The sequence below is a fragment of the Kitasatospora sp. MAA19 genome (genome assembly GCF_029894125.1).
In the GTDB taxonomy this organism is placed as follows: domain Bacteria; phylum Actinomycetota; class Actinomycetes; order Streptomycetales; family Streptomycetaceae; genus Kitasatospora.
In genome coordinates, this window is sequence record NZ_JARXYZ010000008.1 from 170,737 (window position 1) to 226,962 (window position 56,226).

Here is a 56,226-nt window from a genome sequence, read left to right on the forward strand (position 1 = left end):
GGCCGACGTTGGAGGTGCCGTCGCCCATGCCGAAGACCCAGCCGTACCCGGGCAGCTGCCTGCGCTGGCCACCGCGGGTGTCCCACAGCTCCAGCCAGGACTCCAGGTAGTCGTCGTCGTGGCGCGGCGAGGTGAAGTACGTCCGGTAGGCGACGCCCATCGGGCGGTCCTCGCGGCGGTGCAGGCCCATGGCGAGGGAGAGCCGGGTGGAGTTGCCGTCGGCGGCGACCACCAGCGGGGCGCGGAAGGTGACCGGCCGCTTCTCGTCACCGAGCTTGGCGGTGACGCCGACGATCCGGCCGGTGCGGTCGTCCAGGACCGGCCCGCTGACGTTGCAGCGCTCGTAGAGCCGGGCGCCGGCCTTCTCGGCCTGACGGGCCAGCAGCTCGTCGAAGTCGGCGCGCTTGCGGACCAGGCCGTAGTCGGGGAAGGCGGACAGCTCGGGCCAGTCCAGCTCCAGCCGGACGCCGCCGCCGATGATGCGCAGGCCCTTGTTGTGCAGCCAGCCGTTCTCGGTGGAGACGTCGATGCCCATGTCCACCAGCTGCTTGGTGGCGCGCGGGGTCAGGCCGTCACCGCAGACCTTCTCGCGCGGGAACGCGGTCTTCTCCAGCAGCAGCACGTCCAGCCCGGCCTGGGCGAGGTAGTACGCGGTGGTGGACCCGGCCGGGCCCGCGCCGACCACGATGACGTCGGCCGTGCTCTCGATCGGGCTGTCCGGCTTCGTCAGATCGGCTGCGGTCTCGGACACGGTGGACACTCTCCTGGAGCTGCGGCTGGGGGACGGCTGCTTTTGTCTCCGGCAGTCTAGTTCCGTCCCCGCCGCCGGAAACGACCGCGCCCCCACCCCACCGGTCCCCCACCGCACCGGCCGCACCGGCCGCACCCGCGCCCCCCACCGCACCGGCCGCCCCCGCGCGCCCGCCGCCCGGGCCTGTCCGCCCGCTACCCGAGCTTGTACGCCCGGTGCAGCGCGACGATGCCGCCGGTGAGGTTGCGCCAGGCGACCTTGGACCAGCCGCTCTCCTGCAGCCGGGCGGCCAGCGCGGCCTGGTCGGGCCAGGCCCGGATGGACTCGGCGAGGTACACGTACGCGTCCGGGTTGCTGCTGACCGCGGTGGCGACCGGCGGCAGGGCGCGCATCAGGTACTCGGTGTAGACCGTCCGGAACGGCGTCCAGGTCGGGGTGGAGAACTCGCAGATCACCAGCTTGCCGCCGGGCTTGGTGACCCGCTGCATCTCGCGCAGCGCCGCGTCGGTGTCCTGGACGTTGCGCAGCGCGAAGGAGATCGTCACCGAGTCGAAGGTGTCGTCCGCGAACGGCAGCCGGGTGGCGTCGCCGGCGGTGAGCGCCAGTTCGGGGTGGCGGCTCTTGCCCTCGACGAGCATGCCGACGGAGAAGTCGCACGGGACGACCTGCGCGCCGGCCTCGGCGAAGGGCAGCGAGGAGGTGCCGGTACCGGCCCCGAGGTCGAGCACGAGGTCCCCCGGTCCGGCGGCCACCGCCTCGGCCACCGCCCGGCGCCAGGCACGGGCCTGGCCGAGGGACAGCACGTCGTTGGTGCGGTCGTACTTGGCCGCGACGTCGTCGAACATGGCGGCGACTTCGTGCGGCTGCTTGTCCAGAGAGGCTCGGGTCACGCCCCCATTGTTCACCCTCGCGCCGGCGCCCGGACCAAGGGGGCACGCCGGGCACGTCCGGCACCCGCCGGACGGGCCGGCCGGCCCGGGTGGGCCCACCCGTCCGAACGGGCCCGCCAGCCCGGCCGCCCCCGTCAGTGCTGCGCGCGCCGACCGCCCGCGCGCCGTCGGCGCCGGGAGCGCTTGCCGTGGGTTATCGCGGGCATCCCGTCGGCCAGCGCCCCGGTCGCCAGCGCGACGGTGGCGGCCAGCCGGCCCTGCCCGGCGCGGACCGCCAGGGCCCGCCGGTGCCGCCGGATCCGCAGCACGCAGATCACGAACATCCCGACCGCGACCGGCACGCTGAAGCGGGCCAGGCCGATACCGACCGGCTGCGGGTAGGTGTCGCCGCAGATCCGCACCGCGCCCGGGTCGTCGGCAGCGTGCTCCAGGCAGACCTGGTCGCCGATCTTGGCGCCGTCGGCGAGCGGCAGCGCGGCGGCGGTGTGGGACTGGCCGCCGGCCCGGTAGCTGACGGCGCTGTAGGAGCCGCCGCCGGTGGGGAGCTGGGTGACGACGCCCTCGGCTCTCACCGGGTGGGCGCCGATCCGGTCGGCCTGGTCGGCCTGGCGCCAACCGAGCAGGCACATGCCGACGGCCAGCACGGCGCTGAGCACGGCGGCGAGGTACCAACCACGGCCCATCCGCGGGGATCGCGGCGGGGGAACGGTCGCGGATCGCATGGTTCCTGTCCTGGCTTGCCGTCGGGGCCTGGGACGTGGCCCCGCCACCCGCGGGCACGGGCGGTGATGTGGTGAGGGTACGGAGTGAGCTGTCCGGGATCGTATCCGCTGGCGGGCCCTCAGGTCACGGCGAAGGGGGAATCACCCCGCCGGGTGGACACCGGAGTTCGGCGGCACACGAAGGAAGTCGCGTACGCCGCAAGGAAGTCCGGCTACCGGCGAGTACGCCGCACCCGCGCCGGTCCCGCTCAGCGCCGCCGGTACACCAGCCGCCCGCCCAGCACGGCGGCCAGGCAGCCGCCCGGCAGCGGCACGGCGAAGCCCTCCCCAACAGCGGGGAACACCACGAAGTCGGCCCGGCCGCCCGCCGCCACCCGCCCGTGCACGGCCGCCGCGAACGGCAGCACCGCCAACGGGTCCAGCGGGCCGTCCCCGGCGTCCCCCTCGTCCGGGGCGCCCGGCAGCACGACCAGCCCGGAGCGCGCCACCGCCGTCCGCACCGCTGCCCGCTCGAACGGCCCGGCCACCGCCGTCACCCCGAAGCCGAGCATCCGCTGCAGCCCGCGCCGGGCGCTCGCCCCGCACCGGGCGTCATCAACCGAGCCGACCAGCCCGCCCGCCACCGGCTCGACGCCGACCTCCTCGCGCGGGTCCGGGTGGTAGTCGCGCTCCAACAGCCGGTGCCCGTACGGGTTGCGCAGCCCGGGGGTGAGCACGGCGGCACCCCAGTCCCGCAGCCGCGCCTGCGGGTGCGCGGCGGCCAGCTCCCGGTACGGCCCGACGGCCTCGATCCGGTCGCCGCGCACCAGCACCGCCCCGTCCGGGAGGGACGGGGCGGCGGGGTCGGCCGGGTCGGGCAGCACCAGGGCCGCCCGGTGCAGGGTCAGCACGGCGGTGGCCCTGGCCTCAGTTGTCCAGGATCTTCAGCTCGGGGTGCGCGGTGCCGCCCTCGATCGCGGTGGAGGCGATGTGCGAGGCGACCCGCGGGTCCACCGGGTCGTTCGCCGGGTCGTCCAGCACCCGCAGGTGCTCGTACGTGGTCGAGCGCTGCGCCGGGACGCGGTCGGCGGCCCGGATGAGGTGGATCAGCTCGGTGAGGTTGGAGCGGTGCTTGGCGCCAGCCGCCGAGACCACGTTCTCCTCCAGCATGACCGAGCCGAGGTCGTCCGCGCCGTAGTGCAGCGACAGCTGGCCGGCCTCCTTGCCGGTGGTGAGCCAGGAGCCCTGGATGTGGGCGACGTTGTCGAGGAACAGGCGGGCGATCGCGATCATCCGCAGGTACTCGAAGACGGTGGCCTGCGTCGAGCCCTTCAGGTGGTTGTTCTGCGGCTGGTAGGTGTACGGGATGAAGGCCCGGAAGCCGCCGGTGCGGTCCTGCACGTCGCGGATCATCCGCAGGTGCTCGATCCGCTCGGCGTTGGTCTCGCCGGTGCCCATCAGCATGGTGGAGGTGGACTCCACGCCGAGGCCGTGCGAGACCTCCATGATCTCCAGCCAGCGCTCGCCGGACTCCTTGAGCGGGGCGATCGCCTTGCGCGGCCGCTCGGGCAGCAGTTCGGCGCCGGCGCCGGCGAAGGAGTCCAGGCCGGCCCGGTGGATCCGGGTGATGGCCTCCTCGATCGAGACGCCCGAGATCCGGGACATGTGCTCGACCTCGGAGGCGCCCAGGGAGTGGATCACCAGCTGCGGGAAGTCCGCCTTGATCGCCGCGAACGCGCGCTCGTAGTACTCCACCCCGTAGTCCGGGTGGTGGCCGCCCTGGAACATGATCTGGGTGCCGCCCAGTTCGACGGTCTCGGCGCAGCGGCGCAGGATCTCGTCGAGCTCGCGGGACCAGCCCTTGTCACTCTTCGGCGGCACGTAGAAGGCGCAGAACTTGCACGCCGTCACGCACACGTTGGTGTAGTTGATGTTGCGCTCGATGATGTACGTCGCGATGTGCTCGGTACCGGCGTAGCGGCGGCGGCGCACCGCGTCGGCGGCGGAGCCGAGCGCGTGCAGCGGCGCCGAGCGGTACAGCTCCAGCGCCTCCTCCGGGGTGATCCGGCCACCGCCGGCGGCCCGGTCGAGCACGGCCTGCAGGTCGGTGCTGGGCGCATCGAGGGTGGTCGCTGCGAGCTCGGTCACCTGGCGGCCTTCTCTCTCTCGGATACTGCTGTTCTCGGCGCTGCCGGACCCCGGACGACGGGCGCCCGGGTACGGCCGAACCAGCCTACGCCAGGCCTTTCCGGCGTCCGCGTCAGCCCGCTGCCCCGTCGACTTTGCGCAGGGTGCCGACCGGGTTTCCGGCCGCCGGGTCGGCGGAGCTGAAGCGGATCGTGCCGTCGCCCTGCAGGGTGAGCGTCTCCGCGTTCGCGCCGCCGGTGCAGGCGCCGGGCAGCGAGGAGCGGACCAGCCGGGAGGCGAACACGAGCTTGGTGTCGGACACCGACCTGAGCGTCCAGGCGCCCTCGCAGCTCAGCGGGATCAGGCCGGTGAGGGCGTTGCGGCTGGTGGTGTTCTCCTGGCCGATCGCGGCCGGGCCGATGGTGAGCGTGGTGGTGCCGGCGGGCACGCCCTTGTCCGTGACCATGTCCCCGCGCCAGGTGCCCAGGAACCCGGCCGGCACCACGCTCGGCCCGCCCGTCCCGCTGCCCGTCCCGGGCGACGGGGCGGCGGAGGTGCGGTCGGCGGCGGTCGGGGACGGCGCCGGCCTCGGCCCCGCGCTCCCGGAACCGCCGTCCCCTGTGGGCGCCGTCGGCCCGGCGACCACCCCCGGTCCCGGATCCGCCCGGTGCAGCCACGCGTACACCCCGTACCCGCCGCCCCCGAGCGCCAGCAGCGCGAGCACCACCGCCACCACGAGCCCGGCCCGCCCCGGCCGCCGCCGCCCGGGCTTCACAGCCTCGCCCGTACCTCCGCCCGCGCCCGCGCCCACACCCGGCACCAGCGTCGGCGTCCGCACCACCGGCGTCTCCTCGGCCGCCGCCCCGATCAGCGGCTGTGCCCCGACCACCGGCGAAGCCCCGCCCGCCACCGGAACCCCGACCGACGAAGCCCCGTCCCCCTCCAGATCCAGCAGCCCCACCGCACCGCGCCCCACCGCCGCCGCCAGTGCCGGCGGCAGCCAACCGCCCTGCCCCAGCCGGGCGGTGGCCGTGCCGTCCGGGTCCAGCGCGGCCCGGAGCGCACCCGGGGTGGGGCGGGCGGCCGGGTCCTTGGCCAGGCAGTCGAGGACGAGCGTGCGCAGCGGCCCGGCCAGGTCGGCGACGTCCGGTTCCTCGTGCAGCACCCGGTAGAGCAGGACGGCGGCGCTCACCCCCTCGCCGAAGGGGTGCACCCCGGTGGCGGCGAAGGCGAGGACGGCGCCGAGCGAGAAGACGTCGCCGGCCGGCCCGACGGTCTGCCCGTTCGCCTGCTCGGGCGGCATGAAGCCGGGCGAGCCGACCACGTACCCGGACCGGGTGAAGCCGCTGGTCGCGTCGAGCGCGCGGGCGATCCCGAAGTCGATCAGCCGCGGACCGTCCAGGGTCAGCAGCACGTTGGACGGTTTGACGTCGCGGTGCACCAGGCCGAGCCCGTGGACGTGGGCGAGCGCCTCGGCGAGCCCGACGCCGAGGGCGCGCACGGCCGGCTCGGGCAGCGGCCCGAAGTCCCGGACGGCGTCGCCGAGCGCCGGACCGGCCACGTAGCCGGTGGCGACCCAGGGGTGCTCGCCCTCGGTGTCCGCGTCCAGGACGGGTGCGGTCCAGGCGCCGCCGACCCGCCGGGCGGCGGCCACCTCCTGCCGGAAGCGGGCGCGGAACTCGGCGTCGTCCGCGAGTTCGCCGCGCACCACCTTGACGGCCACGGTGCGCCCGCCCGCCGTCCGGCCGAGGTAGACGCGGCCCATGCCGCCCGCGCCGAGCCGCCGCAGCAGCCGGTAGGCGCCCACTTGCCGCGGGTCGTCCGACCCCAGTGCCCGCATGCCCGCCACGCTCCCCTCGCGCCGTGGGCGCGCGGCCGTCCGGCCGCGTCCGCCGCCCCGGGCGCGTCCGGCGGTCGGCCCGCACGACGTGCCCGGGAGCAGACCGTACCGGGCGGGGGCCGCCCCGCGCTCAGCCGACCGGCAGCACCGCCGGCTCCAGCACCGGCTCCAGCACCGGCTCCAGCACCGGCTCCGGCCCCGGCGACCCCGGAACCACCGACCCCGGAACCACCGACCCCGGCGCCGCCGACTCCAGCAGCCGCACCGCGACGTCGGGCGCGAAGCCGCTGTCGTGCGCCACCCGCCGGGCGAACTCGGCGACGCCGGCCAACTGCCGCTCGCCGAGCGAGAAGTCGAGGGCCTCGCTGAAGTACCGCTCCAGCACGTCCGCCCCGAAGGCCTCCCAGCGGGCGGCCTGTTCGGCGACCTTGGCGGCCTCGACCAGCGACAGGTCGCGGGACTCCAGGAAGGCCCGGTGCACGGCCGCCGTCAGGTCCGGCCGGCGCTCGGCGAACTCGCGGCGCACGGCCCAGACGGCGAAGACGAACGGCAGGCCGGTCCACTCCTTCCACATCTCGCCGAGGTCGTGGACGGTCAGCCCGAGGTCGGCGGCCTGCCCGAGGTAGGCGCGCAGCGCCGGGTCGCCGATCAGGACGGCGGCGTCGGCCTCGGCGAGCATCGAGCTCAGGTCGGGCGGGCAGCTGAAGTAGTCCGGGCGGACGCCCTCACGCTCCTCCAGCAGCAGTCGGGCGAGCCGGACGGAGGTGCGGCTGGTGGAGCCGAGGGCGACCCGGCGGCCGTCCAGCTCGGCGAGCGGCACCTTGCTGACGATGAGGCAGGACATCACCGGGCCGTCGCTGCCGACCGCGATGCCGGGCAGGACCAGCAGGTCGTCGGCGTTGCGCAGGTACTCCACGCAGGTGATCGGCCCGATGTCCAGCGAGCCGTCGACGAGCTGGTCGCTCAGCTTCTCCGGGGTGTCCTTGGTGAGGTCGAGATCCAGCAGATTGCCGGTCCTGGCGAGGCCCCAATAAAGGGGGACGCAGTTCAGGAACTGAATGTGGCCGACCCGCGGCCTGACCGGGGCGGCCTCCTGGGGCTCCCGCGTTTGTCCGTCCGGTGCTGCCACTGCGCCGCTCCCTCGTGCCGTTCGTGCGCCTTCCCGCAGCGTATGCCCGGTGCCCGGAAAGGCCCGCACCGGGCACCTGACACGCGGGCCCGGGGCCTTGCGACACGCGCCGTCCGGGCCGCAGTTCACCCCTGGTCGTCACAGCGACCGCATGCTAGCGTTGCCCTCAGTTGCAGTTTGATTCCCCTTGCAGTACTTGAAGCCTGCGGAGCATGTAACCGCAGGCTTTTTGTAGTTTTTCAGCAATATCGAAAAACTTCGGACTCGTCCGGAGGCAGGGCGATCAGCGCAGCGGACCGGGTGCCACACGGTGTGGCCCCGATACGTCCCTCGCAAGGAGAACGGCATGGCCACGGGAACCGTCAAGTGGTTCAACGCTGAGAAGGGCTTCGGCTTCATCGCCCAGGAGGGCGGCGGCCCCGACGTCTTCGTCCACTACTCCGCCATCAACGCGAGCGGCTTCCGCTCGCTGGAGGAGAACCAGGCGGTGAGCTTTGACGTCACCCAGGGCCCGAAGGGCCCGCAGGCGGAGAACGTCGTCGCTATCTGACCATCTTCTGATGTTCTGATCGCTCGGGACCCCACCGGGTCCGTCGACGGCCCCCGACGGCCGTCACCCACGAGCACAAGAGCAACACCCAAGGGGGCCCGCCCGACCGGCGGGCCCCCTGCCTTTTCCGGCCTAGGCGGCCGGTGGCAGAACGAGGCCCGCCCCCCGCACCGAGTGGTGCGGGGGGCGGGCCTCGTCGTGTGCCGGGCCGGCGGGGGTCAGGCGGCCGCCGGGGCCGCCTCCTTGTCCGCCTGTGCCGGGATGACGGCCGACGGGGCGTCGTCGTACAGGTCGCCGGAGGGGTGGTTGTAGGCGGCGACGTCGAGGATCTTCTCCCGCGAGGCCACCAGGACCGGCACCAGCACCTGGCCCGCGACGTTGGTCGCGGTGCGCATCATGTCGAGGATCGGGTCGATGGCGAGCAGCAGGCCGACGCCCTCCAGGGGCAGGCCCAGGGTGGAGAGGGTGAGCGTCAGCATGATGATCGCGCCGGTGAGGCCCGCGGTGGCGGCCGAGCCGACGACCGAGACGAAGGCGATCAGCAGGTAGTCCCGGATGCCGAGGTCGATGTTGTAGACCTGGGCGACGAAGATCGCGGCGATCGCCGGGTAGATCGAGGCGCAGCCGTCCATCTTGGTGGTGGCGCCGAACGGGACGGAGAAGGACGCGTACTCGCTGGGGACCCCGAGGCGCTCGGTGACGCGACGGGTGACCGGCAGGGTGCCGACCGAGGAGCGCGAGACGAAGGCCAGCTGGATGGCGGGCCAGGCGCCCTTGAAGAAGTTCACCGGGTTGAGGCCGGCGGCGAACTTGAGCAGCAGCGAGTAGACCACGAACAGGACCAGCGCGCAGCCGACGTAGATGTCGAGGGTCAGCGTGGCGAAGGGCTTGAGCAGGTCCCAGCCGTACTTGGCGACGGACTTGCCGATCAGGCCGAGGGTGCCGAGCGGGGAGAGCCGGATGACCCACCACAGGGCGGTCTGGGTCAGCTCCAGGACGGACTCGCTGAGCTTGAGCACCGGCTCGGCCTTGCTGCCGAGCTTGATGATCGCCGCGCCGACCACGACCGCCATGAAGACGATCTGCAGCACGTTCACCTTGGCGAAGGCGTCGACGATGTTGGTCGGGAAGATCCCGGTCAGGAAGTCGATCCAGGTGCCCTTGGAGTCGAGCGCCTTGAGCCCCTCGGTCTTGAGGTTGGTGCCCTGGCCGGGGTTGGTCAGCAGGCCGAGGCCCAGGCCGACGGCGACCGCGATCAGCGAGGTGACCATGAACCAGAGCAGCGTGCGGGTGGCCAGGCGGGCCGCGTTGGTGACGTTGCGCAGGTTGGCGACGCTCACCACGATCGCGGTGAACACCAGCGGCGGGACGGCCAGCTTGAGCAGCTGGACGAAGATCTTGCCGATGGTCTCCAGGGTGGTGGCCAGCCAGGAGATGTCGGCGGCGCGGGCCAGGTAGCCGAGGCCGATGCCGAGCAGCAGACCGGCGACGATCTGGACCCAGAACGGGGTCTTGCGGATTCTCGCGAGCACGGACGGCGACGGGGTCGCCTCGGGCGCTGTGGACATGACGGTGCGGCTCCGGGGGAGGGTGGTGCTGACGGTGGGGTGTGGCGGAGGAGGCGGCACGGCGCGCGGGCCGGGCGGGGAGGTCCCGGCCCCCGGTCAGGGGCGTGCCGCCGGGATACAGCTCATGGCGCGACAACGGCGCGGGCTGTCCACAGCACCGGTCAGAGCGCACGGGCGGGCGGCGCCGGGCAGCGAGCCCTGGCCGTGCTTCCGCGATGCGTCTGAGGTGGTCATGGCCGACACATTAGCAGCAAAGGTTTGAGATGTTCAAAGTAGTTGTTTGAGGTTGAGGCGAGATCCGGACACGAACGAAGCTGACGCACCATCAGTTCACTCCGATCGGCCCAATTGACCGCTCAACGGTTATACGTATAACTTGGGCGTCCTCCCCGCCCCCGCCTGCCCAGACCGGAGACGACGCCGATGGGCTATCTCGCCCTGCTCCGCGCCCCCCACGTCAGCCGCCTGCTCCTCGGCACCCTGCTCGGCCGCCTGCCCGCCGGCATGACCGCCCTGGTGATCGCCCTCGCCCTGCGCGAGGCCGGCACGCCGTACGGGCGGATCGGGCTGGCCACCGCCGCGTACGCGATCGCCGCCGCCGTCGGCGGGCCGGTGCTCGGGCGGATCGTGGACCGCACCGGGCAGCCGCGCGTCCTGCTCGCCTCCGCCGTGCTGGCCGGCGGCGGGTACGCGCTGCTCGCCCTCGCCCCCGGCTCCGCGCTCGCCGCCCCGCTCGGCGCCGCGATCGCCGGGCTCGCCATGCCCCCGCTCGAACCCTGCCTGCGCTCGCTCTGGCCGGAGGTGGTGGAGGAGGAGCAGCTCGACACCGCCTACGCCTTCGACTCCGCATCCCAGCAGATCCTCTACGTCGCCGGGCCGCTGGCCGTGGCTGGGATCGCGGGCCTGTTCAGCCCGGTCGCCGCGCTCTGGGTGGCCGCCGGGCTGGGGCTGGCCGGCGCACTGATCGTCGCCACCACCGCCCCGGCCCGGGCCTGGCGCGCCCCGGCCCGGGCGCACTCCGCCGGACTGCTCGGACCGCTGCGCTCCCCCGGCCTGGTGCTGCTGCTGGTCGGGCTGGCCGGGGCCGGCTGGGCGGTCGGCGCGCAGAACGTGCTGTTCATCGCCTACGCCGAGCGCCACGCCGGCGCCCTGCCGGGCGGCGCGGGCACCCTGCTGGCGCTGGCGGCGCTCGGCGGCCTGCTCGGCGCGCTCGCCTACGGTGCGGTGAAGTGGCGCAGCAGTACGGCCACCCGCACCTGGGTGATGGCGCTCGCGATGGCCGCCTCCTACCTGCCGCTGGTGCTGCTGCCCGGGCCGTACCCGATGGCCGCGCTGGCCTTCCTGTCCGGGATCGTGCTGGCGCCGCTGCTGGCGGCGGCGTTCGTGCTGGTCGCCGAGCTGGCGCCGACCGGGACGGTGACCGAGGCGTTCGCCTGGCTGGTGACGCTGTTCGCGACCGGCAACTCGCTCGGCTACGCGGTCTCCGGCAACCTCGCCGAGGACTCGCTGCGACCGGTGGCGCTGTGCGCGGCGGGCGGGATCGCGCTCGGCGGCCTGCTGCTGTTCGGCGCCCGGCGCTGGTTCCGGGCGGCGCCGCTCGCGCCGATGGCGCAGCCGGTCCCGGTGGGCTGAGGCCCCCACGGACGACCGCGCCCACCGGGGTCTGGCCGGTGGGCGCGGTCTTTTCGCGTTCCCCTGCTCCTCCGAGGCTCCGGCTACTCGCGCCACTCCTGCCACGGCGGCGCCCCGGCCGCCGGCGCCGTGGAGGAGCGCAGCACCAGCGAGGTGGCCAGCGGCGGGACCGGCGACACCCGCTCCCCGCGCAGCAGGCCCGCCAGGGCCGCCGCGCCGGCCCGGCCCAGCTCCTCGCCGGGCAGGTCGACGGTGGTCAGCGGCGGGGCCAGCAGCGCCGCCACCGGGACGTTGTCCATGCCGACCACCGACAGGTCGGCCGGCACCCGCAACCCCAGCTCGGCGGCGGCCTGGTAGACCCCGGAGGCGACCACGTCGTCGTCGCAGATCACCGCGCGCGGGTGGTCCGCACGCTCCAGCAGGCGGTGTGCCACGCTCCGCGCGGCCGGCTGGCCCTCGTTCAGGCTGACGCCCAACTCCACGACGTCCAGGCCGAGTTCGGCGGCAGCCTGCTCGAACGCGGCCTGCCGGACCCGGAACGTGTACGCGGAGTGGGTGGAGCGCAGCCGCCCGATCCGGCGGTGGCCGAGCCCGGCCAGGTGCTCGACGGCGGCGCGCATCCCGCCCGCCACGTCGAGCTCGACGGTCGGCCGGGCCCGGTCGGTGCCCGGGTCGGCGTCCAGGAAGACGGCGGGGGTGTCGGCGGGCAGTTCGCCGAGCTGGCTGTCGTCCGGGGAGCAGATCAGCAGGCCGTCGAAACGGCTGGTGGTGGCGGCCTCGGCGAGGGTGGCACTGCCCCAGCCGGAGCTGACCACGACCGCCAGGCCGTGCCGGCCGGCCTCCTCGTGGACGCCCTCCAGCACCCGGCCGAAGAACGGGCCGAGGATGTTCGGCACCGCCAGCAGGATCATCCCGCTGCGGCCGAGCCGCAGTTGCCGGCCGGCCGCCTGCGGGCGGTAGCCGAGGCTGCGGGCGGCCTCCCGGACCCGTTCCCGGGTGGCGCCGGAGACCCGGCGGCCGGCCTCGGCGCCGGAGAAGACCAGCGAGACGGTGGCCTGGGAGACCCCGGCGAGCCTGGCCACGTCCCGGCCGGTGGGCCGGCGGACCGGAGCCGGCCAGGTGCCGGCCTCGCGCTCGGCGGGCGCCTCGGGCGCCTCGGGCGACTCAGGCGACGGGCCGGACGGCCCGGGCGATCCGGACGGCCCAGGCGACCCGGGCGCTCCGGAACCGGAGGCCGAAGCGACGGAGTCGGAGTCGGAGTCGGCGGCGGCGGATGCGGGCACGGCGGCTGCGGTCGCGGGTCCGGCCGGGGTCAGCTCTGCCCGGCGGCGGCCGTCCGGACGGCCTCGTCGACGGCGTCCTCCTCGGCGTTCTGCGCGGCGATCCGCTCGGCGGTACGGCTGCGCAGGCCGGAGACCTTGGTGGTGATCTGGGCGGACATCTCGTCGCGCTGCCGGCTCAGCAGCACGTAGCTGAGCGGCGCGGAGGCGATCGCGGCCAGCAGGAACAGGAAGATGACGCCGACCTGGCCGCTGACCGGGATGATCCCGAAGTGCCCGAGCAGCAGGGCGACCAGCAGGCAGCCGAGGAAGATGCTGACCCGCAGGGAGGTGTAGCGAAGCGTGGCGTGCGACTTCTCCGGGCCGGTGCTGCTCACGGGGACACGTCCTTCTCACTGGTCTGGGTGGGGGCCGGTCTCCCAGTGAAGCATGCCTGACGGGCGGCGTGGGGAAGGGGGCGCCAGTCCCCCGCCCACCGCCGCCCACCCGGTGTCCGGATCAACGCAGGTCTGGGGCTCGTCTGACGATTCCCGCCGCGCGACGCGCATGGTCAGACGAGCCCCCGCCATATGGTGATGTCGTCGCGGTCGTCCCCGGGCGCCACCCGGATCGCGGCCGGCACCCGGCCGACCTCCCGGTAGCCGCAGCGGGTGTAGAAGCGCTCCAGGCCCTGGCCGCCGCGCGCCGTCAGCCGCAGGCCCTCCAGCCCCCACTCCCGGGCGATCCGCTCGGCCTCGGCGAGCAGCCGGACGCCGTAGCCCCGGCCCTGGCAGTCGGGGTGCACCATGACCCGCTTGAGCATCCGCCAGTGCTCCATGAGGTCGAAGCGCATCGACTCGAAGAAGAGCACGCCGACCAGTCGGCCGGTCTCGCTCTCGTGGGCGACCAGCAGCCGGTCCGGACCGTCCGGGTGGACCCCGGCGAACTGGTGGTCGGCGGTGTCCCAGACCTCGTCCTCGGTGACCGGCGCCACGAAGCCGACCGCGCCGCCGGCGTTGGTGACGTCGGCCCACAGCCGGACGACGGCGGTGCGCAGGTCGGGGTCGGGCTTCGGGTCGAGGGTGAAGGTGAGCGCCATGGTTGCGGAGCCTAGCTTTCCGCTACGACACCGGGGCGTCCGGTCCGGCACCCGGTCCGGCACCCGGTCCGCCGACGGGCCTGCCACCCCGGCCGCCGGCTGACCGAGCACCCCGGCCGCCGGCTGACCTACGACAGCGCCGGGACCGCCCGGTCCGTCCGCCCGGTGCGCAGCGCCAGGCAGAGCCCGACCGCGATCGCGCACAGCGCGCCGGCGCCGTACCAGGTGAGGTCGTAGTTCCCGAGCGCGTCACGGGCCAGGCCCGCCAGCCCGGCGACGACGGCCGCGCCGATCTGGTGGCTGGCCAGCACCCAGCCGAAGACGATCGGGGCGTCCTCGCCGAAGTGCCGGCGGCACAGCGCGACGGTCGGCGGCACGGTGGCCACCCAGTCCAGGCCGTAGAAGACGACGAAGGCCAGGATCGGCGGCTCCAGCGAGCCGGCGAGCAGCTGCGGCAGCAGGAGCAGCGAGAGTCCGCGCAGCCCGTAGTAGACGACCAGCAGGAGCCGGGAGTCGACCCGGTCGGTGAGCCAGCCGCTGAAGATGGTGCCGGCCACGTCGAACAGGCCGATCAGGGCGAGCAGGCTGGCCGCCGTGGTCACCGGCATGCCGTGGTCGTGCGCGGCCGGGATGAAGTGGGTGCCGACCAGGCCTGCCGTGGTGGCGCCGCAGATCGCGAAGGAGCCGGCCAGCAGCCAGAACGCCCGGCTGCGGGCGGCGTCCCGCAGCACCCGCAGCGAGCGGGCCAGCGCGCGGGTGTCGGCGGCGGGGGCCGGTGGCTCCTCGGTCGCGCCGTACGGGAACAGGCCGAGGTCGGCGGGCCGTTCGCGCATCAGCAGCAGGACCGGGACGGCGACCGCACTGGCCGCGAGCGAGACCACGACCACCGCCGAGCGCCAGCCGTGGTGCTCGACCAGCCAGGCGCCGACCGGCAGGAAGACCAGGTTTCCCGCCGCCCCGGCGGCCGTCAGCACGCCGGTGACCAGGCCCTGGCGGGCCTGGAACCAGCGGCCGGTGATGGTGGTGGCGAAGGCGCCGGCCATCGAACCGCTGCCCAGGCCCACCAACACGCCCCAGCAGAGCACCAGTTGCCAGGGCTCGCGCATCAGCATGGTGAGCCCGGAGCCGACCGAGATGGTCAGCAGCGCGCAGACCACCACCAGGCGCACGCCGAAACGGTCCATCAGGGCGGCGGCGAAGGGGGCGGTGAGGCCGTAGAGGGTCAGGTTGACGGAGGTGGCGCTGGATATCGTCCCGAGCGACCAGCCGAACTCGTTGTGCAGGGCGTCCATCATCAGGCTGGGCGTGGACCGGAAGCCGGCCGAGCCGAGCAGGACCAGCAGCGAGACGCCGGCCACCACCCAGGCGTAGTGCACCCGGGGGCGCCTGGTGGGGGCGGGTCCGTCGGACGTGGGTGTGGGGGCGAGGGCGTTGCGTTCGGTCACACGGACGAGTGTCCCGGGGCGCCGGAACCGCGACGAGTGGCCTGAATGACAGCTTTCGCAAGAATCGGGCCAAGGCCCGGCGTACCCTGGCCCGGACCGCCAACGGCACCGGAGGGGAACGTCATGGCACACCTGGTCGCGGTACTCGCCCTCGACGGCGTGATCGCCTTCGAACTCGGCATCCCCGCCCGCATCTTCGGCGGCGCCAAGGACCCGGCCGGTCGGCCGCTCTACGAGGTCGCCACCTGCACACTGGACGGCCGGCCGATCGCCACCAGCGCCGACTTCCGGATCGCCGTCGACCACGGCCCCGAACTCCTGGAGCGGGCCGACACGGTGGTGATCCCGGCCTCCGCCGACTCCAGCCCGGCCACCGTCGACGCCTCCTTCACCCCCGACCTGGCCGCCGCGCTGGCCCGGATCCGGCCCGGCACCCGACTGATGTCGATCTGCACCGGTTCCTTCCTGCTGGCCGCCGCCGGGCTGCTGGACGGCCGCCCGGCCACCACCCACTGGCGCTACACCCGGCGCTTCGCCGAGCTGTACCCGAAGGTGCGCCTCGACCCCGACGTGCTCTACACCGACGACGGCGACGTCCTCACCTCCGGCGGGGTGGCCGCCGGGGTGGACCTGTGCCTGCACGTGGTCCGCCGCGACCACGGCAGCGCGGTGGCCAACGCGGTGGCCCGCAACTGCCTGGTGCCGCCGTGGCGCGAGGGCGGACAGAAGCAGTACGTCGAGGCCCCGAGCCCGGTGGACCCGAGCGGCCCCGGCACCGCCGCCGTCCGCGCCTGGGCGCTGGAACGCCTGGACCAGCCGCTGGCGCTGCGCCAACTCGCCGACCGGGCGGGCATGAGCGTGCGGACCTTCACCCGGCGCTTCCGCGAGGAGACCGGGGCCAGCCCCGGCCAATGGCTCACCGTGCAGCGCACCGAGCGGGCCCGCCAGTTGCTGGAGCGCACCGACCTGACGATCGACCAGGTGGCCCGGGAGTCCGGATTCGGCACCGCCGCCTCGCTCCGGCTCCAGCTGCGCGGCCGACTGGACGTCGCACCCAGCGCCTACCGGCGCACCTTCCGCGCGGTTCCCGGGTGACGTCCGGACGACTCCCGCGCGGTTCCCCGGCGGTTCCGGACGACTCCCGGGCGAACTCCCGGCGATCCTCGGCCAGGTGGCCGGAAAGTGCCGCAGTACGGCGGCGGATCGGATGGCGGCGAGCCGCGTGCACCCCGAGCACGGCGCGGCAGGCCGCCATCCAATCGCGACGCACGGGCCCTGAACCCGCGCCGCGCACTCCGTACTCGCCAAGGAGCGCCCGCAACCGGCGTCCACGGCCCCCCTGCTGACGCGGTCCCCCTGGACAACAGCACCGCGGCGGCGTTCGGGCGTCCCCTCGGCGTCCCCTCACAACGGAGAGCCGCACCCAAGCGTGATCAGTCGGATACGTCACGTCAATGGGTAGTCCGAAATTCGGAATGGTTGCGTCAACTTTCGGCCGGTGATCTCCGCCGACGATCTCCACCATCGATCACCGGCGGAATCGGCCGGGATCAGCCGGGCCCGTCCGGGACCGGCCGCAGGAGCAGCCCCGGACCCGCCGCTACTGCGCCAGCGCCGCCCAGTCCACGCCCGCCAGCGGCTCCGCCGACCGGGCCTCGGCCCCGATCTCGCACCACACCCGCTTGCCCGAGCCGTCCGGGTACCAGCCCCAGCGCTCGCAGAGCAGCTCGACCAGCTCCAGGCCGCGCCCGTTGGTCGCGTCCTCGTCCGCCCCGGCGTGCCGCGGGGCGGGGGCCGCCTGACTCGCGTCGGCGACCTCCACCCGCAACGGGCCCGGCGGCTCACCGGCCGCCGGGTCCTCATCCACCGGCAGGCAGAGCCGCAGCACGGCCGGACACCCGGTGTGCACCACGGCGTTGGTCACCAGCTCGGAGACCACCAGCACCACCGTCTCGGCGACCGGCGCGTCCGGGTCCACCCCGTGGTTCAGCAGCCGCGAGAGCACCCACCGGCGGGCCCGGCCGACCTCTGCGGGGTCAGCCTGCACCGCCAGCTGTACCTGAAGAACCTGCACCGCTCCACCACCCGCACTCGCAGTTCGGCCATCGTCCCGATCGGGCCGGATCGTCCAGCCGGCGGGCGCTCGCACGTCGCCCGGTGCCACCCGAGCCCTCACCCGGGCTCCCGAGCGGCGCTCACCCGGCCTGTCCCGCCCGAGCCGACTCGTCCGTCGCACCCTGGCCTCGACTCGAATACGCCTCAGGATGAGTGGGCGGACGGGCCGCAGCAAGCGCTTCGGGCATATTCCAGCGATCGGGGGACAGGGCAGTGCATACTGTCCCGCTCACTCTCGCGAGCCTCGTACCGGCACTCGTCCGGCCCGGGCCGACCGGCCGGTCCCGCCGTGGCGAACCTACCGCCGGACGCCCCGGAGGCCCGGCCCGCCACTCGCGAACCACCCGTGCGACATATGTCCAACGGACTTCGAACATCATCATCGACGGACCGTCCCACGAGCGGACCGTCCCACCGGCGGACCGTCGAACCGTCGAACCGGTCGAACCGGTCGAACCATGTGACGATCCGCAAGCCCGGGTTCCGTTCTTCGGGGAATCGTCCCACCGCCGCGCGGCCGCAAGATACCGTTGGGTACGCCAGCGAACCCGGGCAGGAGGGTGGTTCCCGATGGCCACCCCCGACGGCGCGCCGCGCTGGGACGAACAGCTCCAACGCCGCCTCGCCCGCGGCGAGGAGACCGCGCTCGGCGAACTCTACGACCAGCTCGCGCCGATGGTGCACGGCCTGGCCGGGCGGATACTCGCCGACCAGGCCGCCGCCGCCCAGCTCACCCGGGAGATATTCGCCCACGTCTGGGAGCACCCCGAGGACTTCGACCCCGCCCAGGGCTCGCTGCGCTCCTGGCTCGGCGCGCTCACCCACCGCCGCGCGGTCGAGCGGCTGCGGGTGCGGCGGGCCGCCGAGCGGGCACCGAGCGGCGGCCCGAGCAGCGGCCTCGGCGCCGGCCTGGGCGGAGGACGGGACGGCGGCGAGGGCGCGGCCGAGGCGGAGATCCGCGCCGTGGCCACCGCCGCGCGCATGCAGTACGTGGTCGACTCCCTGCCCCAACCCCTGCGTGAGACCATCGCGGTGACGTACTACGACGGCCGCACCTACCAGGAGACGGCCCGGCTGCTCGGCATCAGCGAGCAGGCCGCCAAGCAGCGGATGCGGCTCGGCCTGGAACTGCTGGCCACCGAACTGGCCGACGAGCGCGCCCGACACGACGAGCGGCACGACGACCCGCACGGCGACCGGCACGACGACCCGCACGGCAATCGGCACGACGACGGGGACGGGGGCACGTGAGCACCACCGAGGAGCGGCACGACGCCCTGCGCTCCCTGCTCGGCGCCTGGGCCCTCGGCGCCTGCCCGAGCCGCGAGGCCGCCGAACTCGAACGGCACCTGCGCGCCTGCCCGGAGTGCGCCGAGGAGGCCGCCCGGCTGCGCGAGGCGGCCGGCTGGCTCGCCCTGGACGAGCCGCTCGACCAGCCCGGCTCGCTGCGCCAGCAGGTGCTCGACTGGTGCCTGGCCCGCCGCCCGGCCGAACTGCCCGTCCCCGCCTGGGGCGTGCCGTACACCGCGGAGACCGCCAAGCTCGACGCGCTGCTGCGCGACCTCGGCCCGGAGGAGTGGCAGGAGGTGGCCGACCTGCCGTGGCACGGCGGCACCGGGCACCTGCGCCCGGCCGAGGTGCTGTGCCATCTCGCCGCCGTGGACGGCTACCTGGCGCTCGCCCTCGGCCTGCCCGACCCGGTGCCGGCCGGCCCGGGCGCCACGCCCGCCCCGGCCGAGCGGCGGGTGCCGCCGCAGGAGCCGGCCGCGCACCCACCGACGCCCCGGGTCCCGCCGCAGGGCGGACCGTACGCCGGGATCACCGCGCGCACCGCCCGGCTGACCGCCGACCAGGCCGACCTCCCACCGCAGTCGGTCCGCGCCCGGTGGCGGCGGCAGACCCACGACCTGGTACGCAGCGCCGCGCTCGCCCCGCAGGGCAACACCCCCGTCGACTACGGCTTCGCCGTGCTGCCGCTGCGCGACGCCTTCGTGGACCGCGCCTTCGAGTGCTACGTGCACGGCGAGGACGTGGCCCGCGCGGTCGCCTACCCGTACTCCCCGCCGGCGCCGCAGCACCTGCGGCAGATGGTGGACCTGGCGGTCCGGATGCTCCCGCGGGCACTGGCCGAGCTGCGCGCCGCCCGCGCCGCCGCCGCGCCCGCCGGGGCGCCGGCCCTCCCGCCCGGTGCGGGGCAGGGCGGCCGACGGCTGCGGCTGGTGATCGACGGCCCGGCGAGCGGCGAGTGGCTGATACCGCTGGACGGGCCGGAGTCGGGGCCGTCCGGCGGCGAGCCGGTGGCCTCGATGGTGCTGGACGGCCTGGAGCTCTGCCAGTTGGCCGCCGCGCACCGCGACCCGGACCGGCTGCCGGTCGGCGAGCACGGCGACCGGGCCGCGATCCGCGAGGTGCTGCACGCCCTGCCGCTGCTCTCGCGGCCTTAGGGCCGGTCCAGGCCCTAAGGCTTGCGCACCCTCGGGACCTACCCGAAGACCACCGTGCGGGTGCCGTTCAGCAGCACCCGGTGCTCGCTGTGCCACTTCACCGCGCGGGCCAGCGCCTGGCACTCGACGTCCCGGCCGAGCGCGACCAGCTGGTCCGGGGTGATGTCGTGGGTCACCCGGGCCACCTCCTGCTCGATGATCGGGCCCTCGTCGAGGTCGGCGGTGACGTAGTGCGCGGTGGCGCCGATCAGCTTCACACCCCGGGCGTGCGCCTGGTGGTAGGGCTTGGCGCCCTTGAAGCTCGGCAGGAAGGAGTGGTGGATGTTGATCACCCGGCCGGACAGCGCGGTGCACAGCTGGTCCGAGAGCACCTGCATGTAGCGGGCCAGCACGACCAGTTCGACGTTCTCCTTGGCGACCAGGTCCAGCAGCTGCTGCTCGGCGTCGGCCTTGGTGTCCCGGGTGACCGGGATGTGGTGGAACGGGACGCCGTAGCTCTCGGTCAGGTCGCGCAGGTCGGTGTGGTTGGACACCACCGCGGCGATCTCCACCGGCAGGGCCCCGATCCGGGTGCGGTAGAGCAGGTCGTTCAGGCAGTGCCCGAACTTGCTGACCATGAGGACGATCCGCATCCGCTGCTCGGTCGGGTGGATCTGCCAGTCCATCCCGAACGAGGCGCCGACCGCGGCGAAACTGGCCCGCAGCTTGTCGGCGGTGACCGGCTCGGTGGCGGAGAAGTGCACCCGCATGAAGAACAGCCCGCTGTCGCCGTCCCCGAACTGCTGGCTGTCGATGATGTTGCAGCCGGTCATGAAGAGGTAGCTGGAGACGGCGTGGACGATGCCCTGCTTGTCGGGGCAGGACAGCGTGAGGACGTACTGGGCGCTGGCCGGCTGCTGGTCCACTGGGGGTATCCCGTCCTGAGGTCGTGGCGTTTCTGGGTGGTCCAGCGTGTCACATCCTGGACGGCCGCCGCCCCGCTGCCCGTACTGCGGGACGGCGCCGCTCAGCACTGTGACCAGGCGTCCGACCGACCGTCCGTCCGGCCGACCGACCGGGCGCCCCGGCTCAGACCTGGGTGAGGATGCGCAGCACGTCCAGCGACTTGGGCGCCGCGTCCGGGTCGTCCCCGTCGTTCACCGCCAGCGCGACGTGCGCCTCGCGCGTGGCCCGGACCGCCTCCGGCCACCCTGGGTGGCCGAGGTAGGCGGAGGCCGGGGCGTCCGCGCCGACCTCGTGCAGCAACTGGACGACCCGCAGCACCGCCACGTCGACCAGGGCGGCCTCGGCGGAGTCGCGGAAGATCGTGCCCACGTACTTCTCGGCGGACCAGCGGTCCAGCCAGGTGTCCTCGACCAGCCGGTAGACGGCGTCGGTGACGTCGCCGTACCCCTCCCGGCCGATCAGCCAGGTCTCCTGCTGGAAGCCGGGGTCGGACAGCATGTGCAGCGCCGAGCGCAGTCGGGCTCGCCAGCGCCACCAGGGCAGGTCGTTGAGCGGCATGCCGCCCATGGTGCTGGAGCGGTGGCCCGGACGAGAAGGGTTTCGGGCAGACCGGTGCGAAGAATCTGTGCTGGCGGACATGAAGAACGATCGTACGTTCCCCGTCCGTTCGTGCTCCACTCCCGATCTACACGCGTACCGCCCCGGATTTCGGCTCGCATTTTCCGACCGTTCACACTTCGGCCCTCTCGACGTGTGGCACCGGGGCTTGGCTTGCTCCGGTGCGCCGGATGGCGCCCCAGAGAGGGAAGACCGATGACCCGCCGAAGGGACTCGCTCCAGGCCCGGCACCAGCTCGCGCGGCGACGCCGCCCGATCGCCGCGGCCGCCACCGCCGCGGCCCTGCTCCCCACCCTCTTCTCGGCCTCCGCGTGCGGCGGACCGGCCGATGCCTCCACCAACGGCGGCGACCTCACCGTGATGACCTGGGCCCCGTCCGGTACCGGCTCCGCCGACCGGCCCGGCATGACCGCGCTCGCCGAGGCGATCGGCCGGGACGCCAACCTCAAGGGCGGACTGAACGGCCGCCGGCTGAACGTCCTCACCTGCAACGAGCACAACACCGCCGAGGGCGCCAAGACCTGCGCCCAGCAGGCGGTGGACGCCAAGGCGGTCGCCGTGATCGGCTCCTACAGCCAGTACGGCGACGACTTCATGCCGGTCCTGGAGCGCGCCGGCATCCCCCTGATCGGCGGCTACGGGCTCTCCCAGCCGGAGTTCAGCAGCCCGCTGTCGTACCCGGTGGACGGCGGCATGCCCGCGCTGATCGGCGGCAGCGGCCGCCAGCTGGTCGAGGCCGGCTGCAAGGCCGTCGCACTGGTCCGCCCGGACACCCCGGCCGGCGACAACCTGCTCGGGTACCTGGCCAACGCGCTCAAGCCGGCCGGGATCAAGCTGCTCGACGTCAAGGCGCCCGAGCAGTCCTCCGACTACACGGCGGTGGCCCGCAAGGCGATCGGCAAGGACGAGTCGGCGAACTGCCTCACCAGCGCCCTCGCCGCCGAGCCGACCGGCAACCTGCTGGACTCCTACCGCCGGCTGAACCCGAAGAACACCCGGATCGCCTCGGTGATCGGCAGCGTGCAGCAGTCGGTGGTCGACTCCACCGGCGGCGACTCCGGCCCGCTGGCCGGCGCCTACGTCACCAGCTGGTACCCGCCGGAGTCGGCCAAGGTCTGGGACGGGCTGCGCGCCGTGGCCCACTCCGACGCCGCCGGCGGTCGGAGCATCGACGTCTCCGACCCCGGTGTGCAGACCACCTGGGTCGCGTACGAGGTGTTCCGCCAGGCCGCCGAGAAGGTGGCGGCGGCCGGCCGGCAGGTCACCGCGAAGACCGTCACCGGGCTGCTGGACAGCGGCGAGGGCATCGACGTCGGCCTCACCCCGCCGCTGAGCTGGGGCACCACCAACATGCTGCCCAGCACCGAGTCCCCGCGACTGGTGAACACCTGGGTCACCTACCAGGTGGTCAAGAGCGGCCGGCTGGCCCTGCAGCAGCCGGGCTTCGTGGACGTCCGCTGGGTGCTCACCGGGAGCCGCCCGCCGGCGTGACCGCACGGACCCGGCGAAGGGGCGGGCCAGGTGCCCGCCCCTTCGCCTTCCTAGAGGTCGCCGTCGCTGCGGTTGGGCAGGCCGGTCTGGGCGGCGATCGCGTTCCAGAGGGTGGCGGCCTGCTTCTTCGCGGTGGTCGCCGTGCCACTGGCCTGGACGGCGTTCTTGTAGTGCTGGTTGTCCAGCTTCTTCGGGTCGCAGGCGCCCGGGGCCTGGGAGTCCGAGGCCCAGGCCGCGTACTCGTCGTCGGCCTGCGCGGAGGCGGTCCACGCCGCGTTGAGCTGCTCGACCAGCTGCGGGCCGCCGGGCAGCTTGTCCGTCTTCAGCTGGCCGAGCTTGGCCTGCAGTTCGCGCCGCTTGCCGGCCGCGCCGGTGAGCGCCTGCTGCGACTCGGGCAGCTTGTCGCACTTCTGCACCGAGGAGACCGCGCCGACCACCGCCGAGCGGCTGTCGCTCGCGGTGCCGATCAGGTCCGACAGCGGCTGGGCCTGGGCCTTGACCGCCGGGTCGACGGCGGCCGCCGAGCCGCTCGCGCTCGCCGTGCCGGTGCCGGTGGCGGCGGCGCTGCCGGTGGCGGCCACCGGGGTGGTCTTCCGGTCGGCGCCGGAGGTGGTGTCGTCCCCGTTCATCAGGACCGCGACCAGGATGCCGGCCGCCGCGACGCCGGCCACCACGCCGCCGATGACCAGCTTGTTGGAGGGACGGCCGCCGCGGACGCGCTCCGGCGCGGTCACCTGGGTGTTGTCGAAGCCCTGGCCGTAGCTCTGGCCGTAGTCCTGGCCGGGCTGGCCGGGGTTCTGCCCGTAGTCCTGGCCGGGGTAGGCCGGCTGCGGCTGCGCGGCCTGCGGGTAGCCCTGGTAGCCGGCCTGGCCGGGCTGCTGCGGGTACCCGGGCCGGGCCTGGGCCGCGGGGTAGCCGCCCGTGTGCGGGTCCCCGGCCGGGTACGGCGGCAGGTGCTGCGTCTCCGGGGCCGGGTCGTGCTGCGGGACGCCGTAGCCGGGCTGCGGCGCGCCGGCCCACGGGGCGGGCTGGGCCGGCATGGCCTGGGTCGGCAGCGCGTGCCCGCCCTCGCCGAGGTACTCCGGCTGCCCGGACGGCTGTCCCACCGGCGGCACGGCCGCCTGGCCCTGCTGGTGGCCCGGCGCGCCCTGGGGCTGGCCGGGCTCGGGGCGGAACAGGTCGTCCAGGTTGAAGTCACCCGAGTTGGGATACGAGCGGCGCTGGCTCAACGCGATTCCTCACCTGTGCACGACCGCGCGCTGACGGCGGACCACATCTCGTCGTTTCTTGGGAGCATCACAGTTCCTTGGACGTCGCGCCCACGCTACCGGTTCACCGAACCGGGTGACCACGTGGGCGGGACAACATCCCTCACGCTCCCCTCACACCGCCCTGCCGGGGCTCAGGCTGCCTCCGCATCCGCCCTGGCGTGGAACTCGCGGACCACCCGCTGCTCCCGGTACGGCTCCAGCCGGCGCCGGAACTCGTCCAGGTACTCCACGCCGCGGTTGGACCGCAGCCCGCTCAGCAGCCGGACCGCCTGCGCGCCCGTCTCACAGGCGCGTTCGAGGTCCCGCTGTTGCAGCTGGGCGGTGGCGAGCAGGACGAGGTCCACCGCGCGGCGGCGGACCCGGGTCGGCGGGTGCAGGTCGAGCGCCCGGCGGGCGTAGTGCTCGGCCTGGCCGGCCTGTTCCAGGTCGCGGTGACAGTGGGCCAGCTCGTCCGCCAGGTAGGCGTCGTCGAAGTGGACGATCCAGTCCGGGTCGTCCTCCGGGTGGCGCTTCTCCATCATCTCCAGCGCCTTGGCCGCCACCGCCTCGCAGGAGCGGGCGTCCCCGAGCAGGGCGTGTCCGCGGGCCTCGGCGGCGTAGAACATCGCCATCGCCGTCGGGGTGGCGACCGTCCGGGCGCCCTCCTGCGCGGCGCGGGCGAGCTGGGCGATCTCCCGCGGATTGCCGAGCGTCGCCGCCAGGTGGCTCATCGAGGCCGCCAGCACGTAGCCGCCGTAGCCGCGGTCGTCGGCGGCCTGGGCGAGCCGGAGCGCCTGGATGTAGTAACGCTGGGCCAGACCGGGTTGGCCGGTGTCCACCGCCATGTAGCCGGCCAGTTCGGTCAACCTGGCCACCGCGGCGAAGAGTTGGCGCCCGGTCTCCTCCCGGTACGCCCCGCCGAGCAGGCTGGAGACCACCGAGTTGAGGTAGTGCACGACCACCGGGCGCACGTGCCCGCTGCCGAAGCGGTGGTCCAGGTCCACCAGCATCGTGGTGGTGGCCTTGATCGCGGCCACGTCGGTCGGGCCGACCCGGGGGCCGCCGGCGCGTGCCACCACCGGGTCGGGCGGGGTGATCAGCCAGTCCCGGCTGGGCTCCACCAGCGCCGAGGCCGCGACCGTGGCCCCGGTCAGGAAGTCCCGCCGGCCGACGTCGCTGCGCCAGAGCTCGCAGACCTGCTCCAGGGCGGCGTTCAGGGTCGGCGCGAACTGCAGCCCGATGCCGGAGCTGAGGTTCTTGCCGTCGGCCATGCCGATCTCCTCGACCGACACGCTGCGGCCGAGCTTGCGGCCGAGGGCCTCGGCGATCACGGCCGGCGCTTGTCCGCGCGGCTGCTGACCGCGCAGCCAGCGGGCGACGGAGGTCTTGTCGTACCGCAGGTCCAGACCGTGCTCGGCGCCGCAGAGGTTGACCCTCCGGGCCAGGCCGGCGTTGGAGCAGCTGGCCTCCTGGATCAGTTGCTGCAGACGCTCGTTGGGCTGTCGTGCGACGAGTGGTCTCGCGGCCATTGGGCTTCGCCTCCCCACACCCTCCGGTCCCGGCCGGCGGGCGACGATTCTGCTGATCTGTTGCCGACTGTCCGACCGTCCAAGGAATCTGACACCAGGTTAGCGATCAGCAACGCCAGCGGGATACCCACGGTGACGAACCGCACCCCCCACGCGCCCTGGGAAATGCTCCCGTGCGCCCCCACTGCGCCTGCCTCCACCCGCCTCAACTCGCTTGAGTAACCGGATCGGGTGACATTGCCGGAATGCGTCCAACCGGCCCCCGCCGGGCCGTAACCAGCCTCACACACGGTAGTTGAGCAGCGCGTGGAAGACATCCCCGACTCCCCCGACCAGGGCAAGAACGCCGGACTGCCCCCGCTGCTCATCGAAGCCGTCGGCTACGCCGAGAACCGCCACTGGGAGGTCGCTCCCGGTGCCTGGCTGATCGACGGCGACGGGCCCGCCCGCTGCTCCTGCGGCGACCCGCGCTGCCTGCTGCCGGGGGCCCACCCGCTCGACGCGGACTGGGCCCGCAAGGCGAGCGCCGGGCCGGGGGCGGTACGGCGCTGGTGGACCGAGCGGCCGCAGGCCTCGATCCTGCTGCCCACCGGCCGGTCCTTCGACGTCCTGGACGTCCCGGAGACGGCCGGATGCCTGGCGCTGGCCCGGATGGAGCGGATGGACCTCCAGCTGGGCCCGGTCGCGGTGCTGCCCGCCTCGCCCGGGCGGGTCGGCCGGCGGCTGCACTTCCTGGTGCTGCCCGGGGTGGCGGCCAAGCTGCCGGAGATGCTCCGCAAGCTCGGCTGGCCGCCCGGCCGGCTGGACCTGGTCGCCCGCGGCGAGGGGGACTGGACGGTCGCCCCGCCGTCCCGGATCGGCGGCACCGGCTACGCCCAGTGGGCCCGCTCCCCCTCGGCGCTCAACCGCTGGCTGCCCGACGCCGCCGAGCTGATCAGTCCGCTCGCCTACGCGTGCGGACGCGAGGCGCCCGCCGCCGTCCGCCCCGAACCCGCGCAGCCGGCGGCGGTGCGCTGAACGGGCGCGGCGACGATTCACCGCCCCGCGCAAGGCCGCCCTGGACCGATCGGGTGAGGGCGCACGGCGCGCGACACCCCTGCGCGCGACTGACGGGCCTTGTCTCCCACCGGAGACGGGGCCCGTCACACGCATGTGCGGATAAGGCCTCGGTCTACCCGCTGATCATGGGCGAAAGCCCCCCGGACGAGTGACAACGCTCAAGGATTGCCATGATCGGCCGAGGGGAGGAATTGCGGTGCGAGGGGACGCCGGAGGGAGCGCTCGGACGGGGAAGCCGGGCGAGGCGGTGGAGGGGACCGGGAGGGACGGGAGGGACGGGAGGGACGGGAGGGAACGGGGAGGGTACGGGGAGGCGAAAGGGCCCGCTGCACGGGAAGCAGCGGGCCCTTCTCGTCGTTCCGGGGAGGCCCCGGTGGACGCCCGCTCAGGCCTGGGCGACGAAGACGTGCTGGGCGATGTCCTTGCCCAGCTCCGCCGCGTTCTCCCCGGTGCCGACCAGCACGCCGCCGACGCCGACGCCGGCGCTCACCTGCACGGTGGAGCCCGGCCGGATCCCGGCCCGGCGCAGCGTGCGCATCAGCTCGCCGTCGGTCTGGATCGGCTCGCCGATCCGGCGGACCACCACGCTGGCGCCGCCGTCGCCCGGCCTGACGGTGTCCAGCGGGACGAGCGCGGCGTCGAAGCCCTCGCCCTCCGCCTTGGCGTCGCCCAGCTCGTCCAGGCCCGGGATCGGGTTGCCGTACGGGGACTGGGTCGGGTGGCCGAGCATGGCGAGCACCTTGCGCTCGACCGTCTCGCTCATCACGTGCTCCCAGCGGCAGGCCTCCTCGTGGACCTGCTCCCACTCCAGGCCGATCACGTCGACCAGCAGGCACTCGGCGATGCGGTGCTTGCGCATGACGCGCACCGCCAGCCGGCGCCCGTCGTCGGTGAGTTCGAGGTGGCGGTCCCCCGCGACCTGCAACAGCCCGTCGCGCTCCATCCGGCCGACCGTCTGGCTGACCGTGGGGCCGCTCTGCTCCAGTCGCTCGGCGATCCGGGCGCGCATCGGGACGATGCCTTCCTCCTCCAGCTCCAGGATGGTGCGAAGGTACATCTCAGTGGTGTCGATCAGCCCAGACATCGCCGCTGGCTCCGTTCTTCGGTGTCCTCACCGCCAATTCTGACGTACTGCGCGGACAACCGGGCCCGCGCAGGGGCCCGGGGGACCGGTTTTCGTTCCTGTTGACAGCGGTGCCGCCGGGGCGCCACCGTGCTCGCCGTAGCTTTCTCCACTGGCGGTCTGGACCACCCGGACCACCCCACCCGGCCGGCTCCCCCACCGGCAGAGAGCGAAGGCAACAGATGAACGACCTGGTCGGCCGGTACTTCGACGCCGCGATCGCCCACCTCCAGCGGGTCCGGGAGGAGGAGGCCGACACCATCGAGGCCGCTGCGGCGCTGCTCGCCGAGGCGATCACCGAGGGACGCCGGGTGTTCACCTTCGGTGCCGGACACTCCGCGCTGCCGGCCCAGGACGTGGTCTACCGGGCCGGCGGGTTGGTCCCGATGAACCTGCTGAACGTCCCCGGGATGGCCGGGGTGACGGTGATGCCCGCGCCGCTGGCCAGCGCGCTGGAGCGGGTCTCCGGCCTGGCCACCACCACCCTGGACCTGACCCCGGCCACCGCCGGGGACCTGCTGTTCCTGATCTCGCTGTCCGGCCGTCAGGTCATGCCGGTCGAGCTGGCCCGGTACGCCCGGGACCGCGGCCTGAAGGTGATCGGCGTGACCTCGCTCGCCTACCCGGGCGAGGTGCCCTCGGCGCACCCGTCCGGCACGTACCTGAAGGACCACTGCGACGTGGTGCTGGACAGCAAGATCGCGGTCGGGGACGGCGAGCTGACCCACCCGGCCGCCGAGACCACCTTCGGCCCGGTCTCCACCATCGTGACCAGCGCGCTGATGCAGGCCGTGGTCGCCTCGGCGGTCGGCCGGCTGGCCGACGCGGCGGCCGCCGGCACCGCCGCGGCCCCGCCGCTGTTCCGCTCCGGCAACGTCCCCGGCGGCACCGAGTGGAACGCCAAGCAGATGGCCGACAACGCCGACCGGATCCTCTACACCTACTGAAGCCCCCGGGTGCCACGCACGGTGCCGGACCACCCACCGAACGTACCCGGCCCGGACAATCCACCGGGGCATCCCGGCCATTGCGGGCGGCCCCGGGGCGGGCCAGGCGTACCGGGAAGCCGCCCGGGGCAGGAGAGCGGTGCGACCGGAGCGACGGGTGGGGGCCGACCATGGCGTCTGGGACTGGACGGACGGGGTGGGTGCGCGAGCGGGACCTGCTGCCGGAGTTCTTCTGGACCGCCGACGCGGCCTCGCTGCGCGGCCAGCGGCGCTCGGTGCTCCTGTCCGCCTGGGAACTGCTGCTGCTGGTCCTCGCCGCCGCGACCGGCTCGGCCGACGGCGAGCCGTGGGCCTGGGCGGCGGCCGCCGCCTACCTCGGCGCGATCGCCCTCGCGGTGGTGATCAGCCGGCAGAACCCGCAGGGCCTCTGGTACGAGGGCCGGGCCGCCGCCGAGTCGGTCAAGACGCTGGCCTGGAAGTTCGCCGTCCGGGCGGACGCCTACCAGCCGCCGCCGCGCACCCTGCCGGACGCCGAGGGCCTGTACCGCTTCCAGCTCGGCGGGGTGCTGGGCGCCTTCCCGGGCGGCCGGGTGGTCGCGCCGGGCACCGGGGTGGAGATCACCGCGGCGATGCGCGACCTGCGCGAGCAGCCGCTCGCGGTGCGGCGCGAGGTGTACCTGCGGGAGCGGATCCAGGTGCAGCACGACTGGTACCGCGCCAAGTCCCGCTACTGCGCCCGGGCGGGCGACCTGGCCGGGGTGCTGGGCGTGGTCCTGCCGGCGCTCGGGCTGGTGCTGGCGGTGCTGCGGGCGCTCGGCGCGTTCACCTACGACGCGCTGGGCACGGTCTCGGCGGTGGCCGCCTCGGTCACCGCCTGGGCGCAGCTGCGCCAGTACCGCCCGCTGGCCGCCGCGTACGGGCTGGCCGCCGACGAGCTGGAGCTCATCCGGCGCCAACTGGCCGGGCTGGACCTGGAGTCGGCGGACGCCGAGGAGCTCTGGGCCCGGTTGGCCCGGGACGCCGAGGACGCGGTCTCGCGCGAGCACACCACCTGGCAGGCCCGCCGGGAGATCCGCACCACCACCGACCGGGACCACTGAGGAGGCCGCAGGTGTCGTTACGGATGGTCAAGGCCGCGGACGGCCGGGCCCTCGCCGTCGAGTCCCTGGGCGACCCGCGCGGCCGGCCGGTGTTCCTGCTGCACGGCATGCCCGGCAGCCGGGTGGGCCCGCACCCGCGCAGCACCGTCCTGTACCGGCTGGGGGTGCGGCTGATCTCCTACGACCGGCCCGGCTACGGCGACTCGACCCGGCAGTTCGGCCGCCGGGTGAGCGCGGCGGCGGCCGACGTCCGGACCATCGCGGACGACCTGGGGCTGGACGGCTTCGCGGTGCTCGGCCGTTCCGGCGGCGGCCCGCACGCGCTGGCCTGCGCGGCGCTGCTGCCGCAGCGGGTCAGCCGGGTGGCGGTGCTGGTCGGCCTGGCGCCGCGCGACGCGGCCGGCCTGGACTGGTACGCCGGGATGACCCCGTCCAACGTGCACGCCTACCAGGAGGCGGAGCGCGGGCACGGCCGGATCACCGACGCGATGGAGTTCCGTTCCCTGCAGATCAAGGACGACCCGGTCCGGCTGCTGAACGGGCTGCGGCCCGAACTGTCGCCCGCCGACCGGGAGGTGGTGGCCGACAGCGGACTGCGGCGGATGCTGCAGAGCAACTACCGGGAGGCGTTCCGGCACGGCGCGGACGGCTGGATCGACGACGTGCTGGCGTTCACCGCCGACTGGGGGTTCCGGGTCGAGGACATCGCGGTGCCGAGCTGGCTGTGGCACGGCGCCGACGACCAGTTCTCCCCGGTCGAGCACTCCCGCTGGCTGGCCGACCACATCCCCGGCGCCGAGCTCTTCCTGGAGCCCGGCGCCGCGCACTTCGGGGCGTTCCGGGTGCTGACCACCGCCCTGGCCTGGGCGGCGGGTTAGGGCGTGTCCGTCAGGCCGTCACCGGGGTGACCGGCGCTCCCCCGCCCAGCACGGCCAGGATGTTGTCCACCGCCAGCCCGCCCATCGCCTGCCGGGTGCGGACGGTGGCGCTGCCCAGGTGCGGGGCCAGCACCGCGCGCTCCTGGGCGAGCAGCGCGGCCGGGACGGCCGGCTCGTGCTCGAAGTTGTCCACGGCGGCGGCGAACAGCGCACCGGACTCCAGCGCGGCGGCCAGCGCCTCCTCGTCCACCACCCCGGCGGTCATGCTGACCACCACCGCCCCGCGCGGCAGCAGGGCGAGCCGGCGGGCGTCCAGCAGGTGCCGGGTGGCGGCGCTGAGCGGGGCGGTGACGACCAGCACCGTGGAGGTGGCGAGCAGCTCCTCCAGCGGCCGCCAGGTGGCGCCGTCGGCCTGCTCGGGCGCCAGCTCGCGGCGGTTGTGGTAGCTGACCGGCATGTCGAAGGCGCGGGCCCGGCGGGCCACCGCCTGACCGATCCGGCCCATGCCGAGCACGCCGAGCGGGGTGCCGGCCAGCTCCAGGCCGAGCAGGAAGTTCGGCGCCCAGGTCCAGGGGCGGCCGGAGCGCAGCAGCCGCTCGCCCTCGCCGAGTCGGCGGGTGGCGGCCAGCAGCAGTGCCCAGGCCATGTCGGCGGTGGCGGTGGTGAGCACGCCGGGGGTGTGGGAGACCAGTACGCCGCGCTCGGCGCAGGCGGCCAGGTCGATGTTGTGGTGCCCCACCGCGTGGTTGGCGACGATGGCGAGGCCGGGGCCGGCCGCGTCCAGGAACTCGCCGTCCACCCGGTCGTCCAGGGTGGTGAGCACGGCCCGGCGGCCGCGGACGGCGGCCAGCAGGTCGGCCCGGTCCATCGCCTGGTCGGAGTCGTGGCAGGTGACGGCGTGGTGCGCGGTGAGCCCCTCGATCACCCCGGGCGCGAGGCGTCGGGTGACCAGCACCGGGGGCTGGGCCGGGGACGGGGACGGAGCCGGGGGCGGGGTGCTCATGAGCCCGCAGCGTACCCGCCCCCGGCGCGCCCCCGCCGTACCGTCCCCTTCGCCGTACCCGCCTCCGCCGTGCCCTCCCCGGCCCCTCCCCCGCCCGGCCGCCCGGCTACACCGGCTGCGGCTCCAGGTCCCGGTTGATCCGCTTCCAGCCGCGCGCCGCCACCGTGTTGGGGTGTTCCTCCCCGAACTGCCGGATCAGCTCGCCGATCGCGCGCGCCCGCAGCTCGGCGGCCTGGGTGTGCCGGCCGGCCGAGCGCAGGGTGATCGCCAGATTGGCCTCGCAGGCGACGGCATCCGGGTGCCGGGGCGTGTAGCGGTCGCACAGGCCCTGGTAGGCGGTCCGGCCGAGTTCCTCGGCGAGGCCGATCTGGCCGTCGTCGCCGTAGGCGTTGGCCAGGTTGATCATCGCGTTGAGGGTGTAGGGGTGCTCCGGTCCGACCGAGCCGGTCAGCCCCTCGACGGTGGCCCGGCCGCGGTCGATGGCGCCCTGGACGTCGCCGCTGCCGCGCAGGTAGATGCCGAGGTTGTTGGCGCAGGCCAGGGTGAAGGGGTGCTCGTCGCCGAACAGCCGCCGGTGGCCTTCGAAGACGGTGGAGCAGAGGTCCCGGGCGGCCTCCTTGTCGCCCGAGGCGCTGTGGTCGGCGGCCAGGTTGAGCGCGCAGGCGAGCGCGTCGGGGGCGTCGGCGCCGTACCGCTCCAGGTAGCGCTCGTAGGTCTCCTTGGTGATCCGGCGGGCCTCGGCGAGCTGGCCCATCCGGCGCAGCGAGACGGCCAGCGACTTGGCGTTGCGCAGGCTTTCCGGAAGCCCCGGGTCCAGCCCGTCGCCGAAGTCCGTGGTGACTTCCCGGAGCAGGTCCGCCGAGCCGCCGTAGTCGCCGAGTTCGCGCAGGTCCCGGGCGAGGGCGGACTTGGTGATGAGGGTGTACGGGTGCTTGGGGCCGAGCACGGCGATGCGCCGGTCCAGGGTCTCCTGGTCGAGTTCGCGGGCGGCCTCGCTCTCGCCGACCAGCCGGTAGTCGATCGCCAGGTTGTTCGCCATGGAGAGCGTGCGCGGGTTGTCGTCCCCGAACAACTCCCGGAACTGGTCGAGGATTTCCCGGTCGAGGTCGAGCGCGGCCTGGAACCGGCCGAGCGCCCGGCGGTCGGCGCCGAGGGAACCGGCCGTCATCAGGGTGTACGGGTGGTGCTCGCCGAGCAGCGCCCGCTGGCGCTCCAGGGTGTCCTCGTCCAGGGCCAGCGCCTCGGCGTAACTTCCCTGCGAGCGCAGCACGTTGGCGAGCTGGAAGCGCAGCAGCAGGGTCTGCCGGTCGTCCTCGCCGAGCTTGCCGGTCCACTCGGCGTCCAGGGCGTGGCCGAGGTCCCGGGCGCGGTCGAGTTCACCGCGCTTCCAGAGGTAGCGGACGCGGTCGATGAGCAGCTGGCGGGTGTCCGCCTCGTCGCAGTTGTGCGCCCTGGAGGGCGACAGGTGCGGCCAGATCTCGTCGAAGGCGGGCCAGTTGGCGGGGTCGTCGGTGTCGCCGAGGACGGGCCGGGCGCCGGTGAGGATGCGATGCACCTCGTGGACGGCGACCTCCTGCTCGTCGTCGGTCATCTCGGCCCGGATCACCGCCTGGACGAGGCGGTGCACCTGGAAGCTGTTGCTGCCCGCGTCCACCTTCGCCAGCGCGTACCGGCCGATCGCCTGGATCACCTTGCCCAGCATGAACTTGTCGCTGAGGTCGGCGTCGTACTTCACCAGCGCCCGGATCATCTGGTCGCTGTAGAACAGGTTCATCGAGATCGGCTCGGGCGCGAAGAACGCACACAGCTGCAACAGCCGTACGGCGGCCGGGGACTGCTGGCGCAGCCGGCCGATCGAGACGTTCCAGGTGGCACCGACCGGGGTCGGGTAGTCGGCGGGGCGGGAGACGGCCAGCGCGCGGGCCGCCTCGGCGTGCAGCTGGGCGACGTAGGTCTCCACCGGGGTGCCGGTGGTGTCCAGCCAGGCGGCCGCGACCTCGACGGCGAGCGGCAGGTCGCCGACCGCCTCGGCGACCCGGTCGGCGTCCGGGCGGGACAGGCCGCGGGCCCGCCGGCACAGGTGCTCGACGCTCTCGCCGCGGGTGAAGACGTCCACCTCCAGCGCCTCGGCGTGCCCGGTCCAGGCCTGGTTGCGGGAGGTGACCAGGATGTGGCCGGAGCCGCCGGGGAAGAAGCGGCGGATCTCGGCCGGTTCGTCGGCGTTGTCGAAGATCAGCAGCCAGCGCTGGGTCGGCACGCCGCGGCGCAGCGCCTCCCGGGCGGCCTCGGCGGCCTCGGTCACCGAGTCGCCGACCCGCAGGCCGAGTCGGCGGGCCAGGTCGGCCAGCGCCGGGGCGACCAGTTCGGTCTGCTCGGCGTCGATCCACCACACCAGGTCGTAGTCGGACATGAAGCGGTGCGCGTACTCCAGCGCCACCTGCGTCTTGCCGACGCCGCCGAGCCCGTACAGCGTCTGCGGGGTGGGCAGGACGGCCGCCATGCCGCCGCGCAGCTGGTTGCGCAGCTGCTCCAGGACGGCGGCGCGGCCGGTGAAGGAGGGGTTGCGCGGCGGCACGTCCCACACCGCCGGCTTGCTGCCGGGAAAGCGCGGTCCGCCGCCGTTGGCCTCGGTCAGCACGACGTCGCCGCGGCCGAGGGCGCGCAGCAGGGTCTGTACGGACTGCACCTCGTCGCGGCCGACCAGGTCGACCGGGTTGCGGTTGCTGAACGGCGCGGTGAGCCGCACGTCCCCGACCCGGACCGGGACGAGCTGGCGCCGGGTGCCGGACGGGTCGGAGCTGACCACCGACTCCCACAGCGCCCTGGCCTGCGGGGAGCGCTGGTAGGCGGGCGAGAGGACGGCGACGGTCCGGTAGGCGGCGTCGATGCCGCGCTCGGTCTCCTCGCGCGGGTCGGTGCCGGCGCTGAGGTCACGGGGCAGCACCCGGAAGCCGGCCCGGGTGAGCACGGCCTCGATCCAGTCGGCCCACATCCGGTCCTCGGGCACGTAGGAGAGGTAGAGGTCGGCGGGGACGGACGGGCGGCGGCGGGTGAACGCGTCCACGTAGCGCAGCCGCAGTTCCTCGTCCAGCGGCGGCAGCGAGGCGACCCTGCCCTCGGTGATCATCGAGGTGAGCCGCTCGCAGGCGGCCAGCATCGAGGTGGGGGTGCCGGTCTGGTCGCCGAAGGTGGCCAGGATCTCCTCGTAGGCGTAGAACGGCCGGTACGGGATCTCCACCGAGCCCCAGTACTGGGCGAGTTCGTCGCCGTTCAGGCCGGACGGCAGCCCGTCGAAGCGGACCCGGGCGAGCGCCCGGCCGGCGTCCGCCTTCTCCTTCTCGCCTTCGTCGATGCGCATCGGGACGGGCAGGATGCGGATGCCGCGCTCGCGGTAGCGGTCGTGGATGTGCTGGGCGATCCGGGAGGCACCGTCGATCGACTGGTCGCTCAGGGTGAAGCAGACCACCAGGTCGTCGGGCATCTGGACGGTGCAGATCTCGGCGATGTCGGACAGGCCGGTGCGCGAGTCGATGAGCACGTAGTCGTACCGCTTGCTCATGTCGGCCTTGAGGGCGTCGAAGAACTGCCCGCCGTCGAAGCGGTCGTAGAAGATGTCCCAGTCCAGGTGGGTGACGGCCTCGGAGTAGTCCCGGTTGAACTGGCCCGCGGACAGGAAGTCCAGGCTGCCGCCGGCCGGGAACAGCGGCCAGGACAGCGACAGCGCGTGCGGGTGCACCCGGGCGAAGTCCAGGTGCCAGCCCTCGGCGTGCTCGACCGGGCGCAGCGCCTCCTCGCGGTACTCGGCGATCAGGTCCATCATCCCGGTCGTGCCGGCCAGCGAGGCCGGATCGAGGAAGGGGTGGAAGAACTTGGCCAGGCCCGGCGCCTCCAGGTCCCAGTCCACGGTGAGCACCCGGAAGCCGTTGGCCGCCAGGATCCAGGCGGTGTTGGCGAGCGCCATGGTGCGCCCGGTGCCGCCCTTGTAGGAGTAGAAGGTGATGATCCGGCCGTTGCGGTCCTGCTCCGCGGAGCGCCGCTCGGCGTCGCGCTGGGCGGTCAGTTCGGCCGCGGTGAGGCCCCCGATGCGGAGGTTCCTGGTGCGGTTCTCGCTCATCTGGGTCCTCCTACGGGCGCCGTCCGGCCATCGGGGTCATCGCCGTCGTCGCGGTCTGGGTGGTCGTCGTGGCCGAAGGGGTCTGATCTGCTCCCGTCCGCACCGAAGCCGCCCGGTCCGCGCCGGAACGCGTCCCGCAGGTTCGGCCGGGGCGGCGACGGGTCCTCCGGCTCGGCCCTGGTGCGGCCCTCGAAGGCGTACTTGGCCTTCATGGCGGCCCGGGGCAGCGCGTCGTCGAAGTCCTCCAGGGTGTTCAGCCCGGTCGGGCCGGTCACGCCGAGGAAGCTGGGGCGGCTCGCCCGCCGGGTCTTGCGCAGTGCCTGGTCACTCAACTCGCCGAGTTCGCCCGCGCGTTCCTCGCACTCCGGGTCGTCGGTGTTCCACGGTTCCAGGACGCTCACCCAGGTGGCGTCGGAGCGGTCGAAGCGGCGGACGAGTTCGCGGCGGTTGGGGTCGCGCAGCGCCCACCGGTCGAGCAGCAGCAGGCCGGGGGCCTCGGCATTGCCGTCGATGATCGAGTCGACCTCGTCGTCGAACTCGTGCACGGTCGGCTGGAACCCCAACTGCCGGGCCAGCCGCACCGCGTGCTGCGCGATCGGCGAGCCGGCCGGGCGGTACGGGTGCCAGTCGGTGCGCCGGGTGCCGTAGAAGTCGGGGTTGCGGTCCGCCGGCAACTCGCCCTGGTGGTACGAGAGCACCGAGATCCGCAGCTGCTTGGTCGGCGCGCTCACGTTGAAGGCGCTGGGCAGCCCGTTGAAGTCCAGCTGCCGCCCGACCGGGATCACCGTCTCCTCCGCCACCTGCACGATCCGCGCCGCCAGTCGGTGCACGGCCAGCTCGTAGGCGGAGCGGAAGTAGGTCAGCTTCATCAGCGCGTACAGGCCCTCGGTGGCGTAGTCCGGCCCGAAACTCGCGTGGTTGAACTGCAGTTCGCTGGCCACGGCGGGCAGCCGGTAGCGGCTCATCGGCGCCCAGAGCACCGGCACGATGCCGCTGGTGCGCTCCGCGTCGATGGTCGCCGGGTAGACCGGTCGGCGGGTGAAGGCGTGCCACTCCTGACCGCACGGCACGCTGTTGAAGTAGCGCGGCGAGTACAGCGGTACGAACACCCGGCAGCTCGCCAGCTCCTCGGACAGCCGATCGGCCCACAACTCGCCCTGGTGCATGGACTCGTCCATGAATCCGACCGGCACCCCGGCCGGCACCGTGGTCAGCTGCAGCACCGCCTCGCAGAGGTCCCGGTACAGCTGCCGAACCCAGTGGTTCGGATCGCCGGCGCCCCGTGCACCGGCCTTCGGGGTGTGCGCGTAGGAGAGGAAGAAGTACGGCCGGGCGTCGTCCTCGTCCCAGCCACGGTCGTTCACACGTGCCTCCCCCGGGCCCGTCGGCAACCTGGTTCCCGCAGCCCCCGTGCGGCGGGGTCTCAGTGTAGGAACGACTGAGGGCCCAATGGAATAGCACAACGGGTCGTACGAATTGACATGACCGAAACGACGACCACGAAGGCCGGACAGGCACGGGCCCCGATCACCGAACGGGGCCCGTGTGCCATGCATGGCACCTATGTCCGGTCGCGACGGTCCCGCCGGTGACGCAGCCGCTCGGAACGGGCCTGGCAGACGCCACCGACGGCGGCGGCCACCAGGATGAGGACCAGCAGGCCCGTCACGGCCGGCCCCGGTGGCGCTTGAACTCGCGGATCAGCGCGAGGAGGTTGATCAGAGTGCTCGCCGGGATGTTGCCGATGTTGACGAGGAAGCGGCCGTCCAGGATGACCTCGCCGGGATCGGCGGAGGGCCAGAGGAGGCCGAACTCGCGACCTTCGGATCGGAGTTCGACGATCAGACCGGAGATCTGCCGGCTGGTGAGGTGGCGGATCGCCGGGTCGGCCGGGCGGATGGGGTGGAGGGCGTTCACGCGGCGCCGTCCAGCTCGAACCAGACCCGCTTGCCGAGCTTCTGCGGCTCCGCACCCCAGCGGTGGGTGAGCCCCTCGACCAACTGGAGCCCGCGGCCGGACTGGGCGAGGGCATTGGGCTTGCACTGCTCGGGCAGCACCGAGCTCCGGTCGGCGACGGTGACGCGGAGGGTGCCGTCAGCGATGACGACCAGGACCATCGGCGCGGCGGTCGCCCCGTGCCGCCAGGCGTTCACGATCAGCTCCACGAGCGCGAGTTCGGCATCCACGATCGCAGAATGCGCGTACCCGGCGCGCGCCATGGCGTCGCACAACGCCTCGCGGGACACGGTGAGGGAGGGGGAGTTGAGGTTGGGGTCACACATGGGGAATCTCCCAGCGGTGCAGAGGAATGCCTTACGGGCGAGCACTACTGACGACCCGTCCGATGGCGGTGTTATTGAACTGTAGAGGAATCTCCCTCAACTCTGCAACACTCTCCGCACATGACCCTACACTTTGCGTAGGCTCAGATCAGCGGAAGGGCACGCTCATGGGATTCAGGACTGGGATCAGCGAACGACAGCGCCGTTTCGGCGAGGAGCTCCGGCGCGTTCGTGATGCCGCAGGCATCTCGGCCCTGGAGATCGGCGAGGCCCTGGGTGTCAAAGGTCCAAACATCAGCCACACCGAAGCTGGCAGGCTTGGCCTCAATCTTGAGCGTTTGAACTCCTGGCTCGACATCTGCAACGTCACGGACCCGGAGTACCGAGCCGGCCTCATCGCCATGAGCGAGAGCTCGGGGAAGGGCTGGTGGACCGAGTTCAAGCACCATGTGACGCGCAGCGCACTCGACCTGGCCGAGGCAGAGGCCAGCGCCACAGCCCTGGACAACTACGAGTCCCTACTGATCCCCGGTCTCTTGCAGACCAAGGCCTACGGCGAGGTCATCCAGGGCTACAACGAGAAGAAGGTCGAGTTCCGCCACGAACGCCATAGGGTGCTGGCGGGCAAGAACGCGCCTCCGTTCCGCGCTGTGATCCACGAGGCCGCCTTGCACATGATGTACGGAGGACCAACGGTCATGCGGGACCAGCTGAATCATCTGATCGAGATGAGCAGTCTGCCGAACGTGACGATTCAGATCCTCCCGTTCGACTGCACCACATACGCTTCGAACGACACTCCGTTCATGCTCATCCGTGGCGCTCACAACCGGCTTGACACCGTTCTGCTCGAACATCCTCATGGGTCTGACTTCGTGGGAGATCCCGAGGTCGTGACAACATTTGATCGGAAGTTCGACCGACTCAGGGGTTTGGCTCTTCCGCCCCTGCTTGCCGCGACGTCCGCGCCATCGTCAGCCCATCGCGACTCATTGGGCTTGATCCAGCACATCCGCTACAAGGTCCAGGGAAGATAGCCATGCACCAGCTCAACTGGCAGAAGTCCAGCTTCAGCAGCGACCAAGCCAACTGTGTCGAAATCGCTTCTGTAGGTGAGCTGGTCTACATCCGCGAGTCCGACGACCCCGCCCACGTCGTCACCACCACCCGCACCAAGCTCGACGCCTGGCTCCGCGGCGCCAAGGCCGGCGAGTTCGATCACTTCACCGCCTGACCGCACAGAACAGACGGGCGGCGCCGTCACACTGCGGCGGGCGTCGGGACGATCCAGAGCTCGGACGGGCCGCTGACGATGACGGACTCCAGCCGGGTCGGCGCCGGGCTGGCCGGGTCCAGGACGCTGCCGGGGTAGGCGCCGAAGAGGCCGTCCAGGGCCACTTCGGCCTCCAGCCGGGCCAGGGGTGCGCCGAGGCAGAAGTGCGGGCCGTAGCCGAAGGACAGGTGCTCCTTGTCGGGGCGGGTCGGGTCGAAGGAGTCCGGCCGGTCCGGGTGGACCTCCGGGTCCCGGCCGGCCGCGCCGAATCCGAGCAGGATCGGCTCGCCCTGCCGGATGATCACGCCCTCGCCGAGGTCGATGTCCTCCAGGGGGGTAGCGGAGCGGGATGTGCATCACCGGGCTCTCGTGGCGCAGGGTCTCCTCGATGACGTCCTCCCAGCCGAGCGTGCCCTCGCGGACCTGGGCCAGGTAGCGGGGGTGGGTGAGGAGCGCCTGGACGGCGCTGGTGATGAGGTTGACCGCGGTCTCGTACCCGGCGCCGAGCAGCAGGAAGAGCTCGTCGCGGGACTCCTCCTCGGTGCGTCCCGTCTCCCCTCCGGTGCTGACGGCTGCCACGTCGCTGGCGAGGTCGGGCCCGGGGTCGCGTCGTTTGAGCTCCAGCAGTTCGGCCAGCACCACGTTGATCTCCGCCCGCGAGACCGTCATCTGCTCGGTCGTCGCCGTCGTCGTCAGCAGGGTGTCCATCGACCGGCCGATCTGCGGCCGCATGTCGGCGGGTACGCCGAAGAGGTCGCAGATCACCGTCATGGTGAGCGGGAGCGAGAGGGCCCGGCGGATGTCCACGGCCTCGCCGGGGGCGAGTTCACGGAACGCGCCGACCAGGGCGGCGGTCGTCGCCTCGATCCCGGGCCGCAGCGCGGACACCCGGCGGGGTGAGAACGAGGGTGCCATCCGTCGTCGTGCCGAGCGGTGTTCGCCGCCGTAGCGGTTGAAGAAGTTCTGCTGGAACGCGATCGGCCCCATCGGCCATCCCTCGGGCACCGAGGCCAGGCCGGGCCAGTGCTTGCGCGCGTCGCGGGAGACCCGCGGATCGCCGGTCAGGGCGCGGATCACCGAACTCCGGGTCACGGACCAGGCGATGATGCCGCCGGGGAGTTCGACCCGCACGGCGGGCCCGGCGGAGCGGAGCTCCGCGTTCTGCTGGTGCGGGGCCCGGGCGGTCATGTCCAGCACCGGGCAGCCGCTGTCGTCTGGAGCCATGGCATTGCTCCTCAGGATCTCTCGGGGGGGGTGCCCCGGTGTCTGTGCTCCGTTGTAGAGGGACCCGGTGCGGTCGTCAACGGGCAGCGACGGTGTTACCAGGACCATCCAGCCAGACGCACTGTGCACCGTCTATGCCGATGCTCAGGTCGAACCGGCAGGGGCCCGGCCTCCCCGCTTCCACCCGCCACCGGCGAGCACCCCCGATCTCGTTCGACCGTGCCCTCACCGACGACTCGCGATATGTTCCGGCGGCTCCTTGCACCTCGTAAGGAGCCGCCGGCCAACAGTTCCTCGGAGCGTCAGAGCGGGAGACCCCGGGCAGGATTCTTATTCCAGATCAGGAATATGCCTGCTGCGGCGTGGACAGGTGCCGAAGGCGGCCCCAGCCTCGGGCTTTCATGAGATCGCAGCACCCGGTGGCGCGCCAGGATCCGCTCCGCAATTTCGGCCCGAACCGGCCGGGAGAGTGGAATCATGGGTCGAGCCAGCATAACCGAGAGTGATGGGATGGATACGCATGCCACTCAAGGGTGAGTACGAGCCCAGCCCAGCCGACTGGGTACGGAACCAGGTCGAGGCCTACGAGTCGTCCGGCGGGACGGAGGGCACGACGCTGCGGGGGATGCCCGTCATCCTGCTGACCTCCGTCGGGGCCAAGTCCGGCAAGCTGCGCAAGACCCCGCTGATGCGGGTCGAGCACGACGGGCTCTACGCCGTGGTCGCCTCGCAAGGCGGCGCGCCGAAGCACCCCGTCTGGTACTGGAACCTGAAGGCAGATCCCCGGGTCGAGCTGCAGGACGGGCCGGTGCGGCAGGACATGATGGCGCGAGAGGTCACCGGCGCGGAGAAGGACGAGTGGTGGCAGCGGGCCGTCGCCGCCTACCCGGACTACGCCGAGTACCAGACCAAGACCGGCCGTGCGATCCCGCTGTTCGTGCTGGAGCCGGTGCCGACCGCGCACTGACCGGGCGTGGTTCCAACAGGTGCCCGAGCCCGAGGCCACCAAGAACCGGCTCCACCTCGACCTCGGCGTGAGCGGAGGGCGCGGCGTACCGTTCGCAACCCGGAAGGTGCGCGCGCTTGCCGAGGTGGCCCACCTGGAGCGCGCCGGTGCGTCCCGTCCACGCGTCGAGGGCTCGGGCTCCTGTTCTGTCGTGATGCAGGATCCGGAGGGCGACGAGTTCTGCGTTCACTGAGCTCGGCATCGTCGGTCGCCCGCCGCGACACACCCTGTCGGGAGCCCTTGGGACCGCTCGTAGCCGTCGGGCTCGCGCAGCCTCACATCCGGGACCTCAGCACGTCGACCTCGCAGCCCGGCGCGAAGGGGTCGAAGCCGTGCTCGATCAGCCAGCGAACCACCAGCAGGCTTCGCAACGACCACCACGCGTGGATCACGTCGAGGTCGATGTCGGTGCCGTAGCCGGCGATGACGTCGTCGAGCTGCTCCTCGTGTCCGAGCGTGAAGGTGGCGAGGTCGTACAGGGCATCACCCTGGCCCGCCTCGGACCAGTCGATGATGCCGGTGACCTCGTCGCCGTCGACGAACACGTGCGCGATCTGCAGGTCGCCGTGCGTGAACGCCGGAGTCCACGGCCGGAGCGCCGCCTCGGCGACCTGACGGTTGCGGGTGACCAGGTCGGCGGGCAGGAGGCCGTTCGTCACGAGCAACTCGCACTCGTCATCGAGTTCGGCCGCCAGCGCGACGATGCTCCGGCCGGCCCGGCCGGGCCGGGGCGGCAGCGGCGCGTCGTGCAGCTTCCGGATGGCGGCGCCCGCTGCGGCCCACGCCGCCGGTGACCCGGTCGACGGCCCGCCGAGGCGGCCGAGTGCCGTGCCCGGGAGGGCGGCGAGCGCGAGCACGGGCGGCTTGCGCCACAGGACCGCCGGCGTCGGGATCGGCGCCATCGCCATCGCCTCGACCTCGACGTCGATGCGCGCCTGATCGGCGTCCACCTTCAGGAACACGTCGCCGACGCGCAGGGTCGCGCGCTCGGAATGGGCGACGACGACCTCGACCTCATCCATGTCGACCAGTATCGAGGGGCGACCGCCGCCGTGGCCGGGGTTTTCGCGGGCGCGGCGGGGGCGTCGCAGCCGTCCCGCCACGCACCGCCTCAAGTGACCGATCTGCCGCTCGGTCCTACTGCCCGGCCGTACCGGGTTTCCCGCTGACGGACTCCTGATAGACATCCGCGTAGGTGCGCGAGTCCTTGACCAGGTCGTCGCAGAAGGCGGCGACGTCGTTGCCGATGAGTTCCAGGACTCCCTTGCCGGCCGCGACGCCCTCCTCGAAGAAATCGACGATCCCTGAGAGCAGGGTCCCGTCAGCCAGGTCGATCGGTCCGATCTTGAAGAAGTACTTCTGCATCTCCTTGTAGACGATCCGATAGTCCGGCGGGAGCGCCTTGACCCGCGCCGTGTGCGCTCGCCACTGCTTCTTGCCCTCGATGATGTCCTGAATGCCCATGTCAGCCTCCTAGCCGGCCCAACTTCCTTGCGACGTTCCTGTTCAACTGCTCGCGCCACCGGTCGCGATAGCTCCGGGCCCCTTCCCCGCCGGCCAGCGCCGCACAGAAGCCCTCGACGTCGTCGCCCAGCACGTCGTGAACGCTCTGCCCGTCCGCCGCCGTCTCTTCGAGCAGCCCCAGAGCGCCGTCGAGGATCGGCATCAGGTTGCGACCCGTGAAGCCCGAGTAGGGAGAGAGGTGAACCTTGATCTGCTCCCACGCCGCCCGGTGGTCGGGCGGCAATGCCTCGGCCCGGGCTTCGAACGCCTTCCATTCCCTGGTGAGGTCGCTGCCGGTCATGCTCTCCCAGACGTTCATCTCCCACCCTCCTTGAGCTTGTCGATTCGTGACGAGAGGTACTCCCATTTCACCCAGAACCTCCCGAGCTCTTCGCGCCCCGCGTCGTTGAGCGCGTAGAACTTGCGCGGCGGACCCATCCCGGACGGTCGCTTCGTCACCTGGACGAGCCCGTTCCTCTCCAGCCGCAGCAAGATGGTGTAGACGGTCCCCTCGACGACGTCGGCGAAGCCGAGTTCGTTCAGCCGACGCGTGATGGCGTACCCGTAGGTCTCCTCGCCGCCGATGATCTCGAGCACGCAACCCTCGAGCGTGCCCTTCAACATCTCCGTCAGGTCGTCCATCGCGGCCCTCCTCTTCGACCCTCCCAGTACCCCGTATCACCGAGTACCACTACACGGTATCACCGAGTAGCCCACACGTCGAGGTCTGTGGCGGCGAGGCCGTCCATGTCGGCATCCCGGGCCACCCTGAGCACCGAAAGAGGTGCCCGGAGGCGCAGCGGAGGCGTTCGCCGACAAGTTCGGGTGGGATCCCCGTGCGGAGGAGGGTTCCTCCCTGTACGTACGCGTGGTCCCGAGGACTGTGCGCGCTTGGCACGGAGAGCCGGAACTACGCGGGAGAGTCATCATGCGCGACGGGATGTGGCTGGAATAGCGGCCGTCCCTCGCCGACACGCCGCTCTCGGATCACGATCCACGGCTGGAGCAGTAACCCCCCGCGGTGCGTGGGAAGTCGGCGCTTCCGACTTCCCACGCACAGCGGCCGAAGTGGCGACGAAGGTAACCGGGGGCCGGGTGGCGGGCGGTCAGGGGCGTAGGAGTCGGGTGGCGAGGTCGACGGCCTCCCGTACCGGGACGAGGCGGCAGCCGGCGGCGCCGAGGTGGGCGGAGGTGACGCCGGTGGCGGCGGCCAGGACCCGGGTGCCGAGCTCGGCGAAGTGGAGGTCGTCCAGGTCCGGCGCCTGGAAGGTGAGCCAGCCGTCGGGGCCGGCACAGCGGTACTCGCGCACCCGGACGTCCGGCTGGCGCAGGTCGGCGAGGTGGAAGGCGGTGAAGCGGGCCATCGGGACGCCGAGCATCAGCACCCGGGCGTCGAGGTCGTAGAGGCGCCCGAGCGGCGACTCCGGGCCCAGGTGGGAGGTGAGCGGGTGGTGGGCGGTGATCTCCGCCGCCCGGCGGCCCAGCGCGGCCCAGGAGGTCTGGGGGTGGCGACTGCGCAGCGCGCCGGGCCGGGTGCGGATCTCCTCGGAGAGCGCGCCCATGGTCGGCGAGCAGGGCGTGGTGGCCGGGTCGAAGCGCGGCATCCGGGACTGGTACGCGGTCACCTCCGCCGGTGACAGGCCGGCGGTGGCGGTCTTGTGGATGCGCGAGGTGGCCGAGTTCTCGGGGGTGGCGGTGTAGGCGACCAGGGTGCCGTCCGGGCCGAGGGCTTCGAGCAGCGCGTCGACGACGCCGGCGGCGCCCCCGGCCACCGGGCCGAGGGCGCGCAGGGACGCCTGGACGTGCAGCACCATGCCCGGACGGACGCCGAGCTCTGCGAGGTCATGGACGAGTTGACGGGGGGAGAGCGCCGTGGCGACGCTGCCGGCGCGGGATTCGGTGAGGATGACGGTTCCCCGGAGTTGGGGCCCCGGGTGAGGGTGTCCCGAGGCCGGGTGAATGAGGTCAGGCCAGGGCGCGTTCCTGCCGGGCCCGGGCGGCGGCCTGTTCGGCGGCGGGGGGCAGGGGCACGGCGAGCCACGGGGTGACGGTCGCACGCATGCCGTCGGCGAAGCGCAAGCCGGCCGAGGTCAGCGAACCGGATTCGGCCAGCCGTTCGACCGCTTCTGCGGTGTACTGCCGCCAGAGCGCGAACTCCCGCCGCGCCCGGTCGGCGGCCTCGCCCGGCAGACCGTCGTACGCGAGGCTGCGGGTTCCCCAGTACTCGGTGACGGCCAGGTGGGCGTAGGTGCCCTGGAGCAGCCCTTCGAGCGGCCGGGGGTCGGGCCGCCAGGGGGCAAAGTAGCGCGTGTCGTCGCTGCGGTCGTACAGGTCCAGCAGGTCCAGTACGGCGCCGAGCTTCACGTGCTGGAACTCGTGGGCCAGCAGCAGCGCCAGGGTCGGCGCCGTGGCGGGTCGGGCGATGCCGACCGCGCCGAAGGCCTGGCGCGCGGCCGAGCTGATGTCCCGGCCCGCCGGGCCCGGCCGCAACGGGGTCACCGTCGTGAGGCCGGCCCGCATCCCGTCCGCGTACCCGGGCAGGTCCCGCCCGAGCAGTTCCCCGGCTTCGCGCAACGCGCCCGTCCAGTCGAGCAGTTCGCCGGTGGACAGCCGCTCGGACACGGCGTGGTCGTGGCTGTCCCGCAGCGGGTCGACGTCCTCCAGGGAGACCGTCCACCCCGGGGCGAGCCGGATCCGGCGCAGCGGCTCGTCCAGGGTCGTGCGGACCGAACCGTCGGCCGCCCGCACGCTGAACCCGCCCGCCAGGCCCGTGACGACCGCCTCCCCGGCGGGTACGGCGATCCGCCCGAGCGTCGGCAGGTGCAGCCACCCGCCGCGCACCGGCACCGCCACCGCGTCCCCCCGCCCGGCCCGCACCGCCGCGGCCGCGGCGAGGGCGGCCAGCGGCCCGAGGTCGGTGCCGAGGTCCCCGGCCAGCCGGCGGGCGGCCCAGGCCCGCGCGTACGGGTGGGCGAGGACGGCGTCGACGGCGGCCGGCGCTGCGACGTCGAGCTCCGCGAGCAGCGACCACGCTTCGGCCCGCCCCTGCCCGGAGGCGTCCCAGGCGGCGGCCAGCATCGCCCGGGTGAGGGCGAGTTGGGAGCGGGTGAGGGCTCGGACGGTGTCCGCACCGCCGTACCCCCGGGCGAGCTCGTCGAGTTGCGGCGAGGTGAGTGCGGCGGGCACCACCGGTTCGCCGCCCTGTGCGGGCACCACCACCGGACTGCCGTGTGCCGCGATGCCGTTGATGAGCGTCATGAGGTCCCCGCAGTAGACGGAGGGGTGGTCGAAGCCGCCTCCCCCATCGTCGCTCCGATAGCGGTGGGCGTACAGGCCGCCTCCGCAGGAGCGCACGACGGGGCAGGATCGGCAGGTGGGGCTGAGCCCCGGCAGGCCCGACTGGCGGGCGGCGATGCCCGGGTGGCGGGCGAGGTCGTCGAGGCTGTGGTCGAAGACGTTCAGACCGGTGGCGGGCGCGCCGTCGTACGCGGTCTTCAGGCTGTCCGCCTGCTCGAAGGTCCCGTCCGTCTCCAGCACCGCGAGGTCGGAGGGTTCCAGTCCGAGCGACTCGGTGAGGCTGGAGAACCCGCGCAGGGTCCGGTGGACGGATTCGAAGGTCCGCACGGCGAACGGCCGGCCGTCCGCCTCCCACAGCCCGTGGACGGCGAGCAGCCAGTCCGCGTACGGGGTGTCCCCCTGCCCGGCGGGACGTTTCGGCGGCTCGTCCCAGGTGGCGTGCGGGAGCAGGAAGTCGACCGCGGGGGGTTCGAGTTCGGCCAGCGCCCGGTACACCCGGACCGGATCGTTCTCGACGTCGATGGTGCACAGCAGCCCGGCGTACAGGTGCCGGTACGCGGGCTCGCGCAGCAGCGCCACCGCCCGCAGGACCTGAGGGTGGCTGCTGCGCCCGTCGGCGTAGCGCCGGTGGCGGTCGTTGGCGGCCTTGTCGCCGTCGAGCGAGATGCCGACCTTGATGCCCGTCTCGGCGAACAGGTCGCAGAAGGCGCGGCTCAACAGCACGCCGTTGGTGTGGATGCGCAGGTCGAGGGCGCAGCCGGACGGGAGGGCCGCCCGGAGCGTCCGCGCGGCACGGCGCAGCCGGTCCGGGCCGGCGAGCAGGGGTTCTCCCCCGTGCAGGACGACCCGGATGGCGGTCAGCCGGTGGGCGACCGCGTGCTCGCCGATGCGTTCGGCGGCCCTGGTCAGGATCTCGTCGCCGATGACTTTCGGCCGGGCGCGCCAGCTGCTGTCCGCGTGCTCGTAGACGTAGCAGTGGTCGCAGGCGAGATCACACCGGCTGTGCATCTTGACCACGAATTGCGTGAGAGGCAGCGGAATTCGCGTCGTCATGGATCTGATGGGGTTGGGGCTCGGCCTGGGGATTCCGTTCGGGGTGACGGAGCGTGTCAGATCGAGGAGTTGAAGGCCGCGACCGGCACGAGGCCGGATTCCGCGCCGGGGAGCGCGCGCTGCAGACGGTCGGCGAGCTCCTCCGCGCCCAGTGCGGCCAGATCGGCGAGGGAGAGGCGATCCGACGCGTCCTGAGGCTCTGTCAGGTCGGTGGTCGGCCGGGTGCTGGTTACCGGTGTCATCTTCGTTTCCTTAGGCGCGGTTAGGACCGGTCGAGGGTGGGAAAGCCACCCAAGTTCGAGACTGCGACCACGATAGACCCAGCCGGGCCTTTGCAAGACGGCTTGCGGTCTCGACTTGGCGCCCCTTGCCGGTCGAAGCCGTGCAACGGCGGCCGCAGCCCCAAAAATTCACCCGTTCAGCGGTCGCGCGCTTCGCCCTGGCGCACGCCGAAGCGTGGACGCCAGGCCGGGGCGCGACCGGCGCGACCGGCGCCACCGCGACGGGGTCTCCCGCGACCGGCGGCCCCGCACGCACACGCCGTCCGGCCGCACACCCCGCGAGCACACGCCCCACGACCGCACGCCCCGACCGACCTGCCGAACCACGACCGCCCTCAGGCGCCGCCCGGACCTCGCCCCGGCTCGCCCAGTCCGCGCACGGCCCGGTCCAGCTCCCGCGTGAACTCCATCCCCGCGCCAGTGAGTTCACCGCTCGCCAGCAGCGTTCCGGCCGCCGCGCCGGTGTGCGCCCGCCAGCGCGCGAACTCCCGCTCCGCCCGGGCCCGGTCGCCCTCGCCGGCGGCCGCCTCGGCCCGCCAGAAGTCCGCGACGCCCAGGTGCGCGTACGTCCCCTGCAACAGCGCGCCGACCGGGCGGAGGTCGGGCCGCCAGGGGGCGTGGTAGACGGCGGCACCGTTGGGCCGGTGCAACGGCACGAGGTCGAGCAGGGCGCCCAGTTGGACGTGCAGGAACTCGTGCACCAGGGCCAGCGCCAGCAGCACCGGATCGCCCGGCAGCGAGGCCGCCACCCCGCCGTACGCCCGGCGGGCGGCGGCGCTGACGGCCTCCCCGCCCGGGGCGGGCCGCAGCGGGACGACGGTGGTGACGCAGGCCGCGACCGCCTCCGCGTGCCGCCGGTGGCGGCGCACCAGGATCTGCCACGCCTGCGCCAACCGTTCCTCCCACCGGCCGAGTTCGACGGAATCGAGCGGCCCGGCCGGGGGTCTCCCGTAGTCCACCCGGCGCGGCCCGAGGTGGTCGATCACCGGCCCCCACCGCAGCCCGTCGCACTCAAGCGCGAGCGCCGGTCCGAACCCGGAGCCGGAGCTGGCCCCGGCTCCGGCTCCGGCTCCGGCCCGCACGAACTCGCCCAGCCCGCCCAGCGAGACGGTCTCGCCGGCCGCGAGGCCACGCAGGCAGCCGGCCGCCCAGGCATCCAACTCCGGCCGCAGCAGCACCTCTTCCCACCGCGCCCGGTCCGCCCGGTGCAGCGCCCACACCTCGGCGCACGCCTCGCGGTAGCCCTCGTCGTCCGGGGCCGCCCGCCGCAGCGCCAGCAGCAGCAGCACCCGTTTGCTCAACTGCCCGGCGCGCAGCAGCCGGACGGCCTCCGGTCCGCCGCGTGCGCCCGCGATCGCCCGGAAGGTCGCCCGGTCCACCCCGTGCCGGGGCAGTCCGTCCGCCCCGCGCGCGCCGGGCACCCCGGCCGCCACCACTTCGCCCGTACCTGCCACCGGTCATCCTCCTCGCCCAGAGCCGGTCACACCGGCCAGTCCGGCCATGTCCGCCCGCAGTCTCCCCGCGATGTGGCGGATCAGCCGGTCCAGGTCCGCGCAGTACACGGACGGGTGAGCGAAACCCCCGGCGGCGCCCCCGGCGGCGCCCTCAGCGACACCCCCGGCGGCGCCCCCACCAGCACCCCCCGCCGCGTACCGGTGCGCGTAGAGCCCGCCGCCGCAGACCCGGGCCAGCGGGCAGGCCGCGCAGACCGGCCCGAGCCCGCCGAGGCCGCGCTGGCGGGCCCGGAAGGCCGGGTGCGCGGCGGCCTCGGCGAAGCCGTGCCGCCAGACGTCCAGACCGGTCCCGGCGGCGCCGTCGAAGGCCACCTTGAGGCTGTCCGCCTGTTCGATCGTGCCGTCCGCCTCGACCACGACCAGGTCGACCGGCGCCAGGCCCACCGCCTCGCTGGCCGCCCGGCCGCCGAGCAGCAGGACGGCCAGCTCCTCGAACAGCCGCACGCCGGTCTCCCGCCGGGGGGCGTCGTACCAGCGGTCGAACGCGGCGATCAGCCACTCCCCGTACGGCGCGGGCTCCCCGCCGCGGGGCGGCGCGAGGGGCACCGTCCGCCGCACCCCGGCCGGCTGGGTCTGCCAGGTCGCGTGCGGCAGCAGCAGGTCGAGCCGGGGCGGGGAGAACTCCAGCAGCGCCTCGTAGGTGGCCACCGGGTCCGCCCGCAGGTCGACGACGCAGAGCAGCCCGGCGAACAGGTCGCGGTGCTCGGCCGAGCCGAGCAGCCGTACGGCCTCGGCCGCCCGCGCCCAGCTGCCCGCGCCGGAGGGCAGCAGCCGGTGCCGGTCGTGGTCGGCCCGTGTGCCGTCCAGCGACACCCCGACCGCGACCCGGTAGCGGTGCAGCACGTCGAGCAGGGCGGGTTCGTCCAGCAGCCGCAGCCCGTTGGTCTGCAGGCTGAACCGGATTCGCGGGCCGGCCGAGGCCAACTCGCCCAGCAACGCGTCCAGGTGGGCCGCACCGACGAGCAGCGGCTCGCCGCCGTGGAGCACGACGGCCACCTCGTCGAGCCGGTGCTCGGCCGCGTGCTCGGCGATCCGCCGGGCGGTCCGGCCGGCCGTCGGCAGCGCCATCAGCCGCGGCCGGTCGCGCCAACTCTGGTCCGCGCCCTCGTACATGTAGCAGTAGTCGCAGGCCAGGTTGCACCGGCTGTGGATCTTCAGCAGGAACTGCCGGAACGGCACCATGCGCGCGAGCCTAGCGCCGTCCGCCCGGCCCGGGCCCTCCCCGCCCCGCGCCCCGCCGTCACACGTGCGGCGGCTCGACGTCGGAGTCCAGCCGCTGGCCGGCCTTCACCGCCACCGTCGTCGGGTGCTCCTCCCCCAGGGTCACCCGGGCCCGGCGGATGCAGTCCGCCCGCAACTCGGCGGCCCGCTCGGTCTCCCCCACCGTGGCCAGCGACAGCGAGAGGTTGGAGTTGATGCCGATGGAGTCGTAGTGGTCCGGGCCGAGGGTCGCCGTCATCAACGGCGCCGCCTCCAGCTCCAGCGCGAGCGCCGCCGGTGTCTCCCCGGCCAGGGCGAGGTCGTTGGCGTGGTTCATCATCGCGATCGGGATGTAGAGGTGGTGGTCGCCGAGGACGGTCCGGAACTGCGCCAGCGTCCGCCCGGACAGTTCGCGCGCCTCCGTGGCCCGGCCGGCCAGTCGCAGGTAGACTGAGAGGTTGTTGGCGCCGGCCAGCGTCACCGGGTGGTTCTCGCCCAGGTAGTCGCGGTAGCGCCCGAGCGCCCGCTCGGCGAGCGGGATGGCCCGGTCGGTGTCGCCGAGGGCGTTGAGGTCGCTGGCGAGGTTGGTGGCGGCGGCCAGGGTGTCGGGGTGCTCGGCCCCGTTGATGTCCAGGTAGCGCTGGTAGATGTCCTCGTCGATCTCCAGTGCCTCGTTGTACCGGCCGGCCCGGCGCAGCGCCACGGCGAGGTTCTTGCGGGCGCGCAGGGTGTCGGTGTGGCCGTCGCCGATGGTCTGCTGGTAGATCCGGACGGTCTCCTCCAGCAGGTCCAGCGCCTCCCGCAGCCGCCCGGTCTCGCGCAGGTCGCGGGCGTAGTTGGAGGCGGAGGAGAGCGCGTAGAGGCTGTGCGCGCCGAGCGCGTCGCGCTGCTGGAGGTAGTTGCTGCGGTGCCGTTCGAGGGCGGCCTGTCGGTCGCCGGCCAGGTAGTCGGAGACGGCCAGGTTGTTGGTGATCATCAGGGTGCGCGGGTGGTCCGGGCCGAGGGTGCGCCGGGCGGCGTCCAGGGTCCGCCGGTCCAGCGCCCGGGCCTCGTCGTAGCGGCCGAGGAAGCGCAGGTCCGCGCCGAGGCTGTTGGCGACGGCGAGGGTGTGCGAGTGCTCGGGGCCGAGGGTGGCGGTGAACCGCTCCAGGATGTCCCGGTCCATCTCGTACGCCTCCTGGAGGGCGCCCTGGGAGCGGCGGATGTTGCTCAGCTGGGTCCGCAGCATGAGGGTCTGGGCGTCGTTGTCGGCGTCGAAGTCGGGCCCGCCGTAGCCGTCCTGGCGCCAGTGCTCCAGGGTGCGCTCGGCGAGTTCCCGGCCGGACTCGTGCAGGCTGCGCTTCCACTGGTAGCGGACCGAGTCGATGATCCACTGCCGGACGTCCTCGTCGGCGCTGTCGACGGCACCGGACGGCCAGAGGTGGGGCAGGAGTTCGGCGTACTCGGACCAGTTGGCGGGGATGTCCGGGTCGCCGGGGTTGGCGGTGGCGAGCGCGGCGTGCACGACGGCGCGCAGTTCGGCCCGCCGCTCCTCCTCGACCTGGTCCCGGAGCACGGCCTGGACCAGCCGGTGCACGGTGATCGTCTCACTGCCCTGGTCGGTGCGGGCGAGCCCGAACCGGTTGATGGCGCGCAGGAACTCGCCGATCGCGAGCTTGTCGCGGGGAGCGCGCGGGGGCAGCCGCAGGGCGCGGGTGACGGCCCGGCTGTAGAGCAGCCGCATCGGGATGGCGTCGGGCCCGAAGAAGGCGCAGATCTCCAGGATCTGGGCGGCCGGAGCGTTCATCCGGCGCAGTTCCTCGACCGAGATGCGCCAGGTCGCGGCGGCCGAGTGCGGGTAGTCGGCGGTGCGCAGCCGGGTGCGCTCCAGCATCTCGGTGAGCTCTTCGTCGAGCAGTTCGAGGTAGGTGGCGATCGGCATCGACGTCTCCTGGAGCCAGACCGCGGCCTGGCCGACGGCGAGCGGCAGGTCGCCGAGCCGGTGCGCGACCTGATCGGCGTCCTCCGGGGAGAGGCCGCTGTTGAAGCGGCGCAGCAGCCGGACGCTCTCCTCCCGGAGGAAGACGTCGACCTCGACGAGGCCGGCGTGCCGGGCCCAGCCCTGGTTGCGGGAGGTGATCAGCACGTGCCCGCCGGAGGATCCGGCCGGCTGCCAGGGGGCGAGTTCCTCGGGGGTGCCGGCGTTGTCGAAGACCAGCAGCCAGCGGCGGTACGGCTGACCGCGGCGCAGCGCGTCGAGCACCGCGGCGGCGGTGTGCGCGACGTCGTCGCTGCTCGGTACGCCGAGCCGGGGGGCGAGTTCGGCGAGCTTCTGCGGGATGTTGGCGGGCTCCTCGGCGGGGACCCACCAGACCACGTCGTAGGCGGCCTTGAAACGGTGCGCGTACTCGGCGGCGATCTGCGACTTGCCGGCGCCGCCGAAGCCGTAGAGGACCTGGCTGAGCACCGCGGCGGGCCCGCCGGTGAAACGGTTGCGGAGCAGTTCGAGCAGCTTGCCGCGACCGATGAAGGAGGCGTTGCGCGAGGGCGCCTCCTGGACCTGCGGGGCGGTGCCGGGGAAGCGGGCCGGGGCGGCGAACTCGCCGCTGTCGGAGTCGCTTTGGCGGTGGCCGCCGGGCGGCGGGCCGAGCTCGCCGTACAGCTGGGACTCGGCGGCCACCGCCGAGGAACGGACCAGGTCGGGCGCGGCCCGGCCGACGAAGGGCCGGGGCACCGGCTCGTCCGAGTCCTGCAGCCGCAGGGCGACCAGCGCCGGTGAGCCGGAGGCGAGTTCGCGCCCGTTCAGGAGCTGCCAGACCTCGGTGGCGCGGGGCAGCGCGGTGTACTCGGGCGAGAGCAGCGCGAGCAGCCGGCCCTGCCCGTCGAGCGGCCCGACGACCTCCGGCGGACGGCTGCCGCCGTAGGGCTCGGCCGCGTTGTGCAGGGAGGCCTGGTAGCCGAAGCGGGTGAGGGTGCCGGCTGCCCACTCGGCCCACATCCGGTCCTCGGGCGCGTAACTGACGAAGACCTGGCGGGGCACCGCGCGGGCGGAGCGCAGGTAGGCGCCGTAGAGCCGGCGGCGGGTCTCGGCGCTGAGCGGGCGCAGGGTGCGGACCTGTCCGTCGGTGATCCACCCGGCCAGCCGCTCGAAGGCGTTGAGCAGGCTGCGGGCCTCCTGCGGCCGGTCGGCGACGGTGGCGGGCACCTCCTCGTAGGCGTAGAACGGCTTGTACGGCACCTCGACGTCGGCCCAGTAGCCGGCCCGCCGCTCGGCGGCCAGCCAGCGGCCGAGGTAGGGCGCGAAGGACTCGCGGGCGTAGTCGCGGCCGGCTTCGAGGCGCTCCTGCTCGGCGTCCTCGACCCGCATCGGCACCGGCAGGACCCGGATGGCCCGCTCCTCGGCCTCGGCGATGGCCCGGGCCGCGTCGACGCCGCCGCGGATGTTCTGGGCGCTGAAGGTGAAGCAGTCGACGACGGTGTCGGGCATCAGGACGGTGCAGATGCCGGAGGTGTCGCTGACGCCGGTGCGGCTGTCGATGAGCACGTAGTCGTAGGCGCTCGCCCAGCGTTCGCGCAGTTCGCGCAGGAACTCGCCGCCGCGGATGTCCCGGCCGTGGTAGAAGCTGCGCCAGTTGAAGCTGGTGACGGCGGCGGCGTAGGCGGCGTTCTGCCGGCCGGCGGGCAGGAAGTCGAGCCGGCCGCCCGGGGGCAGGTCGAGGGCGAGGCCGCAGATGTAGCCGTCGAGTCGCCCGGGCTGGTCCAGCCAGGCGGCCGGGGGCAGGCCGTCCGGTCCGACGGCGGAGGGCAGCGCCTGCCGGACGTAGGAGCGCAGCAGGTCGATCAGGCCCTCGGTGGAGTGCAGTTCGGGGTCGACCAGCAGCGGGTGGTAGTAGCGGTGCAGGCCGGGCGCCTCCAGGTCCCAGTCGACCACCAGCACGCGCAGGCCCCGGCTGGCGAGGATCCAGCCGACGTTGGCGAGCGCCATGGTCCGGCCGGTGCCGCCCTTGAACGAGTAGAACGTGACGACCGATCCCGGTCCGCCGCGCCCCGGCTCTGCGCCGGACTCAGTGATCATCGTCCTGGTCTCCCCTCAGCGGCGCCGTGTCGTCCTGGCTGTGGCGCGGATTGGGCACGTCTCCCGGGCCCGGTTCCGGATCGGGCCGCGTGGACGGGCTGCGGCGCGGGCCTGGCGGTCCGGCCGGGATGGCCAGCCCGGGCATCGCCGGGCCGTTCGCGCCGTCGAGGCCGAAGCCGAACGCGGCACCGCCGCCATCGTCCCCCCAATCGAAGTTGTCGTCCATGAGCTTGTTCTGAGCGACCGTCACCATGATGGTGAGATCGGAGTCGAAGCTCTCCCGGTTCACTTTGACCCGGAACAAGTGCTCCGGATCGCTCCGGCGCAGCCAGTTGCGCCGGAACACACCGCGCACGCCGGCCCACAGCGCGTCGCGCTCCGGTCCGCGGGCCGGATCACCGCTCCCGTCCGGGACCATGACGCCGGTGACCGGGTGGTTGTGGTCGTCGTACTCGCGCAGCGCGGACCGGTAGCGGTCGGTGCCGGCCATCCACGGGTCCACCAGCAGGACGCTGACCTGGCTGTCCTCGCGGGCCTGGTCGAGCTTCTCGCCGAGGCCGGTGCCGACCTCCTCCAGCGTGGTGGTGTGCCCGGCGGCGGTGATCACCTGCTGGGCGCGCACCGCCAGGGACGGCTGGGTCGGCGGGTGGTAGGGCGCCCAGTGCCACGGCTTGGCCCCGTACCAGCCGCCGGCCTGCGAGCCTCCCGCCACGGCGGCGTCGGAGGCCTTGCCCGCCGCGATGAACAGCCGGACCATCCCCGCGGCGCGCGGGGGCTCCATGGCCGCCGGCCCCGGGAAGTAGCCGCGCACCGCGCCGAGGTCGAAGTCGGCCAGCTCGGTGAGCCGACGGGCGGCCGCGTCCCGGACCCGCTCGGCGACCACCCGGACGACCTGCAGGTAGGCCTCGCCCTGCGGTCCGGTGCGCAGCAGGGCACGCAGGCCGTAGCGGGCGTAGGCCTCGCCCATGTCCGGCTGGGCCCACTGGATCTTGGTGACCTCCTCGGCCAGCTCGCCCGGCACGACGGGCTCCCAGAGCACCGGGACCAGGGCCGGGATGAGCTCGCCCTGGTCCTCCTGGTGGCGCCGGACCCGGCCGCGGAAGGCCGTCCACTCCTTGCCGCAGTAGAGGCTGGCGAAGTAGGCGGGCGAGTAGAGCGCGACCATGGTCCGGCTGCGGCCCAGCATCCTGGCCAGCTGCTCGGCCCACTCGTCGCCGAGGCGCAGCTGCTCGGTGTCCCGGTAGGCGATCTCGTCGGCGCGGGCGGCCGGCTCGATCCGGCCGAGCTCGTCCCTCAGGTCGTTGAAGAACTGGTCCACGAAGGCGTCCTCGGCCTCGTAGTCCCGGCGCGCGTAGCTGAAGAAGAAGTAGGGCTTGCGCTGGTCCTGCTGATGCTCCAACACCTGTGTCCCCCCGAGCCCGACGGTGCCGCGACGGCGCCGGTTTCATACCCAGCATGTCGTGAACTCCACCAACCGCGCCGGAAGTTGCCGAGTTCGACGGCGGCCCGGGGGTTTAACCGGCGGTCAGCCGCCCGGTCGAGGGCCGGCCGTCGAGCGGCGGGTCAGCGGTCGAGTGCGGACTGGAAGGCGGCGAGCGGCTCCGCGCCGGGGGCCAGGGCGTCCGCGACCACCCGGCGCAGCAGATCGCCGAGGACGGTGTCGGGCAGGGCGTCGAGCTCGTCGAGCGGCAGGGCGGCGACATCGACCAGGTCGGAGCCGAGTCCAGCAGGGGTTTCCGTACCGGTGACGCCCATCAGTCCCTCACTCGATCGTGCCGGCACAGCGGGTCACTGGCCGGAAGAGACTCGACCCAGGGTCCGCGACGGGCAGCATCCTACACCTGGACGGTGACGGGCCGTCAGCTTCGCGCGCTCGCCGCGCCCGGGCCGTTCCCAAGACCGACACCGACGACGGCGCCGACGCCGAGACGG

Annotated in this window: 51 protein-coding genes and 1 pseudogene (1 of these 52 only partly in view); 16 read left to right on the forward strand and 36 right to left on the reverse strand. The window is 73.5% G+C overall.

The features are described from left to right. The 7 genes from P3T27_RS15475 to P3T27_RS15505 all read right to left on the reverse strand — a co-directional run. Window positions 1-730, reverse strand: the 5' portion of a protein-coding gene (locus P3T27_RS15475) for a geranylgeranyl reductase family protein (RefSeq protein ID WP_280678847.1). 560 nt of this gene lie to the left of the window's left edge; the window shows 730 of its 1,290 coding nt (coding positions 1-730); its start codon is at window positions 728-730; its stop codon lies beyond the left edge, outside the window. Window positions 731-945: 215 nt separating this feature from the next. Further along, the gene (locus tag P3T27_RS15480) at window positions 946-1,641 is read right to left on the reverse strand and encodes a demethylmenaquinone methyltransferase (protein WP_280678626.1); all 696 of its coding nucleotides are present in this window, start codon (window positions 1,639-1,641) and stop codon (window positions 946-948) included. 134 nt (window positions 1,642-1,775) lie between these two features. Further along, a complete protein-coding gene (locus P3T27_RS15485; RefSeq protein ID WP_280678628.1) occupies window positions 1,776-2,363 on the reverse strand; it encodes a hypothetical protein in 588 nt (195 codons plus the stop codon). A 248-nt stretch (window positions 2,364-2,611) separates the two neighbouring features. Continuing rightward, a complete protein-coding gene (locus tag P3T27_RS15490) occupies window positions 2,612-3,253 on the reverse strand; it encodes a hypothetical protein (RefSeq protein WP_280678630.1) in 642 nt (213 codons plus the stop codon). 16 nt (window positions 3,254-3,269) lie between these two features. Continuing rightward, window positions 3,270-4,490, reverse strand: a complete 1,221-nt coding sequence (gene mqnC, locus P3T27_RS15495) for a cyclic dehypoxanthinyl futalosine synthase (RefSeq protein WP_280678632.1) — start codon at window positions 4,488-4,490, stop codon at window positions 3,270-3,272. 112 nt (window positions 4,491-4,602) lie between these two features. Next, on the reverse strand, window positions 4,603-6,309 hold the full coding sequence (locus P3T27_RS15500) for a serine/threonine-protein kinase (protein WP_280678635.1): 1,707 nt from the start codon (window positions 6,307-6,309) through the stop codon (window positions 4,603-4,605). Window positions 6,310-6,439: 130 nt separating this feature from the next. After that, complete coding sequence (locus P3T27_RS15505) at window positions 6,440-7,438, reverse strand: menaquinone biosynthesis protein (RefSeq protein ID WP_280678636.1); 999 nt, start codon at window positions 7,436-7,438, stop codon at window positions 6,440-6,442. A 346-nt stretch (window positions 7,439-7,784) separates the two neighbouring features. Here P3T27_RS15505 and P3T27_RS15510 point away from each other — a divergent pair, with 346 nt between their 5' ends. Beyond that, complete coding sequence (locus P3T27_RS15510) at window positions 7,785-7,988, forward strand: cold-shock protein (protein WP_031063656.1); 204 nt, start codon at window positions 7,785-7,787, stop codon at window positions 7,986-7,988. A gap of 218 nt (window positions 7,989-8,206) precedes the next feature. Here P3T27_RS15510 and P3T27_RS15515 read toward each other — a convergent pair whose 3' ends face one another. After that, entirely contained in the window at window positions 8,207-9,556 is a 1,350-nt protein-coding gene (locus tag P3T27_RS15515; RefSeq protein ID WP_280678640.1) for a dicarboxylate/amino acid:cation symporter, read from the reverse strand. 423 nt (window positions 9,557-9,979) lie between these two features. Between P3T27_RS15515 and P3T27_RS15520 the strand changes: the two genes are divergently transcribed. Further along, complete coding sequence (locus P3T27_RS15520; protein ID WP_280678642.1) at window positions 9,980-11,188, forward strand: MFS transporter; 1,209 nt, start codon at window positions 9,980-9,982, stop codon at window positions 11,186-11,188. Between the two features lie 83 nt (window positions 11,189-11,271). Here the strand turns inward: P3T27_RS15520 and P3T27_RS15525 are convergent, their stop codons facing one another. The 4 genes from P3T27_RS15525 to P3T27_RS15540 all read right to left on the reverse strand — a co-directional run bounded on the left by P3T27_RS15525 (window position 11,272) and on the right by P3T27_RS15540 (window position 14,991). Then, window positions 11,272-12,471, reverse strand: coding sequence for a LacI family DNA-binding transcriptional regulator (locus P3T27_RS15525; protein WP_280678643.1), 1,200 nt, complete (start codon window positions 12,469-12,471; stop codon window positions 11,272-11,274). Between the two features lie 29 nt (window positions 12,472-12,500). Continuing rightward, the gene (locus P3T27_RS15530; RefSeq protein ID WP_280678645.1) at window positions 12,501-12,845 is read right to left on the reverse strand and encodes a DUF4229 domain-containing protein; all 345 of its coding nucleotides are present in this window, start codon (window positions 12,843-12,845) and stop codon (window positions 12,501-12,503) included. A gap of 173 nt (window positions 12,846-13,018) precedes the next feature. After that, window positions 13,019-13,546, reverse strand: coding sequence for a GNAT family N-acetyltransferase (locus P3T27_RS15535; protein ID WP_280678647.1), 528 nt, complete (start codon window positions 13,544-13,546; stop codon window positions 13,019-13,021). 128 nt (window positions 13,547-13,674) lie between these two features. Beyond that, entirely contained in the window at window positions 13,675-14,991 is a 1,317-nt protein-coding gene (locus P3T27_RS15540; protein ID WP_280678649.1) for an MFS transporter, read from the reverse strand. Window positions 14,992-15,114: 123 nt separating this feature from the next. Between P3T27_RS15540 and P3T27_RS15545 the strand changes: the two genes are divergently transcribed. Beyond that, window positions 15,115-16,086, forward strand: coding sequence for a helix-turn-helix domain-containing protein (locus tag P3T27_RS15545; RefSeq protein ID WP_280678650.1), 972 nt, complete (start codon window positions 15,115-15,117; stop codon window positions 16,084-16,086). A gap of 505 nt (window positions 16,087-16,591) precedes the next feature. Here P3T27_RS15545 and P3T27_RS15550 read toward each other — a convergent pair. Continuing rightward, a complete protein-coding gene (locus P3T27_RS15550) occupies window positions 16,592-17,065 on the reverse strand; it encodes an ATP-binding protein (RefSeq protein WP_280678652.1) in 474 nt (157 codons plus the stop codon). Window positions 17,066-17,676: 611 nt separating this feature from the next. Between P3T27_RS15550 and P3T27_RS15555 the strand changes: the two genes are divergently transcribed. After that, a complete protein-coding gene (locus tag P3T27_RS15555) occupies window positions 17,677-18,357 on the forward strand; it encodes a sigma-70 family RNA polymerase sigma factor (protein WP_280678654.1) in 681 nt (226 codons plus the stop codon). Next, window positions 18,354-19,550, forward strand: coding sequence for a zf-HC2 domain-containing protein (locus P3T27_RS15560; protein ID WP_280678656.1), 1,197 nt, complete (start codon window positions 18,354-18,356; stop codon window positions 19,548-19,550). The genes P3T27_RS15555 and P3T27_RS15560 overlap by 4 nt, the downstream gene beginning before the upstream one ends. A 38-nt stretch (window positions 19,551-19,588) precedes the next feature. Here P3T27_RS15560 and purU read toward each other — a convergent pair whose 3' ends face one another. Next, window positions 19,589-20,455: a formyltetrahydrofolate deformylase gene (gene purU / locus P3T27_RS15565; protein WP_280678658.1), complete on the reverse strand. Its 867-nt coding sequence runs from the start codon at window positions 20,453-20,455 to the stop codon at window positions 19,589-19,591. A 163-nt stretch (window positions 20,456-20,618) separates the two neighbouring features. Further along, window positions 20,619-21,134, reverse strand: a complete 516-nt coding sequence (locus P3T27_RS15570) for a hypothetical protein (protein ID WP_280678660.1) — start codon at window positions 21,132-21,134, stop codon at window positions 20,619-20,621. A 174-nt stretch (window positions 21,135-21,308) separates the two neighbouring features. Between P3T27_RS15570 and P3T27_RS15575 the strand changes: the two genes are divergently transcribed. Continuing rightward, window positions 21,309-22,604, forward strand: a complete 1,296-nt coding sequence (locus P3T27_RS15575; RefSeq protein ID WP_280678661.1) for an ABC transporter substrate-binding protein — start codon at window positions 21,309-21,311, stop codon at window positions 22,602-22,604. A 50-nt stretch (window positions 22,605-22,654) separates the two neighbouring features. Here P3T27_RS15575 and P3T27_RS15580 read toward each other — a convergent pair whose 3' ends face one another. After that, a complete protein-coding gene (locus P3T27_RS15580; RefSeq protein ID WP_280678663.1) occupies window positions 22,655-23,833 on the reverse strand; it encodes a hypothetical protein in 1,179 nt (392 codons plus the stop codon). Window positions 23,834-24,006: 173 nt separating this feature from the next. Next, window positions 24,007-25,383 (reverse strand): transcriptional regulator, encoded by a 1,377-nt coding sequence (locus P3T27_RS15585; RefSeq protein ID WP_280678665.1) that lies wholly within the window; start codon window positions 25,381-25,383, stop codon window positions 24,007-24,009. A gap of 315 nt (window positions 25,384-25,698) precedes the next feature. On the opposite strand from P3T27_RS15585, the gene P3T27_RS15590 reads away from it, so the two are divergent. Beyond that, a complete protein-coding gene (locus tag P3T27_RS15590; protein WP_280678849.1) occupies window positions 25,699-26,400 on the forward strand; it encodes a bifunctional DNA primase/polymerase in 702 nt (233 codons plus the stop codon). A 427-nt stretch (window positions 26,401-26,827) separates the two neighbouring features. Here P3T27_RS15590 and P3T27_RS15595 read toward each other — a convergent pair whose 3' ends face one another. Further along, the gene (locus P3T27_RS15595) at window positions 26,828-27,526 is read right to left on the reverse strand and encodes a metal-dependent transcriptional regulator (RefSeq protein ID WP_280678670.1); all 699 of its coding nucleotides are present in this window, start codon (window positions 27,524-27,526) and stop codon (window positions 26,828-26,830) included. A gap of 221 nt (window positions 27,527-27,747) precedes the next feature. On the opposite strand from P3T27_RS15595, the gene P3T27_RS15600 reads away from it, so the two are divergent. From P3T27_RS15600 to P3T27_RS15610, 3 genes are all read left to right on the forward strand, one after another. Beyond that, entirely contained in the window at window positions 27,748-28,512 is a 765-nt protein-coding gene (locus tag P3T27_RS15600) for an SIS domain-containing protein (RefSeq protein ID WP_280678672.1), read from the forward strand. 200 nt (window positions 28,513-28,712) lie between these two features. Further along, window positions 28,713-29,612, forward strand: coding sequence for a DUF4231 domain-containing protein (locus P3T27_RS15605; protein WP_280678674.1), 900 nt, complete (start codon window positions 28,713-28,715; stop codon window positions 29,610-29,612). A 23-nt stretch (window positions 29,613-29,635) separates the two neighbouring features. Next, window positions 29,636-30,490 carry an alpha/beta hydrolase gene (locus P3T27_RS15610; protein WP_280678851.1) on the forward strand — a complete coding sequence of 285 codons (855 nt, stop codon included), beginning with the start codon at window positions 29,636-29,638 and terminating at the stop codon, window positions 30,488-30,490. 10 nt (window positions 30,491-30,500) lie between these two features. Here P3T27_RS15610 and P3T27_RS15615 read toward each other — a convergent pair whose 3' ends face one another. The 5 genes from P3T27_RS15615 to P3T27_RS15635 all read right to left on the reverse strand — a co-directional run bounded on the left by P3T27_RS15615 (window position 30,501) and on the right by P3T27_RS15635 (window position 37,889). Further along, complete coding sequence (locus tag P3T27_RS15615) at window positions 30,501-31,493, reverse strand: D-glycerate dehydrogenase (protein ID WP_280678676.1); 993 nt, start codon at window positions 31,491-31,493, stop codon at window positions 30,501-30,503. A gap of 106 nt (window positions 31,494-31,599) precedes the next feature. Next, window positions 31,600-35,454: an FxSxx-COOH system tetratricopeptide repeat protein gene (gene fxsT / locus P3T27_RS15620; RefSeq protein ID WP_280678853.1), complete on the reverse strand. Its 3,855-nt coding sequence runs from the start codon at window positions 35,452-35,454 to the stop codon at window positions 31,600-31,602. A 149-nt stretch (window positions 35,455-35,603) separates the two neighbouring features. Continuing rightward, window positions 35,604-36,971 (reverse strand): TIR-like protein FxsC, encoded by a 1,368-nt coding sequence (locus tag P3T27_RS15625; protein WP_280678678.1) that lies wholly within the window; start codon window positions 36,969-36,971, stop codon window positions 35,604-35,606. 301 nt (window positions 36,972-37,272) lie between these two features. Next, the gene (locus P3T27_RS15630; protein WP_280678680.1) at window positions 37,273-37,524 is read right to left on the reverse strand and encodes a hypothetical protein; all 252 of its coding nucleotides are present in this window, start codon (window positions 37,522-37,524) and stop codon (window positions 37,273-37,275) included. After that, window positions 37,521-37,889 (reverse strand): ATP-binding protein, encoded by a 369-nt coding sequence (locus P3T27_RS15635; RefSeq protein ID WP_280678682.1) that lies wholly within the window; start codon window positions 37,887-37,889, stop codon window positions 37,521-37,523. The genes P3T27_RS15630 and P3T27_RS15635 overlap by 4 nt, the downstream gene beginning before the upstream one ends. Before the next feature lie 167 nt (window positions 37,890-38,056). On the opposite strand from P3T27_RS15635, the gene P3T27_RS15640 reads away from it, so the two are divergent. Next, entirely contained in the window at window positions 38,057-38,926 is an 870-nt protein-coding gene (locus tag P3T27_RS15640) for a helix-turn-helix transcriptional regulator (protein WP_280678684.1), read from the forward strand. Window positions 38,927-38,928: 2 nt separating this feature from the next. Further along, window positions 38,929-39,123 carry a DUF397 domain-containing protein gene (locus P3T27_RS15645; RefSeq protein ID WP_280678686.1) on the forward strand — a complete coding sequence of 65 codons (195 nt, stop codon included), beginning with the start codon at window positions 38,929-38,931 and terminating at the stop codon, window positions 39,121-39,123. 26 nt (window positions 39,124-39,149) lie between these two features. On the opposite strand, the gene P3T27_RS15650 is transcribed toward P3T27_RS15645, so the two are convergent. Then, window positions 39,150-39,467, reverse strand: a complete 318-nt coding sequence (locus P3T27_RS15650) for a cytochrome P450 (RefSeq protein WP_280678688.1) — start codon at window positions 39,465-39,467, stop codon at window positions 39,150-39,152. A 136-nt stretch (window positions 39,468-39,603) separates the two neighbouring features. On the opposite strand from P3T27_RS15650, the gene P3T27_RS15655 reads away from it, so the two are divergent. The 3 genes from P3T27_RS15655 to P3T27_RS15665 all read left to right on the forward strand — a co-directional run bounded on the left by P3T27_RS15655 (window position 39,604) and on the right by P3T27_RS15665 (window position 41,585). Further along, the gene (locus P3T27_RS15655) at window positions 39,604-40,062 is read left to right on the forward strand and encodes a hypothetical protein (RefSeq protein WP_280678690.1); all 459 of its coding nucleotides are present in this window, start codon (window positions 39,604-39,606) and stop codon (window positions 40,060-40,062) included. An 844-nt stretch (window positions 40,063-40,906) separates the two neighbouring features. After that, complete coding sequence (locus P3T27_RS15660; protein WP_280678692.1) at window positions 40,907-41,353, forward strand: nitroreductase family deazaflavin-dependent oxidoreductase; 447 nt, start codon at window positions 40,907-40,909, stop codon at window positions 41,351-41,353. Between the two features lie 19 nt (window positions 41,354-41,372). Beyond that, a complete protein-coding gene (locus P3T27_RS15665; protein ID WP_280678694.1) occupies window positions 41,373-41,585 on the forward strand; it encodes a VOC family protein in 213 nt (70 codons plus the stop codon). An 82-nt stretch (window positions 41,586-41,667) separates the two neighbouring features. Here P3T27_RS15665 and P3T27_RS15670 read toward each other — a convergent pair whose 3' ends face one another. From P3T27_RS15670 to P3T27_RS15685, 4 genes are all read right to left on the reverse strand, one after another. Beyond that, entirely contained in the window at window positions 41,668-42,414 is a 747-nt protein-coding gene (locus P3T27_RS15670) for a phosphotransferase (RefSeq protein WP_280678696.1), read from the reverse strand. 115 nt (window positions 42,415-42,529) lie between these two features. Then, window positions 42,530-42,856: a DUF1048 domain-containing protein gene (locus P3T27_RS15675; RefSeq protein WP_280678698.1), complete on the reverse strand. Its 327-nt coding sequence runs from the start codon at window positions 42,854-42,856 to the stop codon at window positions 42,530-42,532. A gap of 1 nt (window position 42,857) precedes the next feature. Further along, on the reverse strand, window positions 42,858-43,214 hold the full coding sequence (locus P3T27_RS15680; RefSeq protein WP_280678700.1) for a DUF1048 domain-containing protein: 357 nt from the start codon (window positions 43,212-43,214) through the stop codon (window positions 42,858-42,860). Further along, window positions 43,211-43,537 (reverse strand): PadR family transcriptional regulator, encoded by a 327-nt coding sequence (locus P3T27_RS15685; protein ID WP_280678702.1) that lies wholly within the window; start codon window positions 43,535-43,537, stop codon window positions 43,211-43,213. Before P3T27_RS15685 ends, P3T27_RS15680 begins: the two co-directional genes overlap by 4 nt. Before the next feature lie 139 nt (window positions 43,538-43,676). Between P3T27_RS15685 and P3T27_RS15690 the strand changes: the two are divergent. Continuing rightward, window positions 43,677-43,850: pseudogene (locus tag P3T27_RS15690) on the forward strand (pyridoxamine 5'-phosphate oxidase); the annotation flags it as partial. A gap of 151 nt (window positions 43,851-44,001) precedes the next feature. Here P3T27_RS15690 and P3T27_RS15695 read toward each other — a convergent pair. The 8 genes from P3T27_RS15695 to fxsA form a co-directional block, all read right to left on the reverse strand. After that, window positions 44,002-44,709: an AAC(3) family N-acetyltransferase gene (locus tag P3T27_RS15695; RefSeq protein ID WP_280678704.1), complete on the reverse strand. Its 708-nt coding sequence runs from the start codon at window positions 44,707-44,709 to the stop codon at window positions 44,002-44,004. Between the two features lie 151 nt (window positions 44,710-44,860). Beyond that, window positions 44,861-47,245, reverse strand: a complete 2,385-nt coding sequence (locus P3T27_RS15700) for an FxsB family cyclophane-forming radical SAM/SPASM peptide maturase (protein ID WP_280678706.1) — start codon at window positions 47,243-47,245, stop codon at window positions 44,861-44,863. Between the two features lie 56 nt (window positions 47,246-47,301). After that, window positions 47,302-47,487, reverse strand: a complete 186-nt coding sequence (locus P3T27_RS15705) for a hypothetical protein (RefSeq protein ID WP_280678708.1) — start codon at window positions 47,485-47,487, stop codon at window positions 47,302-47,304. A gap of 374 nt (window positions 47,488-47,861) precedes the next feature. After that, complete coding sequence (locus P3T27_RS15710) at window positions 47,862-48,980, reverse strand: HEXXH motif-containing putative peptide modification protein (RefSeq protein WP_280678710.1); 1,119 nt, start codon at window positions 48,978-48,980, stop codon at window positions 47,862-47,864. A gap of 3 nt (window positions 48,981-48,983) precedes the next feature. Beyond that, a complete protein-coding gene (locus tag P3T27_RS15715; protein WP_280678711.1) occupies window positions 48,984-50,222 on the reverse strand; it encodes an FxsB family cyclophane-forming radical SAM/SPASM peptide maturase in 1,239 nt (412 codons plus the stop codon). 58 nt (window positions 50,223-50,280) lie between these two features. Continuing rightward, a complete protein-coding gene (gene fxsT, locus P3T27_RS15720) occupies window positions 50,281-54,294 on the reverse strand; it encodes an FxSxx-COOH system tetratricopeptide repeat protein (RefSeq protein ID WP_280678713.1) in 4,014 nt (1,337 codons plus the stop codon). Beyond that, window positions 54,284-55,696 carry a TIR-like protein FxsC gene (locus P3T27_RS15725; RefSeq protein WP_280678715.1) on the reverse strand — a complete coding sequence of 471 codons (1,413 nt, stop codon included), beginning with the start codon at window positions 55,694-55,696 and terminating at the stop codon, window positions 54,284-54,286. The genes fxsT (P3T27_RS15720) and P3T27_RS15725 overlap by 11 nt, the downstream gene beginning before the upstream one ends. A gap of 161 nt (window positions 55,697-55,857) precedes the next feature. Next, window positions 55,858-56,049 (reverse strand): FxSxx-COOH cyclophane-containing RiPP peptide, encoded by a 192-nt coding sequence (gene fxsA, locus P3T27_RS15730; protein ID WP_280678717.1) that lies wholly within the window; start codon window positions 56,047-56,049, stop codon window positions 55,858-55,860. Window positions 56,050-56,226: the final 177 nt, after the last annotated feature.

Coding starts and splice junctions, on each gene's coding strand:
- P3T27_RS15600 (WP_280678672.1), top strand. CDS start 27,748: ATGAACGACCTGGTCGGCCGGTACTTCGACGCCGCGATCGCCCACCTC.
- P3T27_RS15575 (WP_280678661.1), top strand. CDS start 21,309: ATGACCCGCCGAAGGGACTCGCTCCAGGCCCGGCACCAGCTCGCGCGG.
- fxsT (WP_280678713.1), bottom strand. CDS start 54,294: ATGATCACTGAGTCCGGCGCAGAGCCGGGGCGCGGCGGACCGGGATCG.
- P3T27_RS15715 (WP_280678711.1), bottom strand. CDS start 50,222: ATGGTGCCGTTCCGGCAGTTCCTGCTGAAGATCCACAGCCGGTGCAAC.
- P3T27_RS15645 (WP_280678686.1), top strand. CDS start 38,929: ATGCACCAGCTCAACTGGCAGAAGTCCAGCTTCAGCAGCGACCAAGCC.
- P3T27_RS15535 (WP_280678647.1), bottom strand. CDS start 13,546: ATGGCGCTCACCTTCACCCTCGACCCGAAGCCCGACCCCGACCTGCGC.
- P3T27_RS15545 (WP_280678650.1), top strand. CDS start 15,115: ATGGCACACCTGGTCGCGGTACTCGCCCTCGACGGCGTGATCGCCTTC.
- P3T27_RS15635 (WP_280678682.1), bottom strand. CDS start 37,889: ATGTGTGACCCCAACCTCAACTCCCCCTCCCTCACCGTGTCCCGCGAG.
- P3T27_RS15570 (WP_280678660.1), bottom strand. CDS start 21,134: ATGTCCGCCAGCACAGATTCTTCGCACCGGTCTGCCCGAAACCCTTCT.
- P3T27_RS15700 (WP_280678706.1), bottom strand. CDS start 47,245: ATGACGACGCGAATTCCGCTGCCTCTCACGCAATTCGTGGTCAAGATG.
- P3T27_RS15515 (WP_280678640.1), bottom strand. CDS start 9,556: ATGTCCACAGCGCCCGAGGCGACCCCGTCGCCGTCCGTGCTCGCGAGA.
- P3T27_RS15585 (WP_280678665.1), bottom strand. CDS start 25,383: ATGGCCGCGAGACCACTCGTCGCACGACAGCCCAACGAGCGTCTGCAG.
- P3T27_RS15510 (WP_031063656.1), top strand. CDS start 7,785: ATGGCCACGGGAACCGTCAAGTGGTTCAACGCTGAGAAGGGCTTCGGC.
- P3T27_RS15670 (WP_280678696.1), bottom strand. CDS start 42,414: ATGGATGAGGTCGAGGTCGTCGTCGCCCATTCCGAGCGCGCGACCCTG.
- P3T27_RS15595 (WP_280678670.1), bottom strand. CDS start 27,526: ATGTCTGGGCTGATCGACACCACTGAGATGTACCTTCGCACCATCCTG.
- P3T27_RS15675 (WP_280678698.1), bottom strand. CDS start 42,856: ATGGGCATTCAGGACATCATCGAGGGCAAGAAGCAGTGGCGAGCGCAC.
- P3T27_RS15615 (WP_280678676.1), bottom strand. CDS start 31,493: ATGAGCACCCCGCCCCCGGCTCCGTCCCCGTCCCCGGCCCAGCCCCCG.
- P3T27_RS15520 (WP_280678642.1), top strand. CDS start 9,980: ATGGGCTATCTCGCCCTGCTCCGCGCCCCCCACGTCAGCCGCCTGCTC.
- P3T27_RS15680 (WP_280678700.1), bottom strand. CDS start 43,214: ATGAACGTCTGGGAGAGCATGACCGGCAGCGACCTCACCAGGGAATGG.
- P3T27_RS15485 (WP_280678628.1), bottom strand. CDS start 2,363: ATGCGATCCGCGACCGTTCCCCCGCCGCGATCCCCGCGGATGGGCCGT.
- fxsT (WP_280678853.1), bottom strand. CDS start 35,454: ATGGCGCTCGCCAACACCGCCTGGATCCTGGCGGCCAACGGCTTCCGG.
- P3T27_RS15500 (WP_280678635.1), bottom strand. CDS start 6,309: ATGCGGGCACTGGGGTCGGACGACCCGCGGCAAGTGGGCGCCTACCGG.
- P3T27_RS15555 (WP_280678654.1), top strand. CDS start 17,677: ATGGCCACCCCCGACGGCGCGCCGCGCTGGGACGAACAGCTCCAACGC.
- P3T27_RS15705 (WP_280678708.1), bottom strand. CDS start 47,487: ATGACACCGGTAACCAGCACCCGGCCGACCACCGACCTGACAGAGCCT.
- fxsA (WP_280678717.1), bottom strand. CDS start 56,049: ATGGGCGTCACCGGTACGGAAACCCCTGCTGGACTCGGCTCCGACCTG.
- P3T27_RS15640 (WP_280678684.1), top strand. CDS start 38,057: ATGGGATTCAGGACTGGGATCAGCGAACGACAGCGCCGTTTCGGCGAG.
- P3T27_RS15610 (WP_280678851.1), top strand. CDS start 29,636: ATGGTCAAGGCCGCGGACGGCCGGGCCCTCGCCGTCGAGTCCCTGGGC.
- P3T27_RS15695 (WP_280678704.1), bottom strand. CDS start 44,709: ATGGTGCTGCACGTCCAGGCGTCCCTGCGCGCCCTCGGCCCGGTGGCC.
- P3T27_RS15685 (WP_280678702.1), bottom strand. CDS start 43,537: ATGGACGACCTGACGGAGATGTTGAAGGGCACGCTCGAGGGTTGCGTG.
- P3T27_RS15660 (WP_280678692.1), top strand. CDS start 40,907: ATGCCACTCAAGGGTGAGTACGAGCCCAGCCCAGCCGACTGGGTACGG.